At 63.7% G+C, this 57,295-nt stretch carries 50 protein-coding genes and 2 pseudogenes (2 of these 52 running past the window's edge); 20 read left to right on the plus strand and 32 right to left on the minus strand.

All coding sequences use genetic code 11. The features are described from left to right. Both CAPP_RS10030 and CAPP_RS10035 read right to left on the minus strand, forming a co-directional pair. Positions 1-1,421 carry the 5' portion of a hypothetical protein gene (locus tag CAPP_RS10030; RefSeq protein ID WP_076599027.1) on the minus strand. The gene continues 667 nt to the left of window position 1, outside the view, so only the first 1,421 of its 2,088 coding nucleotides appear in the window; its start codon is at positions 1,419-1,421; the stop codon falls past the left edge of the window. A gap of 177 nt (positions 1,422-1,598) precedes the next feature. Then, complete coding sequence (locus tag CAPP_RS10035) at positions 1,599-2,387, minus strand: DUF3710 domain-containing protein (protein ID WP_076599028.1); 789 nt, start codon at positions 2,385-2,387, stop codon at positions 1,599-1,601. Positions 2,388-2,543: 156 nt separating this feature from the next. Between CAPP_RS10035 and CAPP_RS10040 the strand changes: the two genes are divergently transcribed. From CAPP_RS10040 to CAPP_RS10050, 3 genes are read left to right on the plus strand one after another with little or no spacing between them, the layout of a single operon-like run. Next, complete coding sequence (locus tag CAPP_RS10040) at positions 2,544-3,209, plus strand: hypothetical protein (RefSeq protein WP_076599029.1); 666 nt, start codon at positions 2,544-2,546, stop codon at positions 3,207-3,209. Positions 3,210-3,228: 19 nt separating this feature from the next. Next, the gene (locus CAPP_RS10045) at positions 3,229-3,813 is read left to right on the plus strand and encodes an MFS transporter (protein ID WP_076599030.1); all 585 of its coding nucleotides are present in this window, start codon (positions 3,229-3,231) and stop codon (positions 3,811-3,813) included. Positions 3,814-3,821: 8 nt separating this feature from the next. Further along, positions 3,822-5,396, plus strand: coding sequence for a hypothetical protein (locus tag CAPP_RS10050; protein ID WP_076599031.1), 1,575 nt, complete (start codon positions 3,822-3,824; stop codon positions 5,394-5,396). Positions 5,397-5,466: 70 nt separating this feature from the next. Here CAPP_RS10050 and CAPP_RS10055 read toward each other — a convergent pair whose 3' ends face one another. Next, complete coding sequence (locus tag CAPP_RS10055; RefSeq protein WP_076599032.1) at positions 5,467-6,753, minus strand: adenylosuccinate synthase; 1,287 nt, start codon at positions 6,751-6,753, stop codon at positions 5,467-5,469. A 543-nt stretch (positions 6,754-7,296) separates the two neighbouring features. Further along, the gene (locus CAPP_RS10060) at positions 7,297-7,704 is read right to left on the minus strand and encodes an NUDIX hydrolase (protein ID WP_076599033.1); all 408 of its coding nucleotides are present in this window, start codon (positions 7,702-7,704) and stop codon (positions 7,297-7,299) included. Positions 7,705-7,751: 47 nt separating this feature from the next. Here CAPP_RS10060 and CAPP_RS10065 point away from each other — a divergent pair, with 47 nt between their 5' ends. Together CAPP_RS10065 and CAPP_RS10070 are read left to right on the plus strand one after the other, a co-directional pair. Then, positions 7,752-8,537 carry a hypothetical protein gene (locus CAPP_RS10065; protein WP_076599034.1) on the plus strand — a complete coding sequence of 262 codons (786 nt, stop codon included), beginning with the start codon at positions 7,752-7,754 and terminating at the stop codon, positions 8,535-8,537. 427 nt (positions 8,538-8,964) lie between these two features. Next, the gene (locus tag CAPP_RS10070) at positions 8,965-9,786 is read left to right on the plus strand and encodes a PRC and DUF2382 domain-containing protein (protein WP_076599094.1); all 822 of its coding nucleotides are present in this window, start codon (positions 8,965-8,967) and stop codon (positions 9,784-9,786) included. A gap of 583 nt (positions 9,787-10,369) precedes the next feature. On the opposite strand, the gene CAPP_RS10075 is transcribed toward CAPP_RS10070, so the two are convergent. The 10 genes and pseudogenes from CAPP_RS10075 to CAPP_RS10120 form a co-directional block, all read right to left on the minus strand. Then, positions 10,370-11,797, minus strand: coding sequence for an FUSC family protein (locus CAPP_RS10075; protein WP_076599035.1), 1,428 nt, complete (start codon positions 11,795-11,797; stop codon positions 10,370-10,372). Between the two features lie 70 nt (positions 11,798-11,867). Further along, entirely contained in the window at positions 11,868-12,902 is a 1,035-nt protein-coding gene (gene fbaA, locus CAPP_RS10080) for a class II fructose-bisphosphate aldolase (RefSeq protein WP_076599036.1), read from the minus strand. A gap of 112 nt (positions 12,903-13,014) precedes the next feature. Then, positions 13,015-14,178, minus strand: coding sequence for a glycoside hydrolase family 76 protein (locus CAPP_RS10085; RefSeq protein ID WP_290172878.1), 1,164 nt, complete (start codon positions 14,176-14,178; stop codon positions 13,015-13,017). A gap of 49 nt (positions 14,179-14,227) precedes the next feature. Next, on the minus strand, positions 14,228-14,917 hold the full coding sequence (locus CAPP_RS10090) for a TrmH family RNA methyltransferase (protein ID WP_076599037.1): 690 nt from the start codon (positions 14,915-14,917) through the stop codon (positions 14,228-14,230). Then, positions 14,904-15,476 carry an orotate phosphoribosyltransferase gene (gene pyrE, locus CAPP_RS10095; protein WP_076599038.1) on the minus strand — a complete coding sequence of 191 codons (573 nt, stop codon included), beginning with the start codon at positions 15,474-15,476 and terminating at the stop codon, positions 14,904-14,906. The genes CAPP_RS10090 and pyrE overlap by 14 nt, the downstream gene beginning before the upstream one ends. Before the next feature lie 11 nt (positions 15,477-15,487). After that, positions 15,488-16,858, minus strand: coding sequence for a TtfA family protein (locus CAPP_RS10100; RefSeq protein ID WP_076599039.1), 1,371 nt, complete (start codon positions 16,856-16,858; stop codon positions 15,488-15,490). A gap of 210 nt (positions 16,859-17,068) precedes the next feature. Further along, positions 17,069-17,908, minus strand: coding sequence for a sulfurtransferase (locus CAPP_RS10105; RefSeq protein ID WP_076599040.1), 840 nt, complete (start codon positions 17,906-17,908; stop codon positions 17,069-17,071). Between the two features lie 14 nt (positions 17,909-17,922). Next, the gene (locus tag CAPP_RS10110; RefSeq protein WP_076599041.1) at positions 17,923-18,321 is read right to left on the minus strand and encodes a DUF4265 domain-containing protein; all 399 of its coding nucleotides are present in this window, start codon (positions 18,319-18,321) and stop codon (positions 17,923-17,925) included. A gap of 63 nt (positions 18,322-18,384) precedes the next feature. Next, positions 18,385-19,416, minus strand: a complete 1,032-nt coding sequence (gene adhP, locus CAPP_RS10115; RefSeq protein WP_076599042.1) for an alcohol dehydrogenase AdhP — start codon at positions 19,414-19,416, stop codon at positions 18,385-18,387. A gap of 111 nt (positions 19,417-19,527) precedes the next feature. Then, positions 19,528-19,842, minus strand: a pseudogene (locus tag CAPP_RS10120) (ClpB D2-like domain containing protein); the annotation flags it as partial. A gap of 56 nt (positions 19,843-19,898) precedes the next feature. On the opposite strand from CAPP_RS10120, the gene CAPP_RS10125 reads away from it, so the two are divergent. Then, positions 19,899-20,090, plus strand: a complete 192-nt coding sequence (locus CAPP_RS10125; protein WP_076599043.1) for a hypothetical protein — start codon at positions 19,899-19,901, stop codon at positions 20,088-20,090. A 567-nt stretch (positions 20,091-20,657) separates the two neighbouring features. Here the strand turns inward: CAPP_RS10125 and exaC are convergent. The 3 genes and pseudogenes from exaC to clpB all read right to left on the minus strand — a co-directional run bounded on the left by exaC (position 20,658) and on the right by clpB (position 26,712). After that, a complete protein-coding gene (gene exaC / locus CAPP_RS10130; RefSeq protein WP_076599044.1) occupies positions 20,658-22,190 on the minus strand; it encodes an acetaldehyde dehydrogenase ExaC in 1,533 nt (510 codons plus the stop codon). An 856-nt stretch (positions 22,191-23,046) separates the two neighbouring features. Next, a pseudogene (locus CAPP_RS10135) lies at positions 23,047-23,798 on the minus strand (IS3 family transposase); the annotation flags it as partial. Positions 23,799-24,072: 274 nt separating this feature from the next. Next, entirely contained in the window at positions 24,073-26,712 is a 2,640-nt protein-coding gene (gene clpB, locus CAPP_RS10140) for an ATP-dependent chaperone ClpB (RefSeq protein ID WP_084560554.1), read from the minus strand. A gap of 738 nt (positions 26,713-27,450) precedes the next feature. Between clpB and CAPP_RS10145 the strand changes: the two genes are divergently transcribed. Then, the gene (locus tag CAPP_RS10145) at positions 27,451-27,999 is read left to right on the plus strand and encodes a helix-turn-helix transcriptional regulator (RefSeq protein WP_076599046.1); all 549 of its coding nucleotides are present in this window, start codon (positions 27,451-27,453) and stop codon (positions 27,997-27,999) included. Here the strand turns inward: CAPP_RS10145 and CAPP_RS10150 are convergent. Further along, positions 27,996-29,369, minus strand: a complete 1,374-nt coding sequence (locus tag CAPP_RS10150; protein ID WP_076599047.1) for a sodium/glutamate symporter — start codon at positions 29,367-29,369, stop codon at positions 27,996-27,998. The two genes, CAPP_RS10145 and CAPP_RS10150, sit on opposite strands and share 4 nt — an antisense overlap. A gap of 73 nt (positions 29,370-29,442) precedes the next feature. Between CAPP_RS10150 and CAPP_RS10155 the strand changes: the two genes are divergently transcribed. Further along, the gene (locus tag CAPP_RS10155) at positions 29,443-30,237 is read left to right on the plus strand and encodes a ferredoxin reductase domain-containing protein (protein WP_076599048.1); all 795 of its coding nucleotides are present in this window, start codon (positions 29,443-29,445) and stop codon (positions 30,235-30,237) included. On the opposite strand, the gene CAPP_RS10160 is transcribed toward CAPP_RS10155, so the two are convergent. Then, positions 30,234-31,013 (minus strand): nitrilase-related carbon-nitrogen hydrolase, encoded by a 780-nt coding sequence (locus CAPP_RS10160; protein WP_076599096.1) that lies wholly within the window; start codon positions 31,011-31,013, stop codon positions 30,234-30,236. The two genes, CAPP_RS10155 and CAPP_RS10160, sit on opposite strands and share 4 nt — an antisense overlap. 92 nt (positions 31,014-31,105) lie before the next feature. Here CAPP_RS10160 and CAPP_RS10165 point away from each other — a divergent pair, with 92 nt between their 5' ends. From CAPP_RS10165 to CAPP_RS10175, 3 genes are all read left to right on the plus strand, one after another. Further along, a complete protein-coding gene (locus CAPP_RS10165; RefSeq protein ID WP_076599049.1) occupies positions 31,106-31,363 on the plus strand; it encodes a hypothetical protein in 258 nt (85 codons plus the stop codon). Then, a complete protein-coding gene (locus CAPP_RS10170) occupies positions 31,363-32,538 on the plus strand; it encodes an alpha/beta hydrolase (protein ID WP_076599050.1) in 1,176 nt (391 codons plus the stop codon). Before CAPP_RS10165 ends, CAPP_RS10170 begins: the two co-directional genes overlap by 1 nt. A 117-nt stretch (positions 32,539-32,655) precedes the next feature. Next, positions 32,656-34,413, plus strand: coding sequence for a pyruvate dehydrogenase (locus CAPP_RS10175; RefSeq protein ID WP_076599051.1), 1,758 nt, complete (start codon positions 32,656-32,658; stop codon positions 34,411-34,413). Between the two features lie 186 nt (positions 34,414-34,599). Here the strand turns inward: CAPP_RS10175 and CAPP_RS10180 are convergent, their stop codons facing one another. From CAPP_RS10180 to dnaK, 5 genes are all read right to left on the minus strand, one after another. After that, positions 34,600-34,932, minus strand: a complete 333-nt coding sequence (locus CAPP_RS10180) for a zinc metalloprotease (protein WP_076599052.1) — start codon at positions 34,930-34,932, stop codon at positions 34,600-34,602. Then, complete coding sequence (locus tag CAPP_RS10185; protein WP_076599053.1) at positions 34,929-35,330, minus strand: heat shock protein transcriptional repressor HspR; 402 nt, start codon at positions 35,328-35,330, stop codon at positions 34,929-34,931. Before CAPP_RS10185 ends, CAPP_RS10180 begins: the two co-directional genes overlap by 4 nt. 15 nt (positions 35,331-35,345) lie before the next feature. Next, positions 35,346-36,581 (minus strand): molecular chaperone DnaJ, encoded by a 1,236-nt coding sequence (gene dnaJ / locus CAPP_RS10190; protein WP_076599054.1) that lies wholly within the window; start codon positions 36,579-36,581, stop codon positions 35,346-35,348. 155 nt (positions 36,582-36,736) lie between these two features. Continuing rightward, positions 36,737-37,441, minus strand: a complete 705-nt coding sequence (gene grpE / locus CAPP_RS10195; protein ID WP_076599055.1) for a nucleotide exchange factor GrpE — start codon at positions 37,439-37,441, stop codon at positions 36,737-36,739. A 12-nt stretch (positions 37,442-37,453) separates the two neighbouring features. Then, positions 37,454-39,307 carry a molecular chaperone DnaK gene (gene dnaK / locus CAPP_RS10200; RefSeq protein WP_076599056.1) on the minus strand — a complete coding sequence of 618 codons (1,854 nt, stop codon included), beginning with the start codon at positions 39,305-39,307 and terminating at the stop codon, positions 37,454-37,456. A 369-nt stretch (positions 39,308-39,676) separates the two neighbouring features. Here dnaK and CAPP_RS10205 point away from each other — a divergent pair, with 369 nt between their 5' ends. From CAPP_RS10205 to lplB, 3 genes are all read left to right on the plus strand, one after another. Further along, on the plus strand, positions 39,677-41,152 hold the full coding sequence (locus tag CAPP_RS10205; RefSeq protein WP_200803272.1) for an AI-2E family transporter: 1,476 nt from the start codon (positions 39,677-39,679) through the stop codon (positions 41,150-41,152). Between the two features lie 66 nt (positions 41,153-41,218). After that, positions 41,219-41,749, plus strand: a complete 531-nt coding sequence (locus tag CAPP_RS10210) for a type 1 glutamine amidotransferase domain-containing protein (protein ID WP_076599058.1) — start codon at positions 41,219-41,221, stop codon at positions 41,747-41,749. Further along, a complete protein-coding gene (gene lplB, locus CAPP_RS10215) occupies positions 41,750-42,820 on the plus strand; it encodes a lipoate-protein ligase small subunit (protein ID WP_076599059.1) in 1,071 nt (356 codons plus the stop codon). 16 nt (positions 42,821-42,836) lie between these two features. On the opposite strand, the gene CAPP_RS10220 is transcribed toward lplB, so the two are convergent. The 8 genes from CAPP_RS10220 to CAPP_RS10255 all read right to left on the minus strand — a co-directional run bounded on the left by CAPP_RS10220 (position 42,837) and on the right by CAPP_RS10255 (position 50,282). Further along, positions 42,837-43,514: a GOLPH3/VPS74 family protein gene (locus tag CAPP_RS10220; protein ID WP_076599060.1), complete on the minus strand. Its 678-nt coding sequence runs from the start codon at positions 43,512-43,514 to the stop codon at positions 42,837-42,839. 102 nt (positions 43,515-43,616) lie between these two features. Continuing rightward, positions 43,617-44,576 (minus strand): sulfite exporter TauE/SafE family protein, encoded by a 960-nt coding sequence (locus CAPP_RS10225; protein ID WP_084560562.1) that lies wholly within the window; start codon positions 44,574-44,576, stop codon positions 43,617-43,619. Positions 44,577-44,588: 12 nt separating this feature from the next. Then, entirely contained in the window at positions 44,589-45,284 is a 696-nt protein-coding gene (locus tag CAPP_RS10230; protein ID WP_076599062.1) for a sirohydrochlorin chelatase, read from the minus strand. Between the two features lie 4 nt (positions 45,285-45,288). Next, positions 45,289-46,614 (minus strand): sulfate adenylyltransferase subunit 1, encoded by a 1,326-nt coding sequence (locus tag CAPP_RS10235; protein WP_076599063.1) that lies wholly within the window; start codon positions 46,612-46,614, stop codon positions 45,289-45,291. Continuing rightward, on the minus strand, positions 46,614-47,525 hold the full coding sequence (gene cysD / locus CAPP_RS10240) for a sulfate adenylyltransferase subunit CysD (RefSeq protein WP_076599064.1): 912 nt from the start codon (positions 47,523-47,525) through the stop codon (positions 46,614-46,616). The genes CAPP_RS10235 and cysD overlap by 1 nt, the downstream gene beginning before the upstream one ends. 47 nt (positions 47,526-47,572) lie before the next feature. Continuing rightward, positions 47,573-48,352 carry a phosphoadenylyl-sulfate reductase gene (locus tag CAPP_RS10245; protein WP_076599065.1) on the minus strand — a complete coding sequence of 260 codons (780 nt, stop codon included), beginning with the start codon at positions 48,350-48,352 and terminating at the stop codon, positions 47,573-47,575. Beyond that, the gene (locus CAPP_RS10250; RefSeq protein ID WP_076599066.1) at positions 48,352-48,609 is read right to left on the minus strand and encodes a hypothetical protein; all 258 of its coding nucleotides are present in this window, start codon (positions 48,607-48,609) and stop codon (positions 48,352-48,354) included. Before CAPP_RS10250 ends, CAPP_RS10245 begins: the two co-directional genes overlap by 1 nt. After that, on the minus strand, positions 48,606-50,282 hold the full coding sequence (locus CAPP_RS10255; RefSeq protein ID WP_076599067.1) for a nitrite/sulfite reductase: 1,677 nt from the start codon (positions 50,280-50,282) through the stop codon (positions 48,606-48,608). Before CAPP_RS10255 ends, CAPP_RS10250 begins: the two co-directional genes overlap by 4 nt. Before the next feature lie 287 nt (positions 50,283-50,569). On the opposite strand from CAPP_RS10255, the gene CAPP_RS10260 reads away from it, so the two are divergent. The 6 genes from CAPP_RS10260 to CAPP_RS10285 all read left to right on the plus strand — a co-directional run. Then, entirely contained in the window at positions 50,570-51,280 is a 711-nt protein-coding gene (locus CAPP_RS10260) for a ferredoxin--NADP reductase domain-containing protein (protein WP_076599068.1), read from the plus strand. Positions 51,281-51,431: 151 nt separating this feature from the next. Further along, positions 51,432-52,778: a Na/Pi symporter gene (locus CAPP_RS10265; protein ID WP_076599069.1), complete on the plus strand. Its 1,347-nt coding sequence runs from the start codon at positions 51,432-51,434 to the stop codon at positions 52,776-52,778. A gap of 10 nt (positions 52,779-52,788) precedes the next feature. Further along, positions 52,789-53,220 (plus strand): hypothetical protein, encoded by a 432-nt coding sequence (locus CAPP_RS10270; protein WP_076599070.1) that lies wholly within the window; start codon positions 52,789-52,791, stop codon positions 53,218-53,220. Continuing rightward, positions 53,213-54,145, plus strand: coding sequence for a substrate-binding domain-containing protein (locus CAPP_RS10275; protein ID WP_076599071.1), 933 nt, complete (start codon positions 53,213-53,215; stop codon positions 54,143-54,145). The genes CAPP_RS10270 and CAPP_RS10275 overlap by 8 nt, the downstream gene beginning before the upstream one ends. A gap of 74 nt (positions 54,146-54,219) precedes the next feature. Continuing rightward, on the plus strand, positions 54,220-55,896 hold the full coding sequence (locus CAPP_RS10280) for an ABC transporter ATP-binding protein (protein WP_076599072.1): 1,677 nt from the start codon (positions 54,220-54,222) through the stop codon (positions 55,894-55,896). After that, positions 55,893-57,295, plus strand: the 5' portion of a protein-coding gene (locus CAPP_RS10285; RefSeq protein ID WP_076599073.1) for an ABC transporter ATP-binding protein. The gene runs 550 nt beyond the window's last position; only the first 1,403 of its 1,953 coding nucleotides appear in the window; its start codon is at positions 55,893-55,895; its stop codon lies off the right edge, out of view. The genes CAPP_RS10280 and CAPP_RS10285 overlap by 4 nt, the downstream gene beginning before the upstream one ends.

A 57,295-nucleotide genomic window follows, 5' to 3' on the forward strand; every position in this document is an offset into this window, starting at 1 on the left:
AAGCGGTTGGCCAAGTCCGCGAACGCGATACCGGTCGGCGTGGAGCCATAGAAGATCTCTCCCAGCATGTCCAATGCGCCCTTCAGCAGGGAACGCTCCCAGCCAGTGAAAGCGGCATGAGTGAGGCGGCTTCCGATGATGTCGACAAGCAGCTGGAGCTGCTCGGAAAGAACCTCTGCGGCAATCGACGGGCTGTCTTCAAAGAGCGAGCTAGCGGCACCCGACAGCGCGTTAGTGAAGATCGAACCGGTTGCAATCAGAATCACTGGAACGAGCACGGGAACGAGAATCGGCAGAGCGAGTGCGATCGTCATGCCCAACAGGCCAGCGCCGATGATGAACGGCAGGGTCGGGAAAAGACCCAAGGTGAGCAGCTCAGCCACGATCGACAGCGGCAGAGCAAGAAGCGCAGCACCCAATGCAGCGAAGGGGGCCAAAACCAGAGCGACCGGAATCAGCAGCGGTGCAACGGCGATCGGGATTAGCAGGGCCTTTGCGATCTCCTTCGCGAAGTTCTTGGCGAACTCCTTCGCAAACTCCTTCAACAACTCCTTGCCAGTCTCTTTGCCGACCTTCTCAATGTCTTTCTCGAGCGCGCTCATCACGTCGCGGCCGAGAACAGCAGTCATGACCTTGACGACGGCACCAACTGGGTTAAGTAGAATGCCGACCGGGCCGCCGGCGACCTCAATCAGGTCTGCCACACCGCGGGCCGGGTTCACCGTGAAGGTGTCGATGACAGCAGCCACGCCTGCAGCTGCACGGTCAGAGCCGCGGAGTGCAGGATCAATACGCAGAATGGACTCGTTGTTGCCCTGCCATGCGGCGAACTCCGGGGAAGCTAGGGTGTCCTGAATAGCGCCCTGAACGTCGGCGACGATCGCACCGCTTTGGATGCTGTTTGTGAGAACGTCTAGATCGAGATCAACAGCCGCACGGGTCGCCTCATTCGGCTCCTGATATGCAAGGAAGAACTGAGCCAGGGTGTTCCAGTCGTTCTCTGCATCCTTAGCGCGCAGGAAACGCGCCTCCAGGGATTGCACCGGGTACTCGCGCAGTGCGTTAGTGATTTGCTCAGCAGTCGGAGTCTGAACCGCGTACGGGGTGTAGACCGCACCGATCGGAGCCTCAGTGGCATCGTCGCCGCCAGCGCTGTTGGTGCGAAGCAGGTTAGACGGTGCGATACCCGCGATGGACTGGGTGAAGTCATTCATCGACTTCAGAGGCGAAAACGGTGCGGGCGCCTCAGTCGCCTGTCCGAGATCGGACAGAATCGTTTCGGGGTTCAGTTGGTCGATTTGTGCAGCGTCCGCAGCCGGAGCAAAAAGCAGAGCGCCGCTACCAATACCAAGGGAAGCGATGGCGTAACGACGCGCGCGGTCAGCCGACAGCGACGGTGTTGCGAGAGCAGATTGTGTCATGACGATTCCTGCCTGATAGATAATGATGGATATCTTAAGAAAACCGTAGAATTGCGGTCTTAGCAAATGATCAATTCGTTAATTAATCCAGGTAAACAGCAGTTCAATAGATTGAATAATGCTTAACCGTTCGTTAATTTCAACGCCATTTTTACGTATTCCATACGCAATACAGGGTTAGGCTTTGGCTGGGCGTGGCGGCTTGTTTCGCCTGTCGATCAACCCGATCGGCAGACATTCTCCAGGACCGACCGCGGTGACCCCGCGGTGCACGACGGCAGATTCGACGATGTCTTGGGCCAATTCCAAACCAGAGTCCTTCAACATGTCCCCATACGTGCTCACAGTCGCACGCAAGACCCACCGCGGTCCGTCCACTCCGATCACTTCGACTTGTTGGTTCGGGTACCGGGCACTGACTCCTATACCCCACGGAGTTTCACGAAGACTGAGCTCGGCATTGTCAGCGAGAAGTTGGAGATACGAATATTCCCAACCCGAACTTTGCCACAATTTCTCGGTACGGGGAGCGGCGAAGACGCTCAGCGAGATCCACGTCTCCTGGCCGGTGAAACCTTCAGGCACCAACACGTGCAGGACATCAGGCTCCGCATCGGAGCCCGTTGACTTCTCGTCCCCGCCTTTCACTAGATCCGTAGGTTTATCGCCCCGCTCCTCGCGGGAGGCGGGTTCATCTCCTTCGCCGGTGATGTCTTCTTCTACTTCCTCAAATACGGAAATGCCCTGGGGAGCATAAAAGGCCAGCGACGTGGTCCAAACGTGTAGCGAGTCAATCGCATGGCGGCGGCCGCGCGGCCGCTCCGGCCGATACTTAAGCTCTTCAAAGAAGTCGGGGCCCACTTGTGAGCTATCGAGAGGCCCAAAATCACGTTGAGAAGGTAGAGAAGAGGCGATCTCCTTAGCCCTAACTCGGATTTCGTCCGGGATCTGCAGAGACTCTTCCATGATCTTTTCCTTAAACCGAATCAGGCGAAATATCGCTTTGGAGGCATCAGTGATTACACAACTGCCGAAAGACTACTCGCCCCAAATGCCTTGAATGATGACGTATTGTATGGTTCATCAAGGTTCAACGTCACTATAGATGGGTACGGGTCGAATATGGACGAGAACGGCACTGCCAGCAAAAACGCTAACGATTATCTGACTCGAGTGCTCGGCGAGAATCACAACGACGTCCTTACCGTCTCGAACCGGCTTTCGCACGGCACCACGATCGCCTGCATCGAAAACAAGTTCCGCGATTTCGGTGGACCAGCAGCAGTCCGCTCAATCATTGAGGAGAATGTTGCGGCAGCCCGCCTCAAGCGCGCAGAGAAGACGGTGCCCGCCATCCTGCAGGAGTGGAGGCGCGCGAACTCTGACAACGAGGATGCCTCTGCCGATTTCTCTAGCCCATCGGGCGGTGGCCTCGCCGACATGCTGGGTTCACTGTTCGGCGGTTTTGATCCCGCCGGTACCGGCAGCCGAGACGCCTCCGAGAGCCTGTCCCAGATCCAAAAACTCCGCACTCTCCGCAGCGAGATCGACAATGCCTCGAACGATTACGAGCGCGACATCCGCCAGCGTGAGTACGACAAAGCTGCCAAAGCCTTCAACGACAACGCAATGAGAGACATTCGCGCCAAGGCCGAAGTAGGAGATGCCTGGGCAATTGCCGCCACCATCGTCTCCCTCGGGCCAAACGCCGTCAGCGAATACGACAGCACCGAGTACAAGGCCATCTATGACGCACTTCTGGGCACCCCCAACGAGTCCGTCCGGTAGAAAGCAGAAAAGATAGACAATGAAGAGTAACTATCTTCGTAACGACGGGAACCTGTCGGAATCGCTGATGTCAGCCCGAGACGAAGATGTGGACTGGTACGACCACCAGCGAACTGTCGAGGAACTCGAAGAACAGGTCACCAGCACGAGGAAGAAGCGTCCCTGGTACTCGCTGCTGACAGGCTCACCGGCAGATGAAACTGAGGACAACCACTGGTTCTCGCGGTCGCGGCCGACACAGGATCAAGCTGACCGCGTCAACGAGATGTCGAGTCTTCCCAACGAACGTAGCGGGTGGAGCCGACATGCGATCAGCTTCGGCACGACCGTTCTCTCCGTGACTCTTTTCGCAACACTCGCGTTAACACCCGTCGCGCAGGGCGGCTGGTCTCTGCAGCCAAGCGGCACGATGATCGCGGCATACGCGGTCGCGCTAGTCGGTCTAACTGTCGCACTGCACACGATTTTCACGCGTCGGTCGCTGGAGCGAGGCTACCGTCCCTGGCTGGGTGCCAGCATCGTTTCCCTCATTCTTCTCTTGGGCGTGACCAGCCTCGCTCTCTACTTGGCATCTGCGCTCGGGCATGCAACTAACGTCACCTAGGAGCCGTTTTGAACCGGGATTGGCGCTTGATTGGCGGCTTGGCGGCCGCCGGCACAGCTTTGGGTTTGGTCGGATACACCGCGTTCAACGCAGCGCAGTCGGGCCACATCCTCGTGACGGAGGATGCCGCCGACATGGCCGACAAGAGTATTTCGTATCCCGCCGTCGATTTCTACCGCGGCGTGTGCGGAGAGTTGAACCGGGTGATCGGAGCTCCTTCGCACATCATCGACGCGGCTGAAGCATCGATCGGGGCGGATTCGGACTTGATTGCGGCGAAATACAGCAAGGCTTTGAGCCTGACTCAAAAGGACTTGATCACGGCGCGCGAGAAGCTCACCGACGTCAACGCACACGCTCCCAAAATCACAGCCGTCAATGCGACGAGCGCAGATTACGCGGGAGCTCTCAGTCCCGTTATCGACGGATTGGAACGTTCGGAATTGACGGTGAATGGCCTTATCCAGGATCCCCGCTGGCAGGACGAGACTCCCCGCGCTCTTAACGACGCTGCCAGCGAGTCCTTGACAGCTGTCAACGACATCGTCCGAGGCATTATCGACGAGTTCGCGACTCTCCAAGATCGAGCTCCGGTGTTTTCAACGAGCACTGCCGAAGCCATTCAGGGCTCGACCGACTGCGCCCAGCTCATGGGTAGCGAGTTCCAGGAGGAAGGCGACCAAGACATCGTGGTCGAGGGCATCGTCGATCTGAGGCGCATTGAGTTCGAGTCGCATCTCGTCACTGTGTCGTCCGTGGAGCGCTTGGGCATCCTCCAGGATGTCTCGGCGAGCGACATCGGAACAGCGAGCGATTTTGTTTCCGAGTCGCTGAAGCAGACATCTTCCAAGTCCAAGGAGAGCGCCGACGCGCTAGAAAATTGGGAGAATCCGTATAGGCCCAAGACCCGCGAGTTCCGTGTCACCCGCGATGCGGCCGACCTTATCAGCTCGTCGCCCGCCGTGTATCAATCGCTCGCCGAGGTCGCAGACCGCTACGCCGGCAAGTTTGACCAAGTCGGCCCCGAGGACGTCGACTATTTCGAGAGCCTCATGCAGGAGCTAGGGGACGAACTGCGCCAAGTCCAGGTTGATGAAGCACGTGCCCACCTCCGGTTCAGTGCCAAGGCCCCGAATCCCACTGCCGCTACCGCTGAAGCTGTCACGGCCATCGATGTTGGCTCGAAGACGCAAAGCGAGGTGGTCGACCGCTACAACGCTGTGGCCAACGCATACAAGCAACTCTCAGAAAGTTTCAACGCGTTGCCAAACGCGGCCGATCTCAGCGAGCTATCCTCTATTTCTTCCCAGATCGTCGCGCAGACCGACGAGCTTGCGCCAAGCGTGCAGTTCGATGCCGAGTTCAGCGGAGCGCTAGCCAATTTTGGCGACGCAGCCACTGCCGTAGTCGTGTCCGTCAATCAGACGGGCGCTTCACCGAGCGAGGCGACAATGTCCCACCTCGGTGATGTGTGGACACACGTGAACTCCGCCACCTTCGCATCCCTCGCGTCCAACTGGGACCGCAGCAACCAGAGTACCCGGGAGGCGATCGTGGAAGGGCGGCGCGAACGCACTTCGTAGTTAGCGCACCACTTGGCGGGCACGTCTAAGACCAGCGCTGCCACCCGCCATTCCGGGGACCGATCTGGCTTTAAGGCAGCAGGCCTTTCCGAACGATGGTTTGGGCGCGGCCGGGCCCGACACCGATGTAGGAGATGGGGGCGCCGGAGAGCTCCTCGAGACGCAGGACGTAGTCCTGGGCGCGCTGAGGAAGTTCGTCGAAGGTGGTGCAGCCGGTGATGTCTTCGTCCCAGGCTGGCATGGTCTCGAAGATCGGCTCGGCGTGGTGGAACTGGGACTGGGTGAGCGGCATTTCGTCGAAACGTTCGCCGTCGATGTCGTACGCGACGCAAATGGGGATCTCGCCGATTCCGGTGAGCACATCCAGCTTGGTCAGGAAGTAGTCGGTGAAGCCGTTGACGCGCGCGGCGTAGCGGGCGATCACGGAGTCGTACCAGCCGCAGCGGCGCTTGCGGCCGGTGTTCACGCCGACCTCGCCGCCAGTCTCCTGGAGGTAGTCGCCCCACTTGTCAAAAAGCTCGGTCGGGAACGGACCCGCGCCCACGCGGGTGGTATACGCCTTGACGATGCCCAGGGACGCCGTGATTTTCGTCGGGCCAATGCCGGAACCGACGCAGGCACCACCGGACGTCGGGTTCGAGGAGGTGACGAACGGGTAGGTGCCGTGATCGACATCCAGCATGGTGGCCTGGCCGCCCTCCATGAGGACGTGCTCGCCACTGTCGAGTGCGGCATTGAGCACCTGCTCCGCGTCGATGACCATCGGCTTAACGCGGTCGGCGTAACCGAGGAAATAGTCCATGATCTCCTCGACCTCAATCGCCTTGCGGTTGTACATCTTCACCAGCATTTGGTTCTTGACGTCCAAGGCGGACTCAATCTTCTGGCGGAGGATGGATTCGTCGAACAGGTCTTGCACGCGGATTCCCACACGCGCGACCTTGTCTGCGTACGTCGGGCCGATGCCGCGGCCGGTGGTGCCGATCGCGCGCTTACCCAAGAAGCGCTCCTGCACACGGTCCAACGTCTGGTGGTACGGGGTGACCAGGTGGGCGTTGGAGCTGATGCGCAGGCGCGAAGCGTTCGCGCCGCGGGCCTCCAGGCCGTCGATCTCCTCGAAGAGGGCCTCTAGGTTTATGACAACACCGTTGCCGAGCACCGGGGTAGCGTTCTCGCTGAGCACGCCGGCAGGAAGGAGCTTCAGCTCGTACTTCTCGCCGCCGACGACCACCGTATGGCCGGCGTTGTTGCCGCCGTTCGGCTTCACCACATAATCGACTTTGCCGCCGAGAATGTCCGTGGCCTTTCCCTTGCCCTCGTCGCCCCACTGGGCACCGACAATGATGATGGCCGCCATAAAAACGCTCCCTAATTCGCGCTGCACGTCGCAGCTGTCGTGTGCGTGCTCATTGCGGTTTATCGCGCGCCGCTAACGACGGGCCAATCCCCGCAAAAGTCCAGCGTTATTGTAGCGCCAATGCACCTAGGACTTCGAAGTGAGCGCCGGGGACGGTGTTTTTGAAGCGCGGTTCTTCCAAGGGGAGCGAGAACACTGGGGTTGACCACAAGTTGAGGCGGGATATGCGACGCGGAACCCGCGGGGAAATATGCGAGGAGGTTTGAGGTCATCTCCGCCCGCGTTCACTGTTGGATAGGCGGCTGGCTGCAGAAACGTTGAGACGCAATGAGGACAGTGGCCGCAGCATGCGCATTAGACGAGATGCATACAAACAGTGTCCTCAATGTAAGTCGACGTATTAGCAGTTCAACCGAGGTGAGATGGCAATCGAGGTCACTCGTATCCGCGATTCATTTCAGGGATATATACGCGGATACCTCGCGGGGTTACTGTGAGACAGGCGTGACACCTCAGGTTTTGCGAGGCGGAAATGACGAGCCACTACCCCAACGCTGGAAAGACCTTCGTCTCCAGCAGAGGGGCTAGGTCGACGTCGGTTTCAGCAGGATTGCGCGGATCGACCCAAGCGATCTCCTCGATTTCGGCGGCCGGCTGCGGGTTGATTGGCTCCTCGCACGTGAAGATCGTGCCTTCCACGTCACAGCCGGCCTCGTTGGCGGCTGGGGCGAGGAAGGTGGCTAGAGGGGCGAGGGAGGATGCGTCGATAAGCGTGCCTATTTCTTCGCGCACTTCGCGCACGGCGGTTTCGGGCGGTGTCTCCCCTGGTCCCGGCTTGCCGCCTGGGAGCATGAAACGGCTGGTGCCTCGTTTGCGGACGGACAGGACGCGGCCGCGCGTGTCGCGGAAGACGACGGCGCAGACGCGGATCGGTTCAGTTTCTGCGGACATGGGCCTCAATATACAAAGCGCGGCGCACGGCTTGTAGCGTGAGCGGCATGCGGCTTATTCACTGCGCGTGCGGCGCGGGCACGCTTATCAACGGCGCCGAGCACCACCGTCTCCCGCCCATTCCCTCGCGCCGCGACCTGAAGTTTCTCGACGAGATCGCGCGCGAAGTGCTCCCCGTCGACCCGACGCCGTCGCTGCAGGAGATCGCGGCTTCGTCGAATGTGTCGCACCTCGGTGAACCTGCGCGCGCGCCGCAACAACCCGACGAGCGGCTCCGCATCATCGTCTCCGGCTCCGACGCCGCGCTGTCCGCCGTGCTCACGCGCATGATGCGGGGGGACTACCTATGGGCCGAGGTCGCGTACGTTCCTGAGGACCCCTCCTCTCCCGCTGCTGTGCTGTGGGGCGTGACTGAGCACGCACGCGAGCTTGCCGTCCACGGGCCTGTGCACCCGATTCCGTGTATCCGCAACGACGCTGGGCTCGTCGTTGCCGGGTCCGCAACCGTGACGCACGCGGAGGGCGCGCCTTATATCGGGGAGATCGTGGTCGACAACGAGGTCTTGGTCCGCAACGACGGCCGTGGCCACGCGCTCGGCGCGCGTCTCGTGCCCACCACGCATGCACCGGGGCTCGCCGCGGCGGCGATCCGTAAGAAGCGTTTCCGACCAGGCACAGTCGTCGACGGCACCTCGACCCCCTCCGGCCGTGCCCTCCAATCCGGTGGCCAATCCATCCTGGTCACCGTCGACGGGGTCCCCGCGAAGCGGCCGATCGAGCGAGTCACCTTCTACCGTCACCTGCGCGATATCCAGGCGGTGCGGGGATTGTAGGGCTGACTAGGGCTGGCTCTCCTTGCGTTTTGCCACGTTTGGGGGTCTCGCTGGTCCACATTGCGCGACGCCCTGGGACGTTGCTGTTGGCGCCGGGGTTTTTAAGCGACGCGAAAAAGGCGTGGGTTCCGCAAATCTTGGTTAAGTGATTTATCTCACATTGGGGCTATTTGATACACGGAGTAGCGATTCCGTTACTTCGCTGAGACCCAATCCCGCCCCCTTTATCCCGTCCGCACCTTTGCGACCTCTATTTACGCAGGAAAATTCCGAGGGCCGCGACACTATAACCAAACTTGAATGACCTGCCCTCAAACTTTTGGTTGACACACCTGGTTCCGGGCCGCGCCGCTGAAACTGACTCGGCGCGTCGTTACGTTGGACTGTGTTCGATTCCGACAAAACTTACAAGGAGATTCAGAACAAAATGGCTGATTTCAACCGCATCGAAGATCTTGCAAACGCAACTGCTTACGACGTGAACGGGGACAAGGTTGGCGGCGTCCAGGACGTATACGTCAACGACACCACCGGCCAGCCGGACTTCGTTTCCGTCTCCCACGGTCTGTTCGGTGGCGGCGACTCCATCGTCCCGCTGCGCGGCCACACCCTGGAGAATGGCGACCTGCACCTCGCATTCGCTAAGGACCGCATCGAGGACGCTCCGGATCTCGACGAGAGCGGCCACCTGACCAACGCCGATCAGGAGGCTTTCTACCGCCACTACGGTCTTGAGGGTGTCGAGGAGCGCACCAAGTACGAGACCGGCGCTGCTGCTGGCGCTGGCGCGGGTGCTGGCTACGCTGCTGGCGAGCGCACCGACGTTGCCGACCGCGACCGCGCAGCTGCTACCGAGCAGCGCGACGCTAACGGCGAGATCATCCGCTCCGAGGAGCAGCTGGACGTCGACAAGCAGCGCGTCGAGTCCGGCGAGGTCCGTCTGCGCAAGTACGTCGTCCACGAGACCGAGACCGTCGAGGTCCCGGTTGAGCGCGAAGAGGTCCGCGTCACCCGCGAGCCGATCTCCGAGGCTGACCGTGCTAACTTCGACGGCAACCTTGGCGAACAGGAAGCATCCGTCACCCTGCACGAGGACCGCGTCGACGTCTCCAAGGAGTCCGTCCCAGTCGAGAAGGTCTCCCTGGACAAGGACACCGTCCGCGAGACCGAGCAGGTCACCGAGGATGTCGCCAAGGAGCGCATCGAGACCGACGGCAACGTTGTCGACGAGACCCGTCGCAACAAGTAGTCGCCGTTGGTCGCGCTGATTGACCCCGGCACCTCCTCTACGCCCCCTTCGTCAGTCAGTCCGGCCACACAGGCTGCCGCTGCGCCTTTAGCGGAGCGCGCTAGCTTACCAAGAGCCCCGGCGCTTGATTCACTTTAGGGATCGGGTACCGGGGCTCTTTCGTACTCTCTTCCGATACGACCTTTGCGAGTAGACCGCGCTGTTCGACTTTCAGTGCCGTACCCTTGCGCAGCTGACAGTCATGGTGAACCCTTTTAGGCAGACGACGTGGCTTGATTGATCTTACCGGGATTCTTCCATCCTGGACCCCCTCCACCTTTTAACGAGGTCTTTAGCGATCGGGGATCTCCCGGCCATAGATCTTCCAATAGGGCCGCCGCTGGTCAGACATCTATTGGCGGAGCATCAACAATGGGTAAGCCCCCCGGTGAACGATTTGCACTTGAATCCCCAAATAGTTTGGCTCTGCCAAGTTTTGACCTGGGACCCCGTTAGGTGCTCGGAATTCAGCGTTCAAAACGTTCACTGACACGGCAGCGAGAGCGCCGTCGAGCCGCAGAACTAGCGCCGGCCCCCCCGGCGGCTACTCGCTTGCACCTGCCTCGTCGTCGGTGAAGAAACTCTTCCGCACCTCGGGCGGATAGGCCGGCGTGGTCGAGGTGGGCTTGAGCACGGCGACGGCGGACTCGCGGGACCAGCCGCAGATCTGCAGCATGTCCACGATCAACGAGCGTGACTGGGCGAGGATCGCGGAAGCGGACAGCGCGGGCTGGGCCGGTTGGGTCTCCTCGCCGCCCTCGCCGCCCTTGCCGTCCATGGCGTCGGACGAAGCGGCCTGAGGGGTCGTGAAAGCCGACTCGGCACCGGAGCAGCCGGAACCAGAGGACGCCTTGTCGGCGTGCATGGCCTCCGCGGCGGCGGCGTTATTGGCGTCCTTGGCGGGGCCCTCAAAGGGCGAATAGGGGCCGCGCGGGGGTTGGGCACCTAAGTCGAGGACGTCGAGGCCCGTCTCGGCGGCGACGGCGCGCAGTCGATTGGTCAAAGCGGGCATGCCCTGGGCCTGGCTGACCTTCGCGTTGACTTCGAAGATGGCGGACATGTCCAGGGCGATAGACGACAGCTGGTCGAGGATCCAGAGCTGCTTCTGAGAGACGGTGTCCTGATCTTCGACGAGAACGAGGGCGCGGCGGGCCAGGACGCGGCTCGAGCGGATGGCGTTGTCGGTTGGCGGGACCATCCGGGACAGGGAAGTGACATAGCGGCGGGAGCCCCACAGAAACGGCGAGAGCTGGGTGGATTCGCGGCCGGACTTGGTGGCGGAGCGGATCGCGTCGATATCTGACTGGGTTCCGCGGATCGCTTCCAGTGCGAGGGTCATCTCGGAGAGATCGTGGTTGGAGATGCCGGTGGAGACGTCGTCAAGCACCGAGCTTAGAATCTTGAGTACCTTGGCGATCTCTTGCCGCGCTGTGGAAAGCGGCGCTGACGGCACGAGCGCGACGACGGCGAGGCCGACCGCGGAACCGATGAATGCGTCGATGGTGCGGTCGATGCCTGTGACTTCGGCGCCCGGCGGCATGATTGTCGCGATGAGGATCGAACCGATCGCGACCTGGTTCGCCACCAGGGGTGATTTGGAGAAGAACGACGCGAACAGGAGCGACCCGCCCACGGCGAGCGCGATCTGCCACCCGCCGGCGCCGAGTGGCGCGAAGAGGAGATCGCCTACGAGGACGCCGAGGACGCAGCCGAGCGACATGTCGAGCGCGCGCCTGATGCGCTCGCCGCCGGAGAGCCCGACAATGATGATCACGCTAATGGGAGCGAAGAATGGCAGCGGGTGGCCGACCCACTCGTGCGCGATGAAATACGCGAGGCCCGCCGCAACCCCAACTTGGATCGCGGGGAGGAGGCGTTGACGGACGCGACGCAGGCGCGCCTCGACCGAATCCTCGACCGCGGCCATGCGTTCCCGCGTGGTCATGCGCTCGCGCGCGGTGTCTTTCTCCATGGGCATCTCAATCAAAATAGAACAAAAAGGCCAGGCCCCGAAAGGGACCTGACCTTCACTGTAGACGCGTCTACTTGGACAGGGACGTACCCACAGACTTGAGGTTCTCGCACGCGGTGACAACGCGGTCAGCCATGGCCTGCTCCGCCTTCTTCATGTAGGAGCGCGGATCGTAGGCCTTCTTGTTGCCCACCTCACCGTCGACCTTGAGCACGCCGTCGTAGTTCTGGAACATGTGCTCGGCGACCGGGCGGGTGAACGCGTACTGGGTGTCGGTGTCGACGTTCATCTTCACCACACCGTAGGACAGCGCCTCAGCGATCTTCTCCGGCTCGGAGCCGGAGCCGCCGTGGAACACGAAGTCGAACGGCTTGTCGCCGGCATTGAGGCCGAGCTTCTCGACGGCCGTCTTCTGCCCCATATCCAGCACCTCCGGCTTCAGCTTCACGTTGCCGGGCTTGTACACGCCGTGGACGTTGCCGAAGGTGGCTGCCAGCAGGTAGCGGCCCTTCTCGCCGGTGCCGATGGCGTCGATGGTCTTCTCGAAGTCCTCGCGCGTGGTGTAGAGGTTCGCGCCAGCCTTGGCCTGCACGCCGTCCTCTTCACCGCCGACAACACCGATCTCGACCTCGAGGATGATGTTGGCGCTGTGCGCCTTCTCCAGCAGCTCCTGGGCGATCTCGAGGTTCTCGTCGATCGGGATGGCGGAGCCGTCCCACATGTGGGACTGGAACAGCGGTAGCTCGCCGCGGTCGACACGCTCCTGGGAGATGGCGATCAGCGGACGGACGTAGTCGTCCAGGACTTCCTTCTGGCAGTGGTCGGTGTGGAGAGCGACGTTGATGTCGTACTTCTCGGCGACCTTGTGAGCGAATGCCGCGAGAGCCTCCGCACCGGCGACCTTGTTCTTCACCGACAGTCCCGAGCCGAACTCGGCACCGCCGGTGGAGAACTGGATGATGCCGTCGGACTCAGCCTCGGCGAAGCCGCGCAGAGCCGCGTTGATCGTCTCGGACGAGGTGCAGTTGATGGCCGGGAACGCGAAGCCACCCTGCTTCGCGCGGTCGAGCATTTCGTTGTAAACCTCAGGGGTTGCAATAGGCATGGGGTGTGGTTCCCTTTCACTCGGTAGTCACTCGTGCGCCCACGTGTCTGTGAAAGCCGCGCGGACTCTACGCCTTCCAGTATGCCCCCGCGTGGGTTTTCCCGCATGAACTTTATGCGCGCTGCTCCCCTTCGCGCTCCTTGCGAGCCTTGGCCACCCGCGCGGCGGCCTCGAGCAGCATCCACCCGGAGAGCTGGACGGACAGGTCGCGCTCGGAGATGCGGGAGGTGCCCAGCGCATCGCTGATCGAGCTCGGCCCCAGCGAGTAGTTGTGCGGCAGCTTCGCGTCGCGGGCCCAGCGCGCGGGGAAGATGGGCAGGCCGTCGACTTCGAGGCGGTGGTTCCACATCGCCTCCGCACTCGCCATGACCAGCCGCTCGGCTGCGCGCTTGGCGCTCACGCTGGCGGGGCTGTCCTCCGGCATACGCACCGCCACCTCGGCGAGGTAGCGCACGAGGATGCCCTTGAACAAGCCGCCGTCGCCGTCGCCGTCCACGGGGTTATCGATCACGCCGCCCGGCGTGGCCACATGCATCGAGATCGCCTGCACCAGTGAACGGATATGGGTGATGTAGAAGACCTGCTCCTCCGGCTTGTCGTCGAGGGAGAGCGCGATTTCCAGGGCCGCGCCGAGGACAGTCCCCTGGTTGTAGGTGTAGATGGTGGGGGTGATGCGGGGGCCGTCGGCAAGCAAGCGGACGCCGTCTTCGACGAGGCCGTCATCGTCCATGAGGTTGTCGAAGATCCAGTCCACGAGCTCCCGCGCCTTGTCCATGCGGCCCGTGCGCGCGAGCATGATCGCCGCCGGGCCGTTGGCGGGCACGTTGAAGAAATTCTCGTCCGTGCGCCACGGCAGCACGCCCATCACGGAATCCAGGCCGGCGAGGATGTTGAACTCGAGGTCGTCGAGCTGTTTCGGCCGCGCCACCTTGTCCGACTCCGTCACGCGGTTGAGCGCCAGTGCGAGCCACGCTTTGTCGTCGTAGTAGCGGTTCTTGATCAGCTTGCCCAGATTGCGCAGACGGATTCCGCGGATGGTGCGCACGATCGCTGCGCGGCGCGCCTTCGTCGACCGCCGCGCTTCCGCGTCCACCAGGCAATCGAGGTAGTGCGCCTGCCACCAGTAATGCCAGTGGAAGAACACCTTCTCTTTCGCCGTCGGCGGCCAGCTCACCACCGCGAGGTTTGTGCGGGGCAGGCCCCACAGCTTCGTCGCATGCCGCTCAGCAATCGCCATTTCAGCGAGATCCGCGCGATGCGCCCACGTTTCCGACACAAGCCCTCCTTTACATCGCTTCTAGCTTATCGACGATCCCCTCTTCCCGTTAGCTCTTCCATGCCCCACCCAGATCCGCGTGCTGGCGGATCCACGCATGCATGGCAATGCCGGCGGCGACACCAGCGTTGATGGAGCGCGTCGACCCGAACTGCGCGATCGAGCACGTCATCACCGCCGCGTCCTGCGCCTGCTCCGTCACGCCCGGCCCTTCCTGGCCGAACAGGAGCAGGCAGCGCTCGGGCAGCTCCGCCGTCTCCAGCGGCACCGACCCGGGCGTGTTGTCGACCGCGACGATGGCCAGGTCGTTCTCCTTCGCGTACTCCGCCAGGTCAGCCACCGATTCGTGGTGCACGATGTGCTGGTAGCGGTCCGTCACCATCGCCCCGCGGCGGTTCCACCGCCTCCGGCCCACGATGTGCACCGCCTGAGCCACAAACGCATTCGCCGTGCGGACGACGGTGCCGATATTCATGTCGTTCTCGAAATTCTCGATCGCCACATGAAACGGATGCCGCCTCGTGTCCAAGTCCGCCTTGATGGCCTCCAGCGACCAGTAGCGGTACTCGTCGACGACATTGCGGCGGTCGCCGTTGCGCAGCAGCTCTTCGTCGTAGCGCGCATCTGCCGGCCACTCCCCCTCCCACGGGCCGACACCGTGGCGGCCTTCCTGCCACTCGGTGGGGCCTTTCTCGGGGTGCTCGTGCGGCTTCGGCTCGCGCTGGCTACGCGAGTCCAAGGTCGCCCAAGCCCAGCAGGAACCGGTAGTCCAGGCCCGCGTCCTTCAGCACGTCGGCGGCGCCGGTCGCGCGATCCACGACGGTGGCCACAGCGACGACCTCCGCACCCGCCTCCCGGCACGCCTTCACAGCGGTGAGCGGGGAGTTGCCGGTCGTGGTGGTGTCCTCGACCACGAGCACGCGCTTGCCCTCGATGTCCGGACCCTCGATGCGGCGCTGCATACCGTGCTTCTTCGCTTCCTTGCGAACCACGAACGCGTCGATCGGCCGGCCATCCGCGTGCATCACCGAAGTGGCCACCGGGTCCGCGCCCAGGGTCAGGCCGCCGACGGCGTCGAAGTCGAGGTCGCTGGTCAGCTCGCGCAGCAGGGCGCCGATAAGGGGGCTCGCCTCGTGGTGCAGCGTCGCGCGGCGCAGGTCGACATAGTAATCAGCTTCCTTGCCCGACGACAGCGTCACCTTGCCGTGGACGACCGCCAGCTCGCGGACCAGCTGGGCGAGGCGCTCTTTCGCGCCGGTGTTTGCAGAGTTTGCAGGGTTCTCCGTGTTCTCGCTCATGATCCCCCAGATTAGTCGCGGTCGCCGTCGTCGAAGATTGACGGGGGTTGGGGGCGGCGGGTGATGCGGGTGCCGTCGTTAAGCTGCTCCCGCGCTTCTCCCGTGGCGATAGCGTCGACCTCGTCCCCGCCGACCGTGCGGTACTCCATCGTGCCGCGGACACCGCCCGTGGTGCGGGTGGGCATTTCGAGCGGTTCCTCCGGCCTGGCGACGACCGGTCGACCCGCCTCATGCCCGCCACCGTTTCCGCCGGTAGGCAACTCGATCGGGTCGCCCATCTCGCGGGTGCGGTGCTCGAAATGGAGGTGGGGCCAAGTGCGCGGGGGGAGGGTGCGGGCGGCGTCGGCAAGCAATGCGAGCGGCGCGAACACCGGCTCCCACTCTTGCGCGCCCACGTCGCTGTCAAGCTGCGCGAGCACCCACTCCGACTCGAACCACACCGCGCTGACCTGCTGCGGAAGAAGCTCCAGCGCCGTGTCCACACGGATGTCCAGCATCCGCTCCGCCGGCCCCGCCTCCGAGCCGAACACCCGGAAACCCGCCAATTCCGCGACCGCGACAAGGTCCTCGGTGGCGCCCACAGCATCCGCTTCACGACGTATGTCCACGACCACCCCCGACTCCATTCCCGTCCCCATCGCCACGACCGTCGTGCCCCCGATGTCCGCGATGCGCGTCTCATGCCCGAAGCGCGTGCCCGTCACCACGTCTTTGACCGGCTCGCCCGCCGACGCCGCGCCACGCCTCCACTCGTCCTGGAGGAACTCGTCCTCCCTCGCGAACTCGAAGCCGTTCGCCTCCGCCCACTCGCGGCGCTCTTTCCGGCTGCGCTGCTTGGCCCCGGGCAGCTTTTTGGGCAATTTCTCGGCGAGGCTGGCCGGCAGCTTGTTCGGAAGTTTCGTTGGCAGACTGGCCGGGAGCTTCTTCGGCAGCTTTCCTGGCATCACTCCACCGATCGCCCCGGTCAGCCCCGCGAGCGCACCCCGACGGGGCTGCGTTTCCCGCTCCTCGTCGGAGTCTTCTGCCAGCACCACTTCTGTCTCACGCTCCGGATCGTGCTCTTGCCCAAGCTTTGGCTCGGCCACTGGCTCGTCTACCGGCTCTGTTTCAAGCTGCGGCTCCGGCTCCTGCTCAGCCTCGAGCTGCGATTCCTGCATAGGTTCAGGCTGCGGCTCTTCAGCTGCTTCTTCTTCGAACTGCACCGGCTCATCGCGCACGTCTTCGGTCAGGGTCGCTGCCACCGGTTCAGTACCGAGTGGGGTGGTGTCACGTTGGGTGGTCCCATTCTCGCTGGTGCAGCCTTTTTCCTGCACATCTGCGCGCCACAAAATACCCGCCCCGGCAAGGGCGAGTGCGGACAGTCCCAGAAGTATGTAACCCATCAGTACAGAACTGTATCCCCCAATGCCCGCTGAACTGGGCAGGCGTGGCTAGTTGTCGCGGGGTTCTGCGCCGGGTTCGGTCTTCAGCGGTGACTACGGCAGCCCGCCCAAAACCCCAGGAACTATGCAGCGCATAGCTGCAGCGGGCTCTCACCTGGCGCTGGCGGCGAGGCTGAAAGGAGGCGGTGCCAGCCGCAAAGCGGAAAGCGGTTAGATATCGCGCTCGACGGGGTTCTTCGGGTTGGCGGACCACTGCGACCAGCCGCCGATGTAGTGTGTGAGCACCGGCAGGCCAGCGTGGGCGAAGGCGGCGAGCAGTTTTGAGGAGTGGTTGCCGGAGCCGGAGTAGACGATGGCTTCGGCCGGGTCGGTCTCGTGAGTGATGCCGAACTTCGCCATGGTCTCGAGGATCTCCTCCGCCGGCTTGATCATGCGGTCTTCCGTGAAGAGGTCTTCGACGGGCACAGTGCGGGCACCAGGAATGTGGCCGGATTTCAGGTCGAGGCGCTCGCGGCGGCCGACGAAGCGGGGGGTGTCGCGGGCGTCGATAAGCATGCCCTTGAATGCGCGAACGTCGTCGATGCTCGCGGTGGGCAGATGGCCCGGCGCGACATCGAGTTCGGTGCGCACCGAGACGGGGCCGGGGCCGGCGATGGTCTCGAAGCCGGCGCGTTCCCAGGCGGGGAAGCCGCCGTCGAGAATATGGACGTCCTCGACGCCGGCCCAGCGCAGCGTCCACCACGCGCGGGAGGCGAATTCGCCGGAGCCGGTGTCGTAAATGACGACGGGGCGGCCGGACTCGATGCCCCACGCGCGGAACGAATCTTGCATGCGCTGCGTCGACGGCAGCGGGTTGCGGCCCACCTGTGAGCCGGGCGTGCCCACGAGGTGTTCGGCGGGGTTGCAGTACTGGGCGGTCGGGATGTGTTCGGACTGGAATTTGGACCACGCGTTGCCCTCGCGGGCGTCCCACAGCGCGGCCAAAACGGTGAGCTTCTTGCCGGTGCGGATCTGTTCACGCAGGTCTTCAGAGGCCACGAATACGCTCATGGCGCCAAGTGTAGCTACGCCAAGGAGATGATGCCCTGCGCCTGAAGGCCCTCAAGCCACTCACGGATTCCCTCGCTCGGAGCATCCGCGCTTATCGACGCCCCCAGCATGCCCCCAGGCCCCACCTCCACCCGGCAGCCGAACGCGAGCAGCGTCTCCGGGATGTCGGTGGGCTCCGGGGACTGGATCAGGATGCGGACTGTTTCCGCCCCGCCGCTAACCACCTTGCGGTTGACGTGGAACTGGCCGCCGACCTTCACGCATTCCACGATGTCGCCGACGTTGATGCTCGTGTCCAGGAAGGGCACGGATGCGATGACGAAGTGGCCGCCGCCCAAGTCGTGAGCGGCAAGTTCCTCGTTCTCAACCCCCGGCAGCGGGGTTCGCGTGACGATTGTCGTGGTCGGCTGCATGCATGCAGTCTAGAGCAGTTTGCTTATCGACGGCCCCTTGTACGCGCTCCCGTCCCGTACCGGCTAGTACTTGATCGCCATGCGACCGCTGATTTTGCCCTTGCGCATGTTCTCAAACACGTCGTTGACGTCGTCGAGCTCGCACGCAGTCACATGCGGCTTGACCAGGCCGCGGGCGTAGAAGTCCAGGGCCTCCGCCATGTCCTGGCGCGTACCAACAAGCGAGCCGCGGATGGTGATGCCGCGCAGCACGATGTCGAAGATCGGTGCCGGGAAGTCCCCCGGAGGCAGGCCGTTGAAAACGATCGTGCCGTCGCTGCGGCTCATCGCGATGGCCTGGCCGAACGCGTCCGGGTGGACTGCCGTGACCAGCACGCCGTGGGAGCCGCCGTCAGTGAACTCTTGGACCGCCTCGCCCGGGTCGCGGTCTTTTACGTTGACAGCGAACTCGGCACCGAGCTCGCGGGCTAGCTCGAGCTTGTCGTCCGCGACGTCGACGGCGATGACGCGCATGCCCATTGCTACGCCGTACTGCACCGCGAGGTGGCCCAGGCCGCCGATGCCGGAAATCGTCATAAACTGGCCCGGCTTGGTCTGGGCTTCCTTGAGGCCCTTGTACACCGTGGCACCTGCGCAGAGGATCGGCGCGACCTCAACCGGGTCGACGCCATCCGGGATGCGGGGAGCGTAACGCGTGTCCACCAGCATGTACTCGCCGAAGGACCCGTCGACGGTGTAGCCACCGTATTGGGCGTTGTGGCAATAAGTTTCGCGGCCGGTGCGGCAGAACTCGCACTCGCCGCACGCGGACCAGAGCCAGGCGTTGCCGACCATGTCGCCGACGGCCACCGTGTGCTCACCCGGGCCGAGCTCGACGATTTCGCCCACGCCCTCGTGGCCGGGTACGAACGGTGGCTCCGGCCTGACGGGCCAGTCGCCTTCGACGGCGTGCAGGTCGGTGTGGCAGATGCCGGAGGCGTGCAGCTTCACCAGTGCCTGGAAGGGACCCGGCGTGGGCAGATCCAAGTCACGGACATTGACATCGGGGCCGAATTGCTCAGCAACGGCGGCTCGCATGGTGGTTGGGGTGGACATCGCAACGGTTCCTTTCCAGTCGGAGGGTGAATATGTTGCGAGTCACATTAGGAGTTTCCAAGAGGAAAGTAAATAGAAAACGACCCGTGTTACCGGATCGTTTTCTCCCAATCACTTCGCGTTGACGTCAAGCGTCTCCCCTTCCGGATCGGCGTCCACCCGCACCGCGTCACCGTCGCGGATCTCACCGGCGAGGACTTCCTTGTCCAGTTTGTCGCCGATCTCCTTCTGGATCAGGCGACGCAATGGGCGGGCGCCGTAGGCGGGGTCGTAGCCGCGGTCGGCAAGCCAGCGCTTCGCGGGATCAGAAACCTCGAGAACCAAGCGGCGTTCCGCGAGCCGCGCAGCCAACCCGCGCAGCTGGATGTCCACGATCCCGACGAGCTGGTCTTGGGTCAGCGCGTCGAACACGACGACGACATCCACAACTTCGTCGCCGACATCAACCACATCGACAGCACCATGTTCGAGGGGTGGTGAGCATGCTCGTCGCATCAGAGCTTTACGACGCCGCCGACGCCCTCCGCACCGCCAGCTCCCGCACCCGCAGCCGTGGCGACTACATCACCGACCACAGCTCCGACCTGACTTCCCAAGGCTTCAACGGGACCGCCGCCGACGCGGGGAAGGCACTGCTCCGGGGTTTGGACACAGCCTTTTCGGCCCGTCTGTGAAGTTGGATGAGGTTGCGGAGATTCTCTGGCAGGCCGCGATGTCTCAAGAAAATATAGAGCGGATGATAGAAACGGCACTCAAGACACCGCTACCTCTGGGGACCGAGTTGTACCTCACCAAGCTTCTAGCCGAGCTCCGGCTGTACTCCCTCATCCTGGATTTCGGATGCTCTGAGTCGATCAATGCAACATGCATGGCCGACTACGAGCCGGATATCGAGAGGTTAGCGCATAACCTGGATAAAACCCCGCAACAAATCCACGATGAGTTCTACGCGAAAGCACCTGACCACGTGAAGCAAATCGTCGACGAGACGGGTGCCATGCTCCCCGAAGGAGGCCCGGGAGGATACACAGTGATGGTCGGTCCGAGTGGTCAGGGCGTGCCGACCAACCCCGCGTCCATCTCAATCCTCTCTCCCGGCGTTGGCTCAGGTGACCCGAACAAGCTGGCAGGACTCGTATCCCAAGCGCAAGACGTGGCCGGCCACAACACATTGAGAAACGGCGAAGGCCAAGCAGCGGTGATGTGGCTGGGATACTCCCGGTCAAGCCCGCGCTCCGGGATTAGAACAGCCCGGTGGGCTTCTCGGAGTAGGACACGAGCAGATTCTTCGTCTGCTGGTAGTGGTCGAGCATCATCAGGTGGTTCTCACGGCCAATGCCGGACTGCTTGTAGCCACCGAACGCCGCGTGCGCCGGGTAGGTGTGGTACTGGTTCACCCACACACGGCCTGCCTGAATAGCGCGGCCAGCGCGGTAAGCGGTGTTTCCGTCGCGCGACCAGACACCGGCACCGAGACCGTAGATGGTGTCATTTGCGACGCTGATGGCCTGGTCGAAGTCCTTGAAGGTCGCCACCGACAGCACCGGGCCGAAGATTTCCTCCTGGAAGATCTTCATCGAGTTGTCACCCTTGAACACCGTTGGCTCAATGTAGAAGCCTCCGCTTAGACCGCCCATGCTGGTCACATCGGTGTTCACCTTGCCGCCGATCAAGGTTTCCGCGCCCTCCTGCGGCGCCATCTCGAGGTAGCCGGTGATCTTGTCCATTTGCTCCTGGGACGCCTGCGCACCCATTTGGGTCTCGGTGTCCAGTGGGTTACCGGTCTTGATCTGGCGCACGCGCTCGATTCCGAGCTCCAAAAACTCCTCGGCGATGGACTCTTGCACCAACGCACGCGACGGACAGGTACACACTTCACCCTGGTTGAGGGCGAACATTGCAAAGCCCTCGATGGCCTTAGCGCGGAATTCGTCATCATGGGCGAGCACGTCCTCGAAGAAGATCGACGGGGACTTGCCGCCAAGCTCGAGCGTCACCGGGATGATCCTCTCCGCGACCGACTTGTTGATCAGCTTGCCGACGTCCGTCGAACCAGTGAACGCGATCTTTGCGATCCGGTCAGAACCGGTCAGCGCGACACCGGCCTCATCGCCGAAGCCGTTAACAATGTTGACCACGCCGTCTGGAATGAGATCACCGATGATGTTCATCAGGTAAAGAATCGATGCTGGGGTCTGTTCCGCCGGCTTCGTCACCACGGCATTGCCCGCCGCCAGCGCTGGGGCGAGCTTCCACACGGCCATGAGGATCGGAAAGTTCCACGGAATGATCTGGCCGACAACGCCCAGCGGCTCGTGGAAGTGGTAGGCCACAGAGTCGTCGTCAAGCTGCGAAAGGCGACCCTCCTGCGCGCGGATGGCACCCGCAAAATAGCGGAAGTGATCGATGGCCAGCGGAATGTCGGCGGCAAGAGTCTCGCGCACAGCCTTGCCATTTTCCCACGTCTCGGCGACCGCGATTTCCTCGAGGTGCTCCTCCATGCGGTCCGCGATGCGGTTGAGGATCAATGCGCGCTCCGCCGCAGAAGTTTTGCCCCATTCCGGCGCAGCCTTGTGCGCCGCATCAAGCGCTCGGTCAATGTCTGCCTGCGTGCCTCGTGCGACTTGGCAGAACACCTCACCCGTGACCGGAGTGGAGTTGTCGAAGTACTCACCGTCCGCCGGAGCAACCCACTGACCGCCGATGTAGTGGTCATAGCGCTTCTCGAAGTTAACGATCGAGCCCTCAGAACCCGGGTTAGCGTACACAGTCATGGTCTAGTCCTTTCTAAAACGAGCTGAATGTTTTGTACTCCAAAACACACAAAAGAGTTTAACGGTTGAACGCCTCGTCCACCACCGGACGCAGAGCGAAACCAATCAGGCCTGTGATCAGGAACAGCAGGGCAACGCCAGCTGCCAGCAGGCCGCCGACTCCGGCAACGGAGAGGGAGGAACCTGCGGGGACGGAGCTGGACTCGCTTTCCTTACCGGCGCAGGCGCCCATGGACTTGGTGTAGGTGACGATGGGAGCGGCCACCTCCGGTCCATTTTCAAGAAGCTTCGTCTCGGCAATGTCGACGAATGCGTCAAGACCGCCGCCTCCGATCACTGAACCAGCAACAGCGCCAATCACACCCTTCAGATCCAAGCCGAGCAGCTTTCCGTTTTCCTCTGCCTGAGCCGGCTTCAGTTCGAAGGTGCCCCCTTCCCTCTTATCAGCCTTGATCTGATCCATCTTCGCGGTCTTGGAGGCATTCATGAATGCGGTGTAACGGTAATAATCCGACTGCTCAAAGCGGAAAAGATTCCACTGAGCACGTGCCAGGGACCCTTCCTTCGCAATCTCAACGCCTTGCTGTGCGCCTACATTCTGAACACCTTCCTTCGCCGCGTGTTCCCGAACCAGTTTGATGTCCCTATTGCGCTTCTCTGGCGTGTACGGGTAGAGCCTGGTGCCGTTCGTCTCCTCCTTTGCAGCGAGGCGGTCCATCGTTTCGTCGGCAAGCATGCGGTAAAGCTGCTGGTACGCGTCGTTGATGCGTTGCTGGTCGCGCTCGGTGTACGTGATGGTGCACTTGTCCGTCTCGGCGTTGTAATCAACGGTGTAGGCGTTCGCGGAAGGGGCGGTGGCAAGGCCGCCGGCGAGGGCGACGGTGGTGGTTGCGGCGATAAAACTGCGGCGGAGACTCATGCTGCGATTGACCAGATCAGGGCGACAATCAGGAGCGTTTGCAGGAACTGTCGTGATCGGAGTGCGGCCCCTTCTTCGGCCTTGGATGCCGGCGAGTTTCATCAACCGGGCGGTCTGATCACGACCGATGTCCCAGCCAGCGCGCTGCATGGCCTTCCACATCTTCCGCACCCCGTAGACGCTGAAGTTGTCCTCGTAGACCTTCACGAGTTCGGGGATAAGCAGCGCATCCGTAAGACTCCTGGCTGACGGGGCTCGTGTTTTCGCTGCCCGGTAGCCACGAGAAGTGATAAACCCACACTCTGTCTGCCTCAAGGTGCGACAGATGGCCTTGACCCCGAAGCGATCGCGATACGTGTCGATGTATTCGATCATCTTCTGGTGGGACGGTCGAGTTCCGCTGCGAAAAAAGCCGACGCGGTCTTTAAAATCTCGTTCGCCCTGCGCAGCTCTTTATTCTCTCGCCGCAGACGCTTCAGTTCATCGTCTGCTAACTCGCCGGAGCTGACCTCGACGTCGTGTGACGGCTTTGAAGGCTTCAACCAATCATTAAGCGTGTGCGCGGAGACGCCGAGCTTGTCACCGATCTCAACCGCCGCACCCCACTTCGAGCACCCTTCAAGCTCAACAAGTTCCTCAGCCAGACGCACCGCCTTGGCCTTGAACTCATCACTGTACTTCCTTGGCATGATCCCAATCTTTCTCTAGAAACGATCGGAACCAAACCCAGGACGCTTCAGTAGTCCGGCATCCGGCGGCGGACCCCCTTTCCCCGGCGAACCCCACCCCACCTAGCGAATAGCTAGAACCAGACAGCTAGATTGTCCAATTTTCAGCCCGAAACGGAGCTTTCTAGTCGTCTGGTTCTAGTCAATCGCAGTGGCGGGGCGCCGAGCTGTCGCAGTGGCGGGGCGCCGAGCTGCGGCAGCAGCGGGGCGCCGGTGCCGGGCAGTGGCGGGGGCGCTAGTCAGCGGTGGCGTCGCCGCCCCCAGGCTGCGTTTCGACCGCGGGCCGCGTTTCGGCCTCGCCGGCCGCGACGGTCTCAGCCTCCCCGCGAACAACCGTCATCGTGTCGGCGTCCGGCCCGACCTCAACGAGCACGGTGTCGCCGTCGCGGATCTCACCGGCGAGGACTTCCTTGGCCAGCTTGTCGCCGATCTCCTTCTGGATCAGGCGGCGCAGCGGGCGGGCACCGTAGGCCGGGTCGTAACCGCGGTCGGCGAGCCAGCGCTTGGCGGCGTCGGTGACATCCAAGGTCAGGCGGCGCTCGGCCAGACGCTCGGCGAGCGAGCGTAGCTGGATATCGACGATGCCGACGAGCTGCTCCTGGCTCAGCGGATCGAAGACCACCACGTCATCGAGACGGTTGATGAACTCCGGCTTGAACGCCCGCTTCACTGCCTCCATGATCTCGTCGTGGGCGCCACCAGCGCCGAGGTTAGAAGTAAGGATGATCACGGTGTTGCGGAAGTCGACGGTGCGGCCTTGGCCGTCGGTAAGTCGACCCTCGTCGAGCACCTGCAGCAGGACGTCGAAGACATCGGGGTGGGCCTTCTCGACCTCGTCGAAAAGCACGAGGCTGTACGGGCGGCGACGGACGGCTTCGGTGAGCTGCCCACCCGCGTCGAAGCCGACGTATCCCGGAGGCGCACCGACCAGACGCGCGACAGAGTGCTTCTCGCCGTACTCGGACATGTCGATGCGGATCATCGCGGACTCTTCATCGAAGAGGAATTCCGCGAGCGACTTCGCCAGCTCCGTCTTACCCACGCCCGTCGGGCCGAGGAACAGGAACGAGCCGATCGGCCGGTTCGGATCCGCGATCCCGGCGCGCGAGCGGCGCACCGCATCGGACACCGCGACGACAGCCTCGCTCTGCCCGACGACGCGTTCGCCCAGCACAGACTCCATATTCAGGAGCTTCTCGGTCTCGCCTTCCATCATCTTGCCCGCGGGAATGCCCGTCCAGCTCGACACAACGTCGGCGATCACGTCCGGGGTGACTTCTTCCGTCAGCATCGTTTTAGTGCTTATCGACGCTTCCCTCTCCGCCTCAGCCACCTCTTCCTCCAGTTCCGGAATGCGGCCGTAACGGAGCTCGGAGACCTTGGCGTAGTCGCCGTCGCGCTCCGCGATCTCGGACTCGTTGCGCAGGCGCTCCAGCTCCTCCTTCGCGTGCTGGACCTTGTCGATCTCGCTCTTCTCGTTCTCCCAACGAGCCTTCATCTCACCGAGCTTCTCGCGCTGGTCAGCCAGCTCGCTACGCAGATCCTTCAGGCGTTCCTGGGATGCCGCGTCCGACTCCTTCGACAACGCGATCTCCTCGATCTCGAGACGGCGCACGACGCGCTCCAGCTCATCGATCTCCTGCGGAGAGGAGTCGATCTCCATGCGGAGACGCGATCCCGCCTCGTCGACCAGGTCGATCGCCTTGTCCGGCAAGAAGCGGTTGGTGATGTAGCGGTCCGACAGGGAAGCCGCCGCGACCAGCGCCGAGTCCTGGATGCGCACACCGTGGTGCACCTCGTAGCGCTCCTTCAGTCCGCGCAGGATGCCGATGGTGTCCTCCACCGTCGGCTCACCCACGTACACCTGCTGGAAGCGGCGCTCGAGAGCGGCGTCCTTTTCGATGTACTTGCGGTACTCATCCAGCGTCGTCGCACCGACCAGGCGCAGCTCACCGCGGGCGAGCATTGGCTTGATCATGTTGCCGGCGTCCATCGATCCGTCACCGGTCGCGCCGGCGCCGACGATGGTGTGCAGCTCATCGATGAACGTGATGATCTCGCCGTCCGACGACTTGATCTCGTCCAGCACCGCCTTCAGGCGCTCCTCGAACTCGCCGCGGAATTTCGCGCCCGCGACCATCGAGCCCAGGTCAAGACTGATCAGCGTCTTGCCCTTCAGGGATTCTGGAACGTCGCCTGCCACAATGCGTCGCGCAAGGCCCTCAACGATGGCAGTCTTGCCGACGCCTGGCTCACCAATCAGCACCGGGTTGTTCTTCGTGCGGCGGCTCAAGACCTGGACCACTCGGCGGATCTCGCTGTCACGGCCGATGACCGGGTCGATCTTGCCCTCGCGGGCGCGCGCCGTCAGGTCAGTGGAGTACTTCTCCAGCGCCTGGAACTGGCCCTCCGGATCCTGCGTGGTCACCTTCTGGTTGCCGCGAACAGACGGGAAAGCAGCCTTGATCGTGTCGTAGGTGGCGCCGCGCTTCTTCAGCAGTTCCGCTGCCTCGTCGTCACCGCGCGCGATGCCGGCGAGCAGCACCTCGGTGGAGACGTACTCGTCGCCGAGTTCTCCCGCTAGCTCCTGCGCGGCGTTCAACGCATTGAGGCCGTCACGGTTGAAATTCGGGTTGGCCATGTTCTGGCCTTCGGCCTTCGGGTAGCCGTCGACGATCTCGGCAGCTTCCTTCTGCACCGTCGCTGGGTCGACGCCGGTGGCTTTCAGCACCGGTGCGGCGATTCCCTCTTCCTGCTCGAGGATCGCCTCTAGCAGGTGCGCGGGCCTAATGTCCGGGTTTCCGGCTGCGGAAGCCCGCTGCAGCGCCTGCTGCAGAGCCTCCTGAGTCTTGGTGGTGGGGTTGAACGAGCTCATCAGTCTCGCTCCTTTCCTAATTCGCGTTTAATTGGGTCTTCTCTTGAAGTGTTCTATTGGTCCGAACTTAGTTCGTCGATAGGTACAACGCCGCCGAAGTTGAGTCTGTTCCACTCAAGTCGAAAAATTTTTGCTTTCCATCGTCTCCCGCAAGTCAGCTTGTGCTCGACGAACTCGAGGAATCCGAGGAATCCGAGGAATCCGGGGAATCCGGGGGAACCTCCACATATATTGCTCCCAGCGATTGCGGACGCCGCTGCCCTCAATGGCGATTGCGGCACCGTCACCTGCAAAAAATGATTTCCAGTTGCGGACACTTTCCCGACACGACACGAGTCCCCGGCGGGCACGACATTTCCGCGCTTCCGGCTCCCTTCCAAAACTGCTTCGAGACTGTCCTCAATGAATGCAGCCAAAACCACAGCTCAGTGACGGGAAGACACCCAACGAGGGCTTGCGTGACCGCAATCGCCCTGAAGACACCTTCTACACGCAGAACTCGAGAACAACCGCGACTGAAGCTTCCAGGACGAAGGAGAGTAGCGGTGCACTACCGCGGAGTTGCTCGCTTCCTTCCCTTTGATTGGCCGTTGCGCGGTCGCCGCAGGATCGTTGCGCACTGAAGTAGACACTCGCGCCGAGCGCACATGACCTGCTCTTTCTAGATTCAGAATCACACCAGGAAGCGATGCCGAACAAGAAAAAGAAGAAGAGAAAGAAGAGGAGAAAAGGAGCGCCATGTACGACCAACTCATCCCTGACCTGCCTCCCCACCCGGCAGAAGCCGCGATTGAAGAGACGGAGAAATACCAGCGGAAAGAAAAAGTCGCCCATTTCTTGCGCGGAGCAGAACTGATCCGGCTGCTGCAGATTGGGAGGCCGTTGGAGGGGAGGGTGCTGGCGGAGAGGATTGGCGTCGATAAGCGGACGCTAAGGAGGTACATCGCGCATTTGCGGGAGCTCGGCTTCAATATCACCTCGAAGCCTGGAGCCGACGGCGGCTACACCATGGAGTACTGCGACACGGTTCCTCCACTGACGTTCACCGACGATGAACTGGAAGTGCTCATGCTCGCGCTGAGTTCCACCGGCTACCCGGGCGACGAGCTCATGGAGCGCGCTGGGCAGTTGACGCAGCGAATCAGACGCCTCCTGCCTCCGCACAAGAGCGCAGAACTGTCCTCTGCGGGAAACCGGCGCTACTTTCAGTTGATGCAGTTCTGGGGAGCGTACAACCGGGAGAAGAAGGCCGAGGAGGCCAAACGAGCGGAGGGAACCGGAGACTAAGCGCTTGCGGCACCGCCCGACGCGCCGGCGGACGGCGCTGAGGCGTCCTTCTTCGCGGGAACCCACTTGAGAGCGAAGCTCAGCACCAGAATGCCGGCGGCGACCGCGGTGGAGACCCAACCGAACGGCCCGGTGAAGGAGGCGAGCACGGCGATGGGGGCGAGAATGGTCATGACGATCTCGAAGGGGCCGAAGCCAACGTAGGCGACGCCGTATTCGTTGAGGGTGCCGGATTTGAGCTTCGGGTCGACCATCTTGAGCAGAGCGATACCGGTGGCGACGGCGGCGGTGGCCCAGCCCCAGCCGAAGATGCCGCGCTCGATCCACTGTTCGCCGAAGTAGAGCGGTGCCATGACGAGCAGGTAGAAGAGGCAGAACACGGTGCCGAGGACGAACAGCAGGATGAGCGCCTGCCAGTAGGCGGCCAGCGCGGCCGGCGCGATGGACGCGATGCCGAAAGCGATCATGTAGTCGGTGGCGGCGCCGGAGATGGCGGAGACGGTGTCCTTGTCCAGGTAGTTCGGCTTCTTGAACAAGCGCAGCAGGCCGCGGCCGATGAAGCCGATGACGAAGGACAGGGCGAACAGCGGGATGGAGACGTTCTCCCACTGGTTGGAGATCAGGGTCTTCACCAGGTTGGCGACGAGCACGGTGAAGATGATGAAGCCGCCGTGGAGCGCGAGGGGCTCGATGGACGACGGGTTGGTGGTCGCCTTACCGATGGAGGGGCGCTCGGCCTCGTCCTCGATGTAGCCGGAGCGCAGCTCCTTGGGCAGGTCACCCTGCAGCTCGGTGGCCTTGCCCTTGCGGATACCCCAGTTGGAGACGATGACACCGCCGATGATGGCCACGAGCGTGCCCACGGTCGCGGAGGTGAAGCCGAGGGAGGACGCGGCGACGGCGCCGGCGGTGTCCTCGAGGGCGGACCCCACGGCGGCGGCGGTGCCGAAGCCGCCGACGAAGCCGACGGGCAGCATCATGCCGAACCAGTCTTCAGTGCCGAAAACGGGCTTGAACAAGTAGATCCCGGCAAGGACGAACAGGCCCCACTGGAACATGAACATGGTGGTGGAAAAGGCCCACATATTGCGCGCGCCTTTGGCCACGGATCCGCCGAGGTCCATGGAGTACGCCATGGAGGCGAAGACGACGGCAATGAGGATGGAGGTGTAGTCGCCGATCTTGTCGGAGAACGGCACGAGGTCGAGCACCTCCGGCCCAAGGACCAGCCCGATCAGACCAGCGGTGATGGGTGCCGGCAGCAGGAGTTGCTGCAGCACGCGGACACGCTGGCGGAGAATGTTGCCGACGATGAGGAGGACGGAGATCCAACCGACGTCGACAAGCATGTCGTAGGGCGTGAATTCCATGAACCGAACCTTTCGCGTCGAATGCTTTCGCGGTTAGCTTAGCGTGCGGGCGCGACGCATTAGTCTTTGAAGCATGGACGAGCTTGTGAGTTTTTCGGCCGGCGAGCGCAGCGAGCTGGAGTTTCAGCTTTCGGGACACACGGAGGAAGCGGACACGCTTATCGACGCCCTCATCACCCCCTCCCTTACCTCCCGCACCGCACTGGACCGCCGCCGGCTGGGATTGCCCCCGGATTCCTACGAGGAACTGGTGGACCCGCTCGGGGATGCGCTGCTGCGTGCGCTGTGGGACCGCCCGCAGGATGTTGAGCCGACGTGGGCGGAGATGGCGAAGAGTCTCTACGCGATGGCGGAGGTCGCGCGCGAGGCGGACTTGAAAGGCATTCCGGCGGCGACTGCGGCGCAGGTCATCGGGGTCGACGAGCTGTGGGGGACGCAGGAAGGCGAGACAAGTGGGGGTGAGCCAGCCTTGCTCGCGGTGCACCTGGAGGCGCCGATGACGGTGCAGTATTCACCGGGGCAGTCGCTGCCGGTGCTGGTGCCGGGACCGTACAGGGAAAAGGGGCAGTGGCACGAGCTGACACCGGCGCTGCCGTCGAACCAGTTCGGTCAGCTGGTGTTTTTCACCCCGGGCCGGTGGCGGCGGCCGGAGGTCGGCGAGTACTGGACGTGCGGGGCGGCCCGGGGCGAGCAGCTGTCCTTTACCGGGGACAGCGAGGTGGACGCGACGGGGGACCGGCTGGCGGGGGTGAGGGCGGCGGTGTTTGGGGGCGTCGATAAGCGGATTGAGCTTGTTGTCGATGTCGTCGACCCGGCGCTGGAAGCCCTGGCGGGCGCGGTCGATTGGGTGGCGTTACGGCGCGTCTAGAGGATGGGGACGGCGGCGCGGCGGCGGCGTGCGTCGGCGGGATCGATGTCGACGACGATGACCTCCTCGTCGAAACCGCCCTGCGCGAGCACGGTCCCGCCGGGCGCGACGGCCACGGAATGGCCGACGCCGAGCGGCTCCGAATTATTTTTCGCTCCCGTGGAACCGTCCGGATTGGCCTGGTCGGGCGCGATGATGAATGCCCCTGCGTCGAGCGCGCGTGCACGCGAAAGCGCGATCCATTCTTCGGTCTTGTTGTCACCTCCCGCCCAGCTGGTGGGAACCACGATGATGTCCGCGCCGCGGCGGGCGAGCTCCTGAAACTGGTCCGGGAAGCGGATGTCGAAGCAGATGGCCGCGCCGACCGTCACACCCTCGTGCCCGAAAGTGACGAGCTCTGTGCCGGGCTCGATGTTGTCGGACTCGCGGTAGCTTGCGGTGTCGAAAGCGTGGATCTTGTCGTAGCCTTCGTGCAGGCCAGGGCCGGTAATGAGCGCGGTATTGCGCACGCGCCTCTCGCTGGCGGGGCGGAACATGCCCGCGACGATGGTCACGCCCAGCTCCTCGGCGAGTTCGCGCAGACCGGTGGCGAATGTGCCGTCTAAATCCTCGGCTTGCTCGGCGAGCGGGCCGGACTCGAATGCCTGGGAGGACGCCTCAGGGCACGCGATGAGCGTCGCACCCTTGTTCGCGGCATCGCGGATATGTTCGCTCAGTGCGGCGAGGTTGTCGGCCACGCGCGGGCCGGCGGTGAATTGCACGAGTCCAATACGCATGACGCCCAAGGGTATGTGGATAACTTTTCAAATTCCACAGGTTCCGCGCGTGGCCGTTGTGCATTTCCCCTGGCTGCCGTTTCGTTGAAGGCATGAACTACTCAACGAATTTTGTTCAAGCACCGACCGCCGATCTACCGACCCTGCCCGACTGGACCGACCCCGACTTCACCGATTTATCCACCCCGAGCCTGACCAGCACAGCCCTTGCCGCAGTCCACACCGCGCTCGCCGACGGCGTGGACGACCGGAGTGAACGCGTGCGCGACCACGTCGCTGATCTCGCCGCCTTCTCCGCCGCCGTCCGCGGGGTCGACGCCGACCACGCCCGAGCATTCAGGGGGAAATAATGCTGGTCGCCACAGAATTGTCGGCGAGCGCAGAAGCGTTGCGGCGCGCGGCGGGATCCGTGCGCAAGCGTATCGACGACACCGCCGACACCCGCATCTCCATCTCCAACGCCGGCCTCGCCGGCGAGGCCGCCGACGCTGGTCTGGACACGCTCGCCGACTTAGGCCGTGCACTAGCGAACCCGGCCGACACGATGGAGAACATCGCGGACATCCTCGACGAGACCGCGGCCGCGCAGCTCTTCCTCGACCTGATGAAAGACGCGCTGATCAACACCATCGTTCCGGCGCCGCTGCGCGCTGCGCATGAAGCAATGCTGGCTGGCATCTCGCTGATGGAGAAGCTTCTCGACGAGGCCTGCTCCGCCTCCATCTCCCAGGAGTGCAGACTCGAACACGAGCAGGACTTGGACCGGCTGGTTTTCCACCCGGAGGACCCGTTGTCGGAGATCAGCGCCCGTCTGCTGGAGACCGCGCCGGCCTCGGTGCGCGAGGTCGTCGAGGCGGAGGACGCCCTAGTTCTCGAGGGCGGGCCCGACGGGTACAGCGTCATGCTGGGCGTGAAGTACGACGAGAACGGTGAGCCGATCCCGCCGCAGTCGGTGACCACGGTGGTCTCCGGCGTGGGCTCCGGCGAACCCGAGAAATTCGCGCTCGCCGTGGAGGAAGCCAAAGCGGTCGCGGAGGCCACCGGTGGCGCAGTGGTGGTGTGGCAGGGCTACTCCCCTCCCCCGACCCTGCTGGAGGGCATGTCGCGCGTTCCGGCCAGCGCCGGCGCCGACGACTTAGCCGCATTCCAGTACGCGGTTGAGGAGCGGTTCCCGGAGGCGAGGAAGGTGGTCGTGGGGCACTCTTACGGTTCGGTCGTGGCCGCCCGCGCCGCCGAAGAGTACGGGCTATTCGCCGACGAGCTCTACATCGTGGGCACGCCCGGCATCAACGCCTCCCACGTCGACGACCTGACCTTGTTCGGCAACGACACGAAAGTCAGCGTCGCCGACTCCCCGACCGACCCGATCCTCCTGCTGCGCAGCCCATTGAACGCCCTCCACGGCACCGATCCAGGCACCGCATACTTCGGCGCCGAACGCGTTCCCGGGGTCCGTGGCGGGCACACCGACTACTACCAGGACGAGGCGTTCCTGCGGGCCCTGGCGGAATCAGCGCAGAAGTAAGGCGCGGGCATAGCGGGAGGGCGGGGTATCCTATAACAGAAATTTAGCCGGCGAGGCCGAAATCGAAATATGCGTACACTAGGGTGCCGTAAACCTAAACGCATAAACGGAGGAAAAATGGCTGAAGATTTCGCGCAACAGATAGTGGAGACGCTAGAGCGCAACGGCGTGAAGCGCATTTACGGCCTCGTCGGCGACTCGCTGAACCCGGTCTCCGACGCGGTGGCTGACTCGAACATCGAGTGGATCCACGTCCGCAACGAGGAGGCCGCCGCCTTCGCCGCCGGCGCCGAGTCGCTGGTCACGGGTGAGCTGGCTGTCTGCGCCGCATCCTGTGGCCCGGGCAACACCCACCTGATCCAGGGGCTTTATGATTCGCACCGCAACGGCGCCAAGGTGCTCGCCATTGCTTCGCACATTCCGAGCCAGGAAATCGGCTCCAAGTTCTTCCAGGAGACGCACCCGGAGAAGATCTTCCAGGAGTGCTCGGGCTACTGCGAGATGGCTAATTCGCCGGAGCAGGGTGCGCGCATCCTGCACCACGCGATCCAGTCGACGATGGCGGGCAAGGGTGTGTCCGTCTTCGTCATGCCGGGCGATATCGCCGGCCAGGACGCTGCCGATGTACCGCTGCTCGAGTCCACGATCGCTCGCGGCGACGACAAGCGCGTCTTCCCGGACGCCGGCGAGGCCGCACGTCTCGTCCAGGCCATCAACGAGGCGGAGACCGTCACGCTGTTTTGCGGTGTCGGCGCCGCGAACGCCCGCGAGGAGGTGCTGCAGCTCGCCGAGAAGATCAAGTCGCCGATTGGCCACTCCTTCGGCGGCAAGATGCACATCCAGTACGACAACCCGTTCGACGTGGGCATGAACGGCCTGCTCGGCTACGGCGCCTGCTACGAGGCCTCCCACGAGGCTGACCTGCTCATTCTGCTGGGCACGGACTTCCCGTACAACGACTGGCTGCCCGACGGCAATGTCGCGCAGGTGGACATCAAGGGCGAGAATATCGGCCGCCGCGCCAAGATCCAGTACCCCGTCGTGGGCGATGTCAAGAGCGTCATCGAGAACATCCTCCCGCACGTCGAGGAGAAGAAGAACCGCAAGTTCCTGGACAAGATGCTCAAGGAACACGCGCACCTGCTCGAGACGGTGATCGAGAATTACGGCACCAAGAAGCCGGAAAAGGCGACGCCGATCCAGCCGGAGTACGCCGCGAATCTCATCGACGAGCTGGCTGACGAGGACGCCGTCTTCACCGTCGACACCGGCATGTGCAATGTCTGGGCTGCCCGCTACATCACCCCGAACGGCAAGAAGGACGAACTGGCGTCCTTCCGCCACGGCACCATGGCCAACGCCGTCCCGCAGGCGATCGGCGCTCAGGCAGCCGACCGCGGCCGCCAGGTGATCACGTTCTCCGGCGACGGCGGCGTGTCCATGCTGCTCGGCGAGCTCATCACTGTGCAGCAGCACGACCTACCGGTGAAGATGATGGTGTTCAACAACTCCAGCCTCGGCATGGTCAAACTTGAGATGATGGTTGCCGGCCTGAAGGAATTCCAGACCGACCACGCCCAGGTGAATTACGCCAATATCGCTGAGGCGGTGGGCATCAAGTCCTTCCGGGTGGAAAAGCCGCAGGACCTGGAGAGGACCATCAAGGAGGCCTTCGCCTACGACGGCCCGGTGCTCGTCGAGATGGTCACTGACCCGGATGCCCTGTCCCTGCCGCCGAACTTCGACTGGACCATGATCAAGGGCTTCACCGAGTCCGCGGTCAAGACGGTGCTCGACGGCGGTATCGGCAACATGGTCGAGCTGGCCCGCTCCAACCTCCGCAACATCAAGGGCGCCGCGGCGATCGAGTTCTAGCGGCGCGCGCCGAAGTTGGAGTTCGCGGGCACGGCCACAATGCCGATCAGGCCCGCGATCGCCGCGATGAGGGCGAGCACGGCGGCGACGATGCCGGCGTTGCTCGACCCCTCGGAGACCGCCGGTCCCCGATTCTGACCGGAATCAGGCTTGTTGCGGTCGCTCGTACCGCCGCCGTCGCCCAGATCAGAACCCTTGTTCGTCGGCGTGAGAACGCCACGGGCAAGGGTTTTGTTCTGCTCGGACGCTGTCGTAGCACGGCTGGCCCGTGCATACCTCCGGCAGCGTTGGCTGCGAGCGCGACTCCTTGTCCGTGAAACCGAAGTGCGAAAACTGGTAGAGGTAGTTCACCGTCGAGCGGTACTCGGGCAGGTAGTTCTGCCCCTCCGGGCCCACGAGCTTCAGTGCGCCGGTGTGGCTCAACCCGATATTGTGGCCGAGCTCGTGGAGAATGGTGTTGCGCAGCTGCTCGTCGACAGAGGAATTGTGCCAGAAACCCCCGCTGCGCGGGTAATTCAAGCCGAGTTCTGCTTCCCCTCGCGACGTTTGGTCCGCGACCACGCGACCACCGCCGTTGAGCGCGGCACGTGCACGAGTTCCCCGCCGCGGCGCGGGGCCCGGGCGACGCGTTCGCGCAACTGGGCATTCTCGTCTTCGAGGTCGTCGATGCGTTGCGTCAGCTCGATGATCGTCTTGATCCCGGCCAAATTCACGCCTTCTTCCTGGGAGAGGCGCTGAATCGTCCGCAGCCGCGAAATATCGCGCTGAGAGTAGCGGCGCCCGCCGCCGGACGTGCGCATCGGGCTGACCAGGCCCATGCGGTCGTACGTGCGCAGGGTCTGGGCGTGCATGCCGGTCAGCTCGGCGGCGACAGAGATGACGTAGTACTCGTCGACAGCGTCGTCTTTCTTATTCATCTGCACATCACCTCCCTACTGGGTGCTCCCGGTGCCGGAGTTGGCCCCGGCCCACCCGGCGCGCGGGTTGAATCCGGAGTCCTTCTCCGCCTGGGCGTAGGCGCGCAGCGCGCTCGTCGCCGTGGCGTCCAGGTTCTTCGGCACTTGTACCTCGACGGTGACCATGAGGTCGCCAGCCGTGCCGGACTTGCGTGGCACGCCGCGGCCCTTCACGCGCAGGGTCCGACCGTTCGGCGTGCCCGCCGGGACCTTGACCTTCACCGGGCTATCCAGCGTCGGCACCGTCACAGCCCCGCCAAGAGCCAGCTCCGCGAAGCTCACCGGCACCGTGACTGCGAGATCGTCTCCGTTGCGGGTGAACACCTTGTCGGGCTTCACTGTCACATTGACGAACAGGTCGCCCGCGGGCGTGCCGTTCGGCCCCGCCTCGCCCTGGCCGGCCAGCCGCACTTTCTGCCCGTCGATCACGCCTGCGGGGATCCGCACCGTGATCGACCGGGTCCGGCGGACCGTTCCTGAACCCGAGCAGGTCGGGCACGGGTCCTCGATGATCTGGCCGGTGCCGCCGCAGCGGGTGCACGGCCGGGACATCCCGAAGGCTCCCTTCTGCTCGCTGACAAAACCGGAGCCGTGGCAATCCGGGCACGTCGTGGTCTTGCCCGTCGCCGAACCGGAGCCGTGGCAGTCGGTGCACGGTGCCTCACCAGTCAACTCGACCGGGATAGTCGTTCCCTTGACGGCTTCGCGGAAGTCGAGCGTTATTTGCGTTTCGACGTCGGCCCCCCGCGTCGGCCGAGCACTCCTGCCAGTGCCGCCGCCGCGGTTAAAGAGGCCACCGAAGATGTCACCAAGACCGCCTTCCGCAGAAAATCCTCCGCCTTGTCCAAACGACTGTCCGAATCCGACGTCTTCGAATCCGCCGGCCCCGAAGTCCGACGTGGTCGTCGTGGTGCGAAACCCGCCCGGAAACCCGGAGCCTCCTCTCCCTCCGAAGCGCATGAAGCCTCCGGAGTTCATCATCGACTTGAATTCGTCGTATTCCTTGCGCTTCGTCTCGTCGCCGAGGACGTCGTACGCCTCCGCTACCTTCTTGAAGCGCTCTTCGGCTTGCTTGTCGCCCGGGTGCGAGTCCGGGTGGTTCTCGCGCGCCAGTTTGCGGTACGCCTTCTTAATCTCGGCCGCGCTTGCCGACGACGACAGGCCCAGGTCGCCGTAATAATCCTTATTCGACCATTCCTGCTGCATAGCCATAATCGCTTCCTCCTTCCTTTCGTATTCTGTTATGTTCTGCTTCTATTTTCACTGCTAAAAACGTTTATCTATGTAAAACGCGGCCGAGGCGGGAATCGTCGACGTCGCTGGTGTCAAAGCTTCCCTCCCCGGCCGCGGTGCGGCGCTACTGAGTCTTACTCAGCGCTACCTTCCGGTGCGTCCGCGCCATCATCCGAGCCCTCCTCCGGGTCCGCGATGATGACCATCGCGTTGCGGATCAGGCGGTCGCCGACGCGGTAGCCCTTGCGCAGGACGGTGCCGATGATTTTCTCGTCGCCCTGCGACAAGTCCTGGACCGCCTCGTGGATCTCCGGGTCGAATGCATCGCCCTCAGCACCGAAAGCCTGGGTCTTCTGGCGCTGCAGGACTGCCTGCAGGTTGTCGGAGAACGCCTTCAGCGGGCCGTCTGCCAGGTCGCCGTGCTGGCGGGCGAGCTCCAAGTCGTCGATAAGCGGGAGCAGCTCCTCGATCACCTTGGCCTTGGCATCGTTGGCGATCTGCGAGCGCTCGCGCTCCGTGCGGCGGCGGTAGTTCGCGTACTCGGCCGAGACGCGCTGGAGATCCTCCGTGCGCTCAGCGAGCTGAAGCTCCGCCTCGGAGACCGTCCCGTCGCCATCGGCGTCCGGGTTGACCTCGCGCTCCGCGTCATTCAACGCGTCGGCGAGCTCAGCGTCGAGCACCTCAGAGTCCGACAGCGGGTCTGCATCGTCCGCGGCCAGCGCCTCGGATTCCGCGGCCTCCTGGGCCAAGGTCTCCGACTGGTCCGGGCTGATGTACTCGTCGTCCGTGGCCTCGGGCGCGCCCGGGTTGTCGGGCATCTGTTCGTTCGGGTTGGTCATGGGTGCCGCTCCTTACTTGTTGTCGGAGTCGTTGGAGTCGTTCTCGTCTTCCTCGACGACCTCTGCGTCCACGACATTGTCGTCTGCTTCAGCCGTTGCGTCAGCCTGCGTTGCGCCGGCATTCGCATCGGCCTCGTAGATGGCCTTGCCCATCTCCTGCGACTCGGTGGTCAGCTTCTCGACGGCAGCCTTGATGGCGTCCAGGTCGTCGCCCTTCAGAGCCTCGTCGACCTCGTCCGCCGCCGCGGTGACCTTGGTCTTGATGTCCTCGGAGACCTTGTCGGAGTTCTCGTCCAGGAACTTGCGGGTCTGGTAAGCCATAGACTCCGCGTTGTTGCGGGTCTCCTGCTCCTCGCGGCGAGCCTTGTCCTCGTCAGCGTGAGCCTCGGCGTCCTTGACCATGCGGTCGATCTCTTCCTGGGAGAGGCCGGAGCCCTCCTGGATCTTGATCGTGTTCTCCTTGCCGGTGCCCTTGTCCTTCGCGGTCACGTGCACGATGCCGTTGGCGTCGATGTCGAAAGTGACCTCGATCTGTGGAACACCGCGCGGTGCCGGAGCGATGCCGCCGAGCTCGAAGGAGCCGAGCAGCTTGTTGGCGGAAGCCATCTCGCGCTCGCCCTGGAAGACCTGGATCTGCACGGACGGCTGGTTGTCCTCGGCCGTGGTGAAGGTCTCCGAACGCTTTGTCGGGATGGTGGTGTTGCGCTCGATCAGCTTGGTCATCACACCGCCCTTGGTCTCAATCCCCAGGGACAGCGGGGTGACGTCGAGCAGCAGCACGTCCTTCACGTCGCCGCGCAGAACGCCGGCCTGCAGGGCGGCACCAAGCGCCACGACCTCGTCCGGGTTCACAGACTTGTTCGGGTCCTTGCCGGTGAGCTCCTTCACCAGGTCGGTGACAGCCGGCATACGGGTGGAACCACCGACGAGCACAACCTGGTCGATGTCGCCGACGGACATGCCGGCGTCCTTGATGACCTGGTTGAACGGCTCCTTGGTGCGGTCCAGCAGGTCGGAGGTGATCTTCTGGAACTCGGTGCGGGTCAGGTTCTCGTCGAGGAACAGCGGGTTCTTCTCGGAGTCCACCGTGATGTACGGCAGGTTGACGGATGCCTGCTGCGCAGACGACAGCTCGATCTTGGCCTTCTCCGCGGACTCGCGCAGACGCTGCAGCGCCATCTTGTCCTTGGTCAGGTCAATGCCGTGCTGGGACTTGAACTTCTCCACCAGCCAGTCGACGATGCGCTGATCCCAGTCGTCGCCGCCCAGCTCGTTGTCGCCGGCGGTAGCCAGCACCTCGACGACACCGTCGCCGATCTCGAGCAGAGACACATCGAAGGTGCCGCCACCCAAGTCGAAGACCAGGATGGTCTGCTCCTTGTCGGCCTTCTCCAGACCGTAAGCAAGAGCAGCCGCCGTCGGCTCGTTGACAATACGCAGGACGTTCAGGCCTGCAATCTGACCGGCCTCCTTGGTGGCCTGGCGCTGTGCGTCCTCGAAGTACGCCGGGACAGTAATGACTGCGTCGGTGACCTCGTCGCCGAGGTACGCCTCAGCGTCACGCTTCAGCTTCATCAGCGTGCGCGCGGAAATCTCCTGCGGGGTGTACTTCTTGTCGTCGATATCGACCGTCCAGTCATTCTCGCCCATGTGGCGCTTGACGGAACGGATAGTGCGGTCGACGTTGGTCACCGCCTGGTTCTTAGCGGACTGGCCGACGAGAATCTCGCCGTTCTTGGCGAAAGCCACGACTGACGGAGTGGTGCGTGCGCCCTCCGCGTTAGCGATGACCACCGGCTCACCGCCCTCGAGCACGGAAACAACAGAGTTCGTGGTGCCGAGGTCAATACCTACTGCGCGTCCCATAGTGTGAATATCCTCCTGAAAGATTCGGTTGATTGAGTGTTTTCGTTGTACCGAGTCGAGCCCGGGCCACAACCCGTCCGGCAGGTTGACTGCCACTCACTCAACTTCTGGCAGCAAGTGTACCACCGCGAGGCGACACCCTGTCACAGGGTTGAGCTCAGCTCACTCAATCTCTACAACTCGTGGGCATGAAAAGTTGTTCCAAGTTCACTCAACTTTCTCCGTTTCAGCTGGTAAAAAGGTGGTGCGGACCAGACATTTCTAGTTGCGCGGATTCATCGCGAGATTCTCATAGCAGCAGCCCACCGACAATAACCGCCTGCACCGGAAGGGTTGTATTCCACGTCCCGTCTGGCAGAATGCTTGTTCGTGACTGAACACAATCCTGCGCGTAACGCGAAGACTGACGGGGCGAGAGATTTCGCCAACACCCTCCTCGACTCAGTGGAGGCGCCCGCCACGGAACCGACGGCGGCAGACGCCGCGCAGACGCTTTCCGGCGAGCCCATCGACCGCGGCCGCGTCATCGCCTCCGACGGGCGTGCCGCAGCCGCCTGGGCACTGCGCTTCATCGTGATCGTGATCGCCACGGTGATCCTGTTCAAGCTCATCGGCTCGGTGTGGGTGGGCGTCCTGCCGACCCTGCTCGCGCTGATTTTCTGCACGATCCTGTGGCCGCCGGTGCGGTGGCTGCGCAACCACAAGGTGCCGTCGGCGCTGGCGGTGTTCATTGTTCTGTTAGGCTTCTTCGGCATCATCGGCGGCATTTTCGCGGCGATGGCGCCAACGATCCGCACGCAGTCGGTGGAGCTGTACCACCAGGCTGAAGAGGGCATCCAGCAGATTTTGGATTGGTTGGAGACATCCGCGCCCTTCGACGTGGACACGAGCCAGATCGAGCAAGCCGTGAACCAGGCGGGAGAGTTCGTCCGGGGCCAGGCCTCCAATATCGCCTCCGGTGTGGTGACGGGCATCGGCGCGGCGGCGTCGATCGGCACGTCGCTGTTGCTGATGCTGGTCCTGTCCTTCTTCTTCCTGAAGGACGGCGACCGCTTCTTGCCGTGGCTGCGCAAGTACACCGGCGTGAAGGTCGGCTGGCACCTGACTGAGGTGCTGATGCGCTCCTGGAACACGCTCTCCGGCTTCATCCGCACGCAGGCCATCGTGTCCATGGTGGACGCTGTCTTCATCGGACTGGGCCTGGTCATCCTGGGTGTTCCGCTCGCACCGGTGCTGGCAGTCCTCACCTTCTTCGGTGGCTTCATCCCGATTATCGGTGCGTTCACCGCGGGCGCTCTCGCCGTCATCGTGGCGCTGGTCTCCGGCGGCCTGACCAAAGCACTGCTCGCGCTCGGCCTGGTCATCCTCGTCCAGCAAATCGAGGGCAATGTCCTGCAGCCGATCCTGCAGTCCCGCTCCATGGGCCTGCACGCCGCCATCGTCCTGCTGGCAGTGGCCGTGGGCGGCACGCTCTTCGGCATCATCGGCGCCTTCCTGGCCGTCCCCATCGCCGCCGTCGCCGCCGTGTGGCTGCGCTACTGGGCGGAGATGGTTTCCCTGCGCAGCGGCGAGATCACTGCGGACGATATCCAGATCGCCACGCAGCAGAGCCAAACATTGGATTCGCGCACGGCGTACCTGGCGGTGCGCGACCGCATGCGCTCTTTGGGCCGCCGCAAGGGACAGACCCAGCTCGACGAGGAAGCCGACAAGCTCGGCTCCACCAAGATTCCGCGCGGCACGCGTCTCAACAAGAAGAACGCCGAAAAGCACGACGCCCCGGGCGATTCCCGCGCCATCGACGAGGAGGACCTCAAGAAGAAGCGCGGAAAGAAGCAGGACTAGCGCAAACTAGTCAGCCCTGAGCGAACGCCAGCCCCCGGCTGGCGTTTTTTCTCTACCCTGGGCGACATGAGCAACCAAGCACTTGAGAACAAGAAGATCGCAATCCTGGCCACCAACGGCTTTGAAGACTCCGAGCTGACCAGCCCGCGCGACGCCGTCGCTGAGGCTGGCGCCACCATTACCGTCATTTCCACCGAGACCGGCGAGATCGAGGGCAAGAACGGCGAGAAGGTAACGGTCGACCAGACCGCGGCCGACGCCAACGCCGCCGATTTCGACGCCCTGATCCTCCCCGGAGGCACCGGCAACGCCGACACGATCCGCACCGATGAGAAGGCGGTCGCATTCGTCCGCGAGATCACCCAGGCAGAAAAGCCCGTCGGCGTCATTTGCCACGGCGGCTGGATCCTCGCCGACGCAGATGCCCTCAAGGACGTGACCATCACCTCCTACCCGTCGCTCAAGACGGACCTGTCCAACGCGGGTGCGACGTGGGTGGACGAAGAGGTGCGCGTCGATAAGCGCTTCGTTTCTTCGCGCACCCCGGACGACCTGCCGGCATTCAACGAGGCGATCGTCGAGGAGTTCGCCAAGTAAATGGCTTCCCACCATTTCGAGGTCAAGGTCTCCGGCGGCAAGCTCGTCGTCGCGGACCTGACCGACGACGGTTCGACGATCACCGACGCGAAGATTTCGGGTGATTTCTTCCTCGAGCCGGAGGAGGCGTACGACGCAATCAACGGCGCACTCGTCGGCGCGTCCGTCACGGAATCAGCCGACGACCTGAAGAAGCGTATCGACGGAGCCTTAGCCCGTCTTGGCGGCAGCCAAGACGTATCCCTCCACGGGTTCTCCACCCGTGACGTGGCCATCGCCGCCCGCCGCGCGCTTCTCGACGCCAAAGATCTCACCGATTACGACTGGACCGTCATCCACTCCCCCGTCCTCCCGACACCGGTGAATGTGGCGCTGGACCAGTACCTCCTCGAGGAAGTCGCAGCCGGCCGCAAGGGCCCGATCGTGCGCTTCTGGGAGTGGCAGGACAAGGCCGTCGTCTTCGGCTCCTACCAGTCTTTCCAGAATGAGCTGGACCCGGAGGGCATCGAGAAGCACGGCATCGTGCCGGTGCGCCGCATCTCCGGCGGCGGGGCGATGTTCATGGAGGGCGGCAACTGCGTCACTTACTCGATGTACCTGCCCGACGACATAGCCGCGGGGCTGAGCTACGTGGACAGTTACCAGTACCTGGACGCCTGGGTACTCGCCGGACTTCAGTCCCTCGGCGTGAACGCCTGGTACGTGCCGATCAACGACATCACCTCCGACGGCGGCAAGATCGGCGGTGCCGCTCAGAAGCGCATTCCGGGCGCAATCCTGCACCACACGACCATGAGCTACGACATCAACGCCGACAAGATGATGGACGTGCTGCGCGTGGGCAAGGTGAAGCTCGCCGACAAGGGCGTGCGTTCCGCTAAGAAGCGCGTCGACCCGCTGCGCCGTCAGACGGGTGTCTCCCGCCAGGAGGTCATTCAGACGCTCATCAACACCTTCGTCTCCCGCTACCCAACCGAGGTCGGCGAACTCACCGACGCGGACATCGCCGCTGCCGAGAAGCTTGTCGACGAAAAGTTCGGCACCGACGCCTGGACCCACCGCGTGCCGTAAGCGGCACTCAAAAGCGCTAGCTGGACGCGGCCTCTTCCTCGACGGCCGCGGCCCGCGCAACCGCGTGAAGAACGACGTTGATCTCGCGGGCGTGGTCGAAGGTCGCACCCTCAAGCACCGCCCGGTCGATGTCGCGCACGCGGACGCGAACATCGTTGAAGGGCACTCCCTGGATCTCGTCGAGGAAGACCCGGCGCAGTTCGCCGGTGTTCTTCAGCAGCAGGATCACCATGGCTTCTTCGGGGCGCGGCTCCGCAGTGCCGTGGAAGATGTCGCGGTAGCGGTCGCGCATGGCCGCCTCGATGGTCTCGTCCTTTTCCGGGAAGCGGTGCCAGGTCAGGCCGAGGAAGCTGGCGCGTTCCTGGTCGAGCACACCTTCCTCAATGAGGCGCTGCGCGAGCGCTTCCTTGTCCGCGAATTTGCGCGAATTCAGCGCCGAGTACACCGTCTGCCCGTCCTTGGCCTCCAGGCGGGACACGCCGTGCGCCAGGGCAGGGTGGGCGGCCGCCCGCTTCGACGCCCCCGCCGCAGCGACTGCGGTGGGAGACTTGCCGTCCTCGATCGTGGCCAGACCAGTGGCGACGAGATCGCACAACAGCGCACCATTAAGGGCGACGCGCTGGTGGCTCACCCCGATCTCAAAACGGTCAGACTTGTTCGAGAGCAGGAGAAACAGTGCTTCACTAACGAGCATGGCAAGTGTCTTTCAGCTAGCGGATGAGTGTGGCCTAGTTTAACCCCTATCCGCTTGCGCCCGCGCCTTAGCCACGAGGCGCGCGGGCACAAGCGGGGACACCTACCGGTTCGCGGATACCGACGGCGACTCGGTCACCGCATCGTCTTTCCCGGATCGCCTGGCGGGACTGGCACCCTCCTTCGCAGCGGCGGCACGGGAATTCTCGCGGGCGCGCTTCCAACCGCGGATAGCCAGGGCGACGCCGACAACGACGACTGCGACGCGGACCACCACGAGAACGGAGGCGCCGACGCCGAGGGCTTTGAGCACGACCGGCAGGTTGAGCGTGACGATCAGGGTGCCCACGACGCCGCCGAGCAAGATCGGGTTGAGGTGGGTGACCAGCCAGGCGGCCAGAGGTGCGGCGATGACGCCGCCGACGAGCAGGGCGAGAACGGCGGCCAGGTTGGCAACGAGGTCTTCCCACATCCCGATGACGAAGCCGGTGGTCGCGGCGGCGGTGACGAAGAACTCGGCGGTGTTCACGGTGCCGACAATGCGGCGCGGCTCACTACGGCCGGCGGACAGCAGGGTCGAGGTGGTCACCGGGCCCCAGCCGCCGCCACCGGTCGCGTCGATGAATCCGCCGAAAAGGCCCAGCACGCCGAGGAACGGCTTCGAGTGCGGCGAATCCGCTGCCTTGCGGCGCACAATTCCGCGGGAGAAGCGCCACACCAGGTTGATGCCGATCGCGGCGAGAATGAGGGACATGATTGGCTTGGCGGCTTCCGTCGACAGGTTCGACAGGACCGTCGCACCGACGAACGCGCCGATTGAGCCGGGTATGCCTATCGCGGCCACCACCCGCCAATCCACGTTGCCGAATCTCCAGTGGCTGAAGCCCGACACCAGCGTCGTGCCCAACTCGGCGGTGTGCACCACGGCAGATGCCTGCGCGGGGCCGAGGCTGGCGAGCATGATCAGGATGGTGGTGGAGGTGACGCCGAAGCCCATGCCGAGGCCGCCGTCGACAAGCTGTCCGGCAAGTCCCGCGACAGCGATGAGAATGAGTGTGACCATGCGATTCATGTTTTAAACCTTTGCGTGTGAGAGGGATAGCGCCGAGCGGTAGCGCGCGGCGATGATGTGTGCGAGATCCGCGCCTAGCGGTGCGGAGATGGACCCGGGCCACATTCGGTGAACCCGGTCCAGCAGCAACCCCCTCGTGACAAATAGCGGTAATAAATGCGCGTTCTCGTGGGCGACGGCGGCGATGCCGTCAGCGCCGACGAGCTCGCCGTGACCAGTCGCAGGAACGGTGGTCACTTCAATGCCAGTGAGCTTTTCGACGTCCCGACCCAGCTCAATCGTCTTCGCCGCCGCCGCCTCATTGGAGGTGCCCACGGGGTAGAGGACGATATGAGAGGCACGTGGGCCGTCGATAAGCGCGCGTGCCGCGAGGACAGCCGCGACGTCGCGCCCTTGGCCCAGGCCTTCGGCGGCGATGAGCTCGAGCCCCGTGTCCTCGGTGGCCTCGGCGATCGCCTCGGGCACGTCGTGGGTGGCGTGAAATGCCTTGGTGAACAGGGTGGGCACGACCACGGCGCGGGTGTGTCCGCGCTCGGCGAGCTGGCGCGCGGCCGCGGTGAGGTCGGGGGCGTCGAACTCGAGGTGAGCGTCGATTCCCGTCACCCCCAGCTGGCGCGCCGCCGTCTGCGTGAGCTCGCTGACTCCCGGCTGCGCGCCTGGGTGGCGCGAGCCGTGCGAGAGCGTGATCAGTGCCGTCATGTTCTTACCTCAACCGAGTTCCCACGAGTCCCGCGGCAAGCGTGTTTCCGCTGGCCTGGTCGATGAGCAGGAAATTGCCCACGGCGCCGCGCGCGGCGTATTCCTCCACCGGCAGCTCTTGTGCAGTCTGGATGGTCACGTGCGCGATGTCGTTGAGGCCGAAGGACTCCGGCGCGGTGTCGTCGGAGTTGTTCTCCGGGTTGCCGTCGATGTCCAGGACGCGGTCGACGCTGGCCACGCGTGCGCGCACGAGCGAGGAACCGTAGCGGAGCTTGACAGCCTTGCCCGCGGTGACGTCCTTGTCGGTGAGCCCCACGACCGTGCCGTGGAATTCCCGGACGAACTCCGGGTAGCCGTTAGCCCCAAGTTGTGCGGCACCGCACAACAAGTCGCCGCGGGCCAGGTCGATGTCGTCGGCGAGCCTCAGCGCGATGGAATCGCCCGCGTTCGCTGTGGTCGCGCCGTCGAGGCCGTCGGCTGTGTCAATGTGCGTGACCGTTGTGGACTTTCCGTTCGGCGCGGTGACGGTGTCGCCGACGCTGATCGCGCCGGCATTCACCGTGCCGGCATAGGCGCGGTAGTCCGTGGCGTGCTCGCGCAGGACGTACTGGATATTGAAGCGGAACGGAAGGTCCAGCGCGCGACCGGAGTGCACCGGGATGGTCTCCAGCAGCTCGAGCACGCTCGGGCCCTCATACCACGGGGTCGCCTCGGAGCGCTCCGCGACGTTGTCGCCCTTCAGCGCCGAGATCGGCACGGCGTGCGGCTCGGCGATGCCGAGTGCCGTGGCGCGCTGCTCGAATTCGGTGCGGATGCCCTCGAAGACTTCTCCGGAGTAGTCCACCAGGTCGATCTTGTTCACGGCCAGGATGACCGTCTTCACCCCGAGCAGGCTCGCCACAGTGAGGTGGCGGACGGTCTGGGGCTTGATGCCGTTGCGGGCGTCGACAAGCAAGACGACGACCTGGGAGGTGGACATGCCCGTGACTGTGTTGCGCGTGTACTGCTCGTGGCCAGGGGTGTCGGCGAGGATGAACGTGCGCTTGTCGGTGGCGAAGTAGCGGTAGGCGACATCGATGGTGATGCCCTGCTCGCGCTCGGCGCGCAGGCCGTCGACAAGCAGCGACAGGTCGAGGCCCTCAAAGCCGCGGTCGGCGGACGTGCGCTCGACGCTGGCCATTTGGTCGGCGAGCACCGACTTCGTGTCGTGCAGCAGGCGGCCGACAAAGGTGGACTTGCCGTCGTCGACGGAGCCGGCAGTGCACAGGCGCAGCGTGGCGCGGTCCGACAGGACGCCGGTGGCGGTGGCGGTAGTTGTGGGTGCGCTCATCAGAAGTAGCCCTCCTTCTTGCGGTCCTCCATGGCGGACTCGGACAGACGGTCGTCGGCGCGGGTGGCGCCGCGCTCGGTCAAGGTGGAGGTGGCAAGCTCAGCGAGCACCTCGTCGATGGTGGTGGCGTCGGATTCCACGGCGCCGGTGCAGGACATGTCGCCCACGGTGCGGTAGCGCACGCGGCGGGTCTCGATCTCCTCGCCCTCTCGCGGGCCGCCCCAGTCGCCGGCGGTCAGCCACATGCCGTCGCGGTTGAACACCTCGCGGTCGTGCGCGAAGTAGATGGCGGGCAGCTCGATATTGCGGGCGCCGATGTACTCCCACACGTCCGACTCAGTCCAGTTGGAGATGGGGAAGACGCGGATATTCTCGCCCGGCAGCTTCTCACCATTGTAGAGGTCCCACAGCTCAGGACGCTGACGGCGCGGGTCCCAGCCGCCGAAGGAATCGCGGACGGAGAAGACGCGCTCCTTGGCGCGGGCACGCTCCTCGTCGCGGCGGGCACCGCCCAGCACTGCGTCGTAGCCGACCTCGGCGATGGTCTCCACCAGCGGGACGGTCTGCAGCGGGTTACGGGTGCCGTCGGGGCGCTCCACCAGGTCGCCCCGGTCGATCCAGTCCTGGACGTGCGCGATGCGCAGGCGTGCACCGGTCTTTTCCACGAGGTTGTCGCGGAACTCGATCACCTCGGGGAAGTTGTGGCCGGTGTCCACGTGCAGCAGTTCGATCGGCGGCGCGGCCGGGGCGAAAGCGCGGCGGACCAGCTCGTAGACCACGCACGAGTCCTTGCCGGAGGAGAACAGCAGGCCGATTTTGTCGAACTGGCCCGCGACCTCGCGGATGATGTGGATGGACTCGTTCTCCAGCTCCCGCAGGTGCGGAGAGAGTGCCTGTTCCGTATTCGTCATGTCTGTCGTTGTCCCTGTTCCTGTCTTGTCCTCTACCTGTGTGCCGCTCATCCGTGCAGGCCGCACTCCGTCTTGGAGCTGAACGCCCACCGCCCGGCGCGGGGGTCCTCACCCTCGGCGACCGGTAGGGTGCAGGTCGCGCAGCCGATTGAGGGGTAGCCCTGCTTGGTCAGCGGGTGGATGATGAGCTCCTTGCGGTCGATGTAGCTGTCCGTGTCCTCCAACGACCACGTGACCAGCGGGGAGATCTTCAGCCGGCCGGTCGCATCCAGCGACAACGCCGGAGCCTCCACGCGCGTCGGGCCGTCCGCGCGGCGCAGTCCGGTCACCCAGCCGGCGTACGGCGACAGGTGTACAGCCAGCGGCTCGACCTTGCGCATCCGGCAGCACGCCGTCGGGTTCGTGCGGTACAGCGCGCGGCCGTAAACACGGTCCTGCTCCTCGCGCGACAGGATCGCCTTCGCGCGCACGAGCTTCTGGTCCGGGTAGCGCTTCTCCACCTTGTCGGCCACCTCGAGGGTCTCGTCGAAGTGGTACTCGGTGTCGAGGAAGAGAAAGTCTGCGTTCGGCAGGAAGTCCTTAGCCAGCTCCGCCAGCACCGTGTTCTCCATGCTCAGCGTCACCGCCAGCTTCCCCGGCGCGTACTCGTGGGCCCACTCGAGAATCTCTTGCGCGGAGGCGTTGTAGAGTTTGTCGGCCCAGTCGTCGACAAGTTGTGCATTCTGTGCGGCGACGTCCGCGCTCAGCGGTTCCGTCTCCTTCGGCCCCTCCGGACTGATCTCTGGGTCGCGCACGTTTGTGCTCGGCCGATTCAAAAAGTCGACCATTATTTCTCCTTCCTCAACACCGCGTCGTGCCCGTGGCGCGCGAGCGATTCCTGCATTGCCTGTTCCGTGGATTTCGCTGGCAGAGGCGCCGTTTCCGGATCGTCCTGCCCGTGGAACTTCACCTCGAAGATACGGAGGCATTCGGTGCATTTCCACGCGAAATCGGTTGTCTCGTCGGGGAAGAGCCCTTCGCCCGCGCAGTACGGGCAGAAAGTGGGGAAATTGCGGTTCGCGTTCGGTTCGCGCCGAAAGCTCATCGCAGAGCCTCCTCGTCCGCGCGCGCGACCCACGTGCGGAAGGTCTCGTCCCCGTCGCGCTGGTCCACGTAGTTTTGAACGACGCGCGTGACATAGTCCGTCAGCTCCGTCGACAGCACCTTGTGTCCGCGCAGCTTACGGCCGAAATTCGCGCCCTCACCGATCGTGCCGCCGAGGTGCACCTGGAAGCCCTCAACCTTCTCGCCGTTACCGTTGTCGACCATCTGGCCCTTCAGCCCGATATCGGACACCTGGTGGCGCGCGCACGCATTCGGGCAACCGTTCAACGAGATCGTGATCGGGCTGTCCAGATCGCCGAAGCGCTCCTCCAGCTCGTCCGCGAGCTCGATCGCGCGCGATTTCGTGGTCACATGCGCGAGCTTGCAGTACTCCAATCCCGTGCACGACAACAAGCCGCGGCGGAACTCGCTCGGCTTCGAGTACAAGCCCATTTCTTCGAGGTCGCTTTGCAGCTTATCGACATCCCCCTGCTCCACCCCGAGCAGCAGCACCTCCTTGAACGGTGTGAAACGCAGATCGGTCACGCCGTACCTCTCCGCTAGGTCCGCCAGAGCGATGAGCTGTTCGCCGGACATGTGGCCCAGGGTCGGCTTGACGCCGATATAGGCGTTGCCGTCCTTCTGCTCGTGCACGCCGATGTGGTCGCGGTCGACAAGGTTACTCGGCGCGTGCGGGCCGTCCGGGAGCTTGTAGCCCAGGTACTCGTCCTCGAGCACCTGACGGAACTTCTCCACACCCCACTGGGCCACCAAGAACTTCAGCCGCGCACGGTTGCGCAGGCGGCGGTAACCGTAGTCGCGGAAAATGCGCACCACATTCGCCCACACCTCCGGCACCTGCTCCAGAGCCACGAAAGCGCCGAGGGACCGCGCCAGCATCGGGTTCGTGGACAACCCGCCGCCGACGTAGCACTCGAAGCCCGGGCCGAGCTCCGGGTGCTCCACGCCGATGAAGGCCAAGTCGTTGATCTCGTGGACGACGTCCTGGCGGGCGTTACCCGAAATCGCCGTCTTGAACTTGCGGGGCAAGTTCTGGAACTCGTCGTCGGTGACGATCTTCTGGATTTCCCGAATCGCCGGTGTCGCATCCACAATCTCGTCTTTGGCGATGCCCGCCACCGGCGACCCCAGCACCACACGCGGCACGTCGCCGCATGCATCCCAGGTGTTCAAACCGTTGTCCTCGAGCTTCTCCCAAATCGACGGGACATCCTCGATGCGCACCCAGTGCAGCTGGATATTCTGCCGGTCCGTCAAGTCCACCGTGGACCGCGCGTAGTCGCGGGAGATTTCGCCCACGGCGCGGGCTTGGGCGGTGGAGCAGATGCCGCCATCGAAACGAATGCGCATCATGAAGTACTTGTCCTCCAAGACGCTGTTGTCCTCGCCCGTGAATTCTCCGCCGAGATTCTGCTTGCGCTGGGTGTACAAGCCGAGCCACTTGAAGCGCGGGTACAGGTCCTCGCGGTCAATCGAGTCAAAGCCGCCCTTGGAGTAGGTGTCGATGACGCGCTGCTTCACGTCCAGCACCCGCGATTCCTGCTTGATCTCCTCGTCATGGTTGAGAGGTGCCGTGCCGTCGATCTTCCACTGCCCCTCCGGTTTGGGCTTGCGGGACGGGCGCTTGCGCGCCGTTGTCGTGGTAGCTGCCATGCCGCCTCCTCTGGTCGTTCTTCCGGCCCAGCACGGGCCTCCATGCGAACCGATCGGTCTACCCGACATCGTAGCCGTTCGAGTTGTGGAGAACGCTACACATACCGCTCGGTCTGAACCACCTGGCTACCCCCATTTTCTATCTTGCCCTGCAGCTTGATCTGAATGTAATTGGTCCTGAACCCTTGTCCAGCGACGGGCGGTGATTAGGGTTACAGACCAAGCGGTCTATGCATCGCGACCGCTTATTACCCCCCAACCCACAAGCTCAAGAGAAGGAGAGCGCAATGAAGCACGAACACGCTGCCGCCGCTGCTTTTGGCCCAGCCCGCCGTGCCGCCCACCGCGTCGCCGTCATCGGCCACGGACCAGCGGCCATTGAGACCTCGGACCTTCTCATCTGCATGGGCGACCACTTCGTCGACCTCTTCAGCCCGACGCCTGCGCCGACGTGTCTGATCCGGTTCGGATCGACGCGCCGTGCGGGCGATGCCACCGAGAGCGACAACCTCGTGCCACGCCTGCGCCTGTTCGGAAATGTCAAGGTCGGATCGGATGCAGGCGCCGTGACCGTCGGCGAACTGACCTGCTACTACGACACAGTTATCGTCGCGTCTGACACATCCGCGGGCAGCGCCGGTGCCGAAGCGGGCCTCGTCGTCGTGGGCAACAGCCGCGAAGCGGCCGCGACCTACGAGTTCCTGCGGGCGCACACCGCGCTGCCGCTCAGCCGAACGCCCGTGGTCACCGAGCCTGCCGCAGCGTCGAACCGTCCCGGCGCGGTCGTCGCACTGTTGGAATCCCGCCGCATCCCCTTCACCACCTGGGCCGGCTGGCACCGGCCGGCGTGGGCTGGCGCTTCCTCAAACGCAGACGTGCCTCGCAGCAGTCGTGAAGTTCAGAGCGCAGGCCCGGGCTCCGCTTCCGGTTCGGTGGTGACCGCCGCGGACTGGTTCTCGCTCATCGCCATTGCCCGGGCGGTGCCAGACACGCCTTAACCCCACTGCCTGCCCGTCCGTGGCGTTAAGGCCCCGGGAAACGGCGAGGCAAACTTTCGCGGCCTATTAAACATGCGTTAACCCACTGGCAACGACCTGTGATTACTCTTCGACAAGCCTATGTTCCCCTGACGTGGAGAAGAGAGAACCGATGAGCGATAAAAGACTGCCGCGCGACATCGCCGGCGAGCACGATCTGTCTGAAGGCGCAGACGTGCGTGTGGTCGACCGCGAAGTGGTCGATTCTGAACCTATTGACGTTGACGGCAAGGCCCGCACGAACGACACCGACGCCAACGCCGATGCTGACCCCGACACCGATGCCGAAGACAACGACCCGTTGAGCTTCCTCCCCTTGGAGGGCACCGCGAAGCAAGTCGTGAACTGGATCGCCGTCTTCCTCGGCATCTGGCTGCTGCTCAACGGTGTGGGCATGATCGGCGACGGCTTCAACATGGCCGCGGGCGACCAAGCCAAGGAACTGTTCTCCTTCGCGGAGAACCCGTTCGTGGGCCTGGCCATCGGTATCGTCACCACGTCGATCATCCAGTCCTCGTCCACTACGACGTCGATCGTGGTGGGCATGATCGCCGGCGGCCTGCCGCTGGACATCGCTATCCCGATGCTCTTCGGCGCCAATATGGGCACCTCGGTCACCTCGACCCTGGTGGCCCTGGGCCTGGCGGGCAACAGGAAGCAGTTCCACAACGGTTTCTCCATGGCGACCGTGCACGACTTCTTCAACCTGATCGCCATCAGTATCTTCTTCACCCTGGAGATGGTCACCGGCTTCCTGGGCAAGACCGCCACAGCCATTGCGCCGTCCCTGTCGGGCTCGGGTTCGGGTGTCATCTCGGGCATCTTCGAATCGTTCGGCGACTTCATCGACATGATCACCGAGCCGCTCGTCGAGCTGGCTAGCAGCCTCGTCGAACCGTTCGGCGACGTCTGGGGCGGCATCGTCCTCGCCGTCGTCGGCGTCGTGCTGGTGCTGCTGTCCATCAACTTCATCGGCAAGATTCTCAACGCGCTGCTGGTGGGCAAGGCGCAGGATATTCTCTACGCCGCCTTGGGCAAGAACTCGTTCTTCGGCGTTCTTTCCGGTGCGCTGATCACCACCCTGGTCCAGTCGTCGTCCACCACCACCGCTCTGACGGTTCCGCTTGCGGCATCCGGCAAGTTCAAGGTCCGCACGCTGTTCCCGTTCGTGGTCGGCGCGAATATCGGTACCACCTTCACCGGCCTGATCGCGGCGTTTTCCGCATCCGGTGCCGAGGCCGAAGCAGCAATGGCTGGTGCCCTGGTGCACACCCTGTTCAACCTCTTCTCCGCCATCCTGATTCTGATCATTCCGTTCCTGCGCGACCTGCCGCCGAAGTGCTCCGATTGGCTGGCCACGCTCGCCGAGAAGAACAAGCTCTATGTCTTCCTCTATATCGGTGGCGTCTTCTTCGCCATCCCGCTGCTCGCTGTGTTCATTTCCAACTCCCTGATGTAAGGAGCCCTCGATGACGACCCCCGACAATCACGAGACCCCCGACCTGTCCCCGATGGCCCAGGACCTCATCCAGAACGAGGCTCCGGACGAGGCTCTGGAAGCGCTGCTCGCAGAGCTCGAAGAGACCGCCGAGGAACTGCGCGTCGAGCTCAACGCCCGCGGCCGCAACAAGGCGAGCTTGACCGCCGACCACGAGGCAGCTGCCAGCGAGGCAGTGGTCGAACCGGCTGAAGGCGGCGATACGACCGTCGTCGCGGCAGAAGGCACTAAGCCCGCCCGCAAGCACAAGAAGATCAACCCCAACGTCACACCGGAGCAGCAGGCGGAGCTGGACGAGAATTTCGCGAAGTACTGGGCGAATTCGCAGGGGTCATGGAAGAACCTCTTCCGCCTGCTCCGCGAGTTCCGCGCCGAGATGCAGGAGGGCAAGCACAATGACTAAACCGCGTAAGGCACTCGTTGCCTCCGCGCTGGCTGCGGTCACGGTTTTCGCGTCCGCCTGCTCGTCGGATAACACGCCGGGCGCGGACGCCATCCAGGTGACGGGTTCAGCGACGGTGGAGCCGATCACGTCCTACATGGCGAACCGCTACGATTTCGACGTGAATGTCGAGGCGATCGGTTCGACGGACGGCTTCGAGAAATTCTGCAATGGCGACGCGGATATCAACGACGCATCGGTGGCGATTCCGGGCGATTACCAGAAGCAGTGCGGCGACAACGACGTCGAGTTCATCGAGCTGCCGATCGGTTTGGACGCGATCACGATCGTCAAGCACCGCGACAACGATTTCGCGGCGGACCTCACCACGCAGCAGCTGCACGATATCTGGTCGAAGGATTCCCCGGTGTCCAAGTGGTCGGACATCGACCCGTCATGGCCGGACGAGGAGATCAAGCTGTACGGCCGCCCGGAGGGTTCGGGCACGCTCGACGTGTTCAAGGACCTTGTCCTGGACGGCGACGAGATCCGCGACGATTACGAAGCCACGGACGATGTCGAGGAGCTCTCAGCGTGGGTCGCCGAGGACCCGAACGCGCTGTCGTTCATGGGCATCGGCAACTACCTCTCCACCGAGGACGAGCACCAGAAGTTCATCGACAACGTCAACGTCGACGGCGTCGCCCCGAGTTCGGAGGAGGCGAAGAGCGGCAATTACCCGCTGTCGCGCCCGCTATTCATTTACGTGAACAAGGCGTCGACGGAGCGGGAGGACGTCGACAAGTTCGTCACGACATACCTCGAGCATTCGGAGGCTGTCATGCCGCGCGTGTTCTTCTACCAGCTGCCGGAGGAGGATTACGGCAACGCGCAGAAGCGTTACGCCGACCGCACGACCGGCCCGGACGATCGCTGGCAGAGCTAAACGCACGCTTATCGACGTCCCGTCCCCCCGCTGTAGGCTGTTACCGCCACCGTTTGCAGCGAGGGGATTTTTTCATGGAACTAGTGCGCCTGACCGGGAGGTTCAGCAGGCCCTACGCGGGTTTGATCGCCGCGGTGGTCGTGCTGCAACTTCTGTCCACTCTGGCCACGTTGTATCTGCCGGATTTGAATGCGGACATCATCAATAACGGCGTCGCGCAGGCTGACGTGCCGTATATCCGCCGCACCGGCCTGGTCATGCTGGCTGTGTCGCTGGTGCAGGTCGCCGCGGCTGTGGCTGCGGTGTGGTTCGCCTCGGCGGCAGCGATGCGCACCGGCCGCGATATCCGTCGGGCCGTCTACGACAATGTCAGCCGCTTCACTTCCGAGGACATGTCGCACTTCGGCGCGGCGACCCTGACCACACGCGCGACGAACGATGTGCAGCAGGTGCAGATGACCACGCTGCTGTTCTTCAATTTCATGGTCACCGCCCCGATCATGGCCGTCGGCGGCGTGATCATGGCGCTGCGCCAGGACGCGGGAATGTCGTGGCTGGTCATCGTGGCTGTCGCGGTGCTCGCTGTCGTCGTGGCGGTCATCGCGGCGCTGCTCATGCCACTGTTCAAGAAGATGCAGCAAAAGCTCGACAACATCAACGGGCTACTCCGAGAGCAGATCGCCGGCATCCGCGTGGTCCGCGCCTTCGGACGGGAGGACTTCGAAACGGAGCGCTTCACCGACGCCAACACCGCGTTGACGAAGCTGAGCCTGAATATCGGCCGCGTCTTCGTCACGATGTTCCCCGTCATCATGCTCATCCTGAATCTCGCCACCGCGGCGGTCCTCTGGTTCGGAGGCCACCGCGTCGACCAGGGTCTCGTCGAGATCGGTTCGCTCACCGCATTCATGCAGTACCTGATGCAGATCCTCATGGCCGTGATGATGGGCGTGTTCATGCTCATGATGCTGCCGCGCGCCATTGTGTGCGGCCGCCGCATCTCGGAGGTGCTGCGCTACGAACACACCGCCCCGCCGGCGGAACAGGCGGACACCCCGGCGGCAGAGCCCGGAGTCGTCGAATTCCGCGGCGTCACCTACCGATACCCCGGTGCCGAGGAGCCCGTGCTCAAAGACATCGACTTCACCGCCCGCCCCGGAACCGTCACGGCGATCATTGGCTCCACGGGCTCGGGGAAGTCGACGCTCATGGGTCTCATCCCGCAGCTCTACTACCCCACCTCCGGCCAGGTCAGCGTGGGCGGAAAAGTCGGCATGGTCCCGCAGAAGCCGTGGCTCTACCGCGGCACCGTCGCTTCCAACCTGCGCGTGGGCAAGCCGGACGCCACCGAAGAGGAAATGTGGGAGGCTCTGCGCACCGCCCAGGCGCACTTCGTCGACGACCTCGTCATGCCCATTGCCCAGGGCGGCACCAATGTCTCCGGCGGGCAGCGCCAGCGCCTGTGCATCGCGCGCATGCTCATCGCGAACCCCGACATCTTCCTTTTCGACGACTCCTTCTCCGCCCTCGACGCCGTCACCGAAGCCACACTACAAAAGGCCATGACCAGCTACACCGCGGACAAGACGGTGCTGGTGGTGGCGCAGAGGGTGGCGTCGATAAGCGATGCGGACCAGATTCTCGTGATGGAAGCCGGCGAAATCGTCGCACGAGGAACCCACGACGAGCTGATGCGCACGAGCACGACCTACCGCGAGATCGAAGCGAGCCAGAAGCAGGTGACCCGATGAGCGAGCAGCTTACCGACGACCAACTCGCCGCCTACGAAGAATCCATGGCCGGCGACGACTACTCCAACAAGGCCCCCCGCAAGGCCAAGCACTTCTGGCCGTCCGCGAAACGCCTGCTCGGGCTGCTTGCGCCGTACAAGATCGCGCTGACATTCGTCTTCCTCATGAACGCCGCGTCCGTCGTCCTCGCCGTGTGGGCGCCGCGCGTGATGGGGCACGCGATGGACGTGATCTTCTCCGGCGTCATCTCCCGCCAGCTGCCGGAGGGCACCACCAAGGAACAAGCCGTCGAGGGCCTGCGCGCCGCAAGCCAGGACCGCTTCGCCGACATGGCCGAAGCGATGGAGCTGACCCCCGGCAGCGGCATCGACTTCGACCGCCTCCGCGACCTCATCGTCATGGTGCTCGCCCTCTACCTGTTCGCGTCGCTGCTCATGTGGGCCCAGGGCGCGATCCTCAATCGGCTGACCATGCGCGCCGTGTTCGACCTGCGCGAACGCGTCGAAGCGAAGATCAACCGCCTCCCGCTGTCCTACTTCGACTCCCGGCAGCGCGGCGATGTCATGAGCCGCACCACCAACGACGTCGACAACGTCCAGCAAGCACTCCAGCAATCCCTCTCGTCGCTGTTCAACGCGCTGCTGACCGTGGTGGGCATTGTCGTCATGATGGTCGCCATCTCCTGGCAGCTCGCCCTCGTCGCTCTGCTCGCGATCCCGCTGACCGGCGCCGTCATCGGGCTGGTGGGAACGCGCTCGCAGAAGCAGTTCGTCACCCAGTGGAAAGCCACTGGCGATTTGAACGGCCACGTCGAGGAAGCCTTCTCCGGCCATGACGTCACCACCATCTTCGGCCGAAGCGCACAGATCCGCGCTGAATTCGACGAACGCAACGAAGAGCTCGCCGCCGCCGCACAAAAAGCGCAGTTCCTGGCCAACTCGATGCACCCGATCATGCAGTTCATCGGGTCCCTGTCGTACGTGGCAGTCGCGGTGCTCGGCGGCCTCAAAGTCGCCTCCGGCCAGCTCACCCTCGGCGACGCCACCGCTTTCATCCAGTACTCCCGCCAGATGAACCAGCCCCTCGGCGAGATCGCCGGCATGATGCAGATGCTCCAGTCCGGCGTCGCCTCCGCCGAGCGAGTCTTCGAACTTCTCGACGCCGAGGAGGAAGAAGATGAGTGGAAGGGGCGCTCGTCGATAAGCGAGAAAACCCGTGGCCTCGTCGAATTCGACCGCGTCAACTTCTCGTATGCCCCCGACACCCCGCTCATCGAGGACCTCAGCCTGCGCGTCGAACCCGGGCAGACCGCCGCCATCGTCGGGCCCACCGGCGCCGGCAAGACCACCCTGGTCAACCTCATCATGCGGTTCTACGACGTCGATGCCGGCGCCATCCG

Origin of the sequence: Corynebacterium appendicis CIP 107643, from assembly GCF_030408415.1 — a bacterium.
Lineage (GTDB): Bacteria > Actinomycetota > Actinomycetes > Mycobacteriales > Mycobacteriaceae > Corynebacterium > Corynebacterium appendicis.

Excerpts from the sequence above, each read along its gene's own strand:
- exaC (WP_076599044.1), bottom strand. The coding sequence starts at position 22,190 with ATGACTGTGTACGCTAACCCGGGTTCTGAGGGCTCGATCGTTAACTTC.
- CAPP_RS10065 (WP_076599034.1), top strand. The coding sequence starts at position 7,752 with ATGCGGCTTATTCACTGCGCGTGCGGCGCGGGCACGCTTATCAACGGC.
- CAPP_RS10040 (WP_076599029.1), top strand. The coding sequence starts at position 2,544 with ATGGACGAGAACGGCACTGCCAGCAAAAACGCTAACGATTATCTGACT.
- CAPP_RS10160 (WP_076599096.1), bottom strand. The coding sequence starts at position 31,013 with ATGCGTATTGGACTCGTGCAATTCACCGCCGGCCCGCGCGTGGCCGAC.
- pyrE (WP_076599038.1), bottom strand. The coding sequence starts at position 15,476 with ATGAGCGAGAACACGGAGAACCCTGCAAACTCTGCAAACACCGGCGCG.
- CAPP_RS10145 (WP_076599046.1), top strand. The coding sequence starts at position 27,451 with ATGTACGACCAACTCATCCCTGACCTGCCTCCCCACCCGGCAGAAGCC.
- CAPP_RS10060 (WP_076599033.1), bottom strand. The coding sequence starts at position 7,704 with ATGTCCGCAGAAACTGAACCGATCCGCGTCTGCGCCGTCGTCTTCCGC.
- CAPP_RS10075 (WP_076599035.1), bottom strand. The coding sequence starts at position 11,797 with ATGGAGAAAGACACCGCGCGCGAGCGCATGACCACGCGGGAACGCATG.
- CAPP_RS10275 (WP_076599071.1), top strand. The coding sequence starts at position 53,213 with ATGACTAAACCGCGTAAGGCACTCGTTGCCTCCGCGCTGGCTGCGGTC.
- CAPP_RS10260 (WP_076599068.1), top strand. The coding sequence starts at position 50,570 with ATGAAGCACGAACACGCTGCCGCCGCTGCTTTTGGCCCAGCCCGCCGT.
- lplB (WP_076599059.1), top strand. The coding sequence starts at position 41,750 with ATGGCTTCCCACCATTTCGAGGTCAAGGTCTCCGGCGGCAAGCTCGTC.
- CAPP_RS10150 (WP_076599047.1), bottom strand. The coding sequence starts at position 29,369 with ATGGAATTCACGCCCTACGACATGCTTGTCGACGTCGGTTGGATCTCC.
- CAPP_RS10105 (WP_076599040.1), bottom strand. The coding sequence starts at position 17,908 with ATGAGCGTATTCGTGGCCTCTGAAGACCTGCGTGAACAGATCCGCACC.
- CAPP_RS10270 (WP_076599070.1), top strand. The coding sequence starts at position 52,789 with ATGACGACCCCCGACAATCACGAGACCCCCGACCTGTCCCCGATGGCC.
- CAPP_RS10165 (WP_076599049.1), top strand. The coding sequence starts at position 31,106 with ATGAACTACTCAACGAATTTTGTTCAAGCACCGACCGCCGATCTACCG.
- CAPP_RS10175 (WP_076599051.1), top strand. The coding sequence starts at position 32,656 with ATGGCTGAAGATTTCGCGCAACAGATAGTGGAGACGCTAGAGCGCAAC.
- CAPP_RS10055 (WP_076599032.1), bottom strand. The coding sequence starts at position 6,753 with ATGGCGGCCATCATCATTGTCGGTGCCCAGTGGGGCGACGAGGGCAAG.
- CAPP_RS10255 (WP_076599067.1), bottom strand. The coding sequence starts at position 50,282 with ATGGCAGCTACCACGACAACGGCGCGCAAGCGCCCGTCCCGCAAGCCC.
- CAPP_RS10100 (WP_076599039.1), bottom strand. The coding sequence starts at position 16,858 with ATGGGTTACATACTTCTGGGACTGTCCGCACTCGCCCTTGCCGGGGCG.
- CAPP_RS10185 (WP_076599053.1), bottom strand. The coding sequence starts at position 35,330 with ATGAATAAGAAAGACGACGCTGTCGACGAGTACTACGTCATCTCTGTC.
- CAPP_RS10045 (WP_076599030.1), top strand. The coding sequence starts at position 3,229 with ATGAAGAGTAACTATCTTCGTAACGACGGGAACCTGTCGGAATCGCTG.
- CAPP_RS10210 (WP_076599058.1), top strand. The coding sequence starts at position 41,219 with ATGAGCAACCAAGCACTTGAGAACAAGAAGATCGCAATCCTGGCCACC.
- CAPP_RS10125 (WP_076599043.1), top strand. The coding sequence starts at position 19,899 with ATGCTCGTCGCATCAGAGCTTTACGACGCCGCCGACGCCCTCCGCACC.
- CAPP_RS10245 (WP_076599065.1), bottom strand. The coding sequence starts at position 48,352 with ATGGTCGACTTTTTGAATCGGCCGAGCACAAACGTGCGCGACCCAGAG.
- CAPP_RS10220 (WP_076599060.1), bottom strand. The coding sequence starts at position 43,514 with ATGCTCGTTAGTGAAGCACTGTTTCTCCTGCTCTCGAACAAGTCTGAC.
- clpB (WP_084560554.1), bottom strand. The coding sequence starts at position 26,712 with ATGAGCTCGTTCAACCCCACCACCAAGACTCAGGAGGCTCTGCAGCAG.
- CAPP_RS10225 (WP_084560562.1), bottom strand. The coding sequence starts at position 44,576 with ATGGTCACACTCATTCTCATCGCTGTCGCGGGACTTGCCGGACAGCTT.
- adhP (WP_076599042.1), bottom strand. The coding sequence starts at position 19,416 with ATGTCCACCCCAACCACCATGCGAGCCGCCGTTGCTGAGCAATTCGGC.
- grpE (WP_076599055.1), bottom strand. The coding sequence starts at position 37,441 with ATGACCAACCCGAACGAACAGATGCCCGACAACCCGGGCGCGCCCGAG.
- CAPP_RS10155 (WP_076599048.1), top strand. The coding sequence starts at position 29,443 with ATGGACGAGCTTGTGAGTTTTTCGGCCGGCGAGCGCAGCGAGCTGGAG.
- cysD (WP_076599064.1), bottom strand. The coding sequence starts at position 47,525 with ATGACGAATACGGAACAGGCACTCTCTCCGCACCTGCGGGAGCTGGAG.
- CAPP_RS10265 (WP_076599069.1), top strand. The coding sequence starts at position 51,432 with ATGAGCGATAAAAGACTGCCGCGCGACATCGCCGGCGAGCACGATCTG.
- CAPP_RS10035 (WP_076599028.1), bottom strand. The coding sequence starts at position 2,387 with ATGGAAGAGTCTCTGCAGATCCCGGACGAAATCCGAGTTAGGGCTAAG.
- CAPP_RS10170 (WP_076599050.1), top strand. The coding sequence starts at position 31,363 with ATGCTGGTCGCCACAGAATTGTCGGCGAGCGCAGAAGCGTTGCGGCGC.
- CAPP_RS10230 (WP_076599062.1), bottom strand. The coding sequence starts at position 45,284 with ATGACGGCACTGATCACGCTCTCGCACGGCTCGCGCCACCCAGGCGCG.
- CAPP_RS10070 (WP_076599094.1), top strand. The coding sequence starts at position 8,965 with ATGGCTGATTTCAACCGCATCGAAGATCTTGCAAACGCAACTGCTTAC.
- CAPP_RS10110 (WP_076599041.1), bottom strand. The coding sequence starts at position 18,321 with ATGCAGCCGACCACGACAATCGTCACGCGAACCCCGCTGCCGGGGGTT.
- dnaJ (WP_076599054.1), bottom strand. The coding sequence starts at position 36,581 with ATGGCTATGCAGCAGGAATGGTCGAATAAGGATTATTACGGCGACCTG.
- dnaK (WP_076599056.1), bottom strand. The coding sequence starts at position 39,307 with ATGGGACGCGCAGTAGGTATTGACCTCGGCACCACGAACTCTGTTGTT.
- CAPP_RS10250 (WP_076599066.1), bottom strand. The coding sequence starts at position 48,609 with ATGAGCTTTCGGCGCGAACCGAACGCGAACCGCAATTTCCCCACTTTC.
- CAPP_RS10235 (WP_076599063.1), bottom strand. The coding sequence starts at position 46,614 with ATGAGCGCACCCACAACTACCGCCACCGCCACCGGCGTCCTGTCGGAC.
- CAPP_RS10280 (WP_076599072.1), top strand. The coding sequence starts at position 54,220 with ATGGAACTAGTGCGCCTGACCGGGAGGTTCAGCAGGCCCTACGCGGGT.
- fbaA (WP_076599036.1), bottom strand. The coding sequence starts at position 12,902 with ATGCCTATTGCAACCCCTGAGGTTTACAACGAAATGCTCGACCGCGCG.